Source organism: Streptomyces cinereoruber (assembly GCF_009299385.1).
GTDB classification, from domain to species: Bacteria; Actinomycetota; Actinomycetes; order Streptomycetales; family Streptomycetaceae; genus Streptomyces; species Streptomyces bikiniensis.
Map to the genome: position 1 here is coordinate 2388401 of NZ_CP023693.1, position 56036 is coordinate 2444436.

General features: G+C 73.1%; 56 protein-coding genes, 1 tRNA gene and 1 pseudogene (2 of these 58 running past the window's edge). 32 read left to right on the forward strand and 26 right to left on the reverse strand.

What is annotated here, in order from left to right; all coding sequences use genetic code 11:
• A protein-coding gene (locus tag CP977_RS10585) for an antibiotic biosynthesis monooxygenase family protein (RefSeq protein ID WP_030208427.1) crosses the window boundary here: on the forward strand, positions 1 to 29 show its 3' portion. Its footprint begins 298 nt before the window's first position; only the last 29 of its 327 coding nucleotides appear in the window; the start codon falls outside the window, past its left edge; the stop codon is at positions 27 to 29.
• A 43-nt stretch (positions 30 to 72) separates the two neighbouring features.
• Positions 73 to 576, forward strand: coding sequence for a GNAT family N-acetyltransferase (locus CP977_RS10590; RefSeq protein ID WP_109185847.1), 504 nt, complete (start codon positions 73 to 75; stop codon positions 574 to 576).
• Positions 577 to 642: 66 nt separating this feature from the next.
• On the opposite strand, the gene CP977_RS10595 is transcribed toward CP977_RS10590, so the two are convergent.
• Entirely contained in the window at positions 643 to 2703 is a 2061-nt protein-coding gene (locus CP977_RS10595) for an MDR family MFS transporter (protein ID WP_062756056.1), read from the reverse strand.
• A 171-nt stretch (positions 2704 to 2874) separates the two neighbouring features.
• Here CP977_RS10595 and CP977_RS10600 point away from each other — a divergent pair, with 171 nt between their 5' ends.
• The 5 genes from CP977_RS10600 (at position 2875) to CP977_RS10620 (ending at position 7777) form a co-directional block, all read left to right on the forward strand.
• Positions 2875 to 3888, forward strand: coding sequence for a peptidoglycan-binding domain-containing protein (locus CP977_RS10600; protein WP_063915179.1), 1014 nt, complete (start codon positions 2875 to 2877; stop codon positions 3886 to 3888).
• Between the two features lie 273 nt (positions 3889 to 4161).
• On the forward strand, positions 4162 to 4833 hold the full coding sequence (locus CP977_RS10605) for an HAD-IA family hydrolase (protein WP_062756050.1): 672 nt from the start codon (positions 4162 to 4164) through the stop codon (positions 4831 to 4833).
• 506 nt (positions 4834 to 5339) lie between these two features.
• Positions 5340 to 5990: an HNH endonuclease family protein gene (locus CP977_RS10610; RefSeq protein ID WP_152369980.1), complete on the forward strand. Its 651-nt coding sequence runs from the start codon at positions 5340 to 5342 to the stop codon at positions 5988 to 5990.
• A gap of 322 nt (positions 5991 to 6312) precedes the next feature.
• Positions 6313 to 6789 carry a DoxX family protein gene (locus tag CP977_RS10615; protein WP_062757114.1) on the forward strand — a complete coding sequence of 159 codons (477 nt, stop codon included), beginning with the start codon at positions 6313 to 6315 and terminating at the stop codon, positions 6787 to 6789.
• A gap of 358 nt (positions 6790 to 7147) precedes the next feature.
• Positions 7148 to 7777 (forward strand): DedA family protein, encoded by a 630-nt coding sequence (locus tag CP977_RS10620; protein WP_062757113.1) that lies wholly within the window; start codon positions 7148 to 7150, stop codon positions 7775 to 7777.
• On the opposite strand, the gene CP977_RS10625 is transcribed toward CP977_RS10620, so the two are convergent.
• Positions 7737 to 8012 carry a DUF2277 domain-containing protein gene (locus CP977_RS10625; protein ID WP_062756046.1) on the reverse strand — a complete coding sequence of 92 codons (276 nt, stop codon included), beginning with the start codon at positions 8010 to 8012 and terminating at the stop codon, positions 7737 to 7739. The genes CP977_RS10620 and CP977_RS10625 overlap by 41 nt on opposite strands.
• Positions 8013 to 8106: 94 nt before the next feature.
• Complete coding sequence (locus CP977_RS10630) at positions 8107 to 8349, reverse strand: hypothetical protein (RefSeq protein WP_062756044.1); 243 nt, start codon at positions 8347 to 8349, stop codon at positions 8107 to 8109.
• A gap of 188 nt (positions 8350 to 8537) precedes the next feature.
• Between CP977_RS10630 and CP977_RS10635 the strand changes: the two genes are divergently transcribed.
• On the forward strand, positions 8538 to 9296 hold the full coding sequence (locus CP977_RS10635; RefSeq protein ID WP_062756042.1) for a GntR family transcriptional regulator: 759 nt from the start codon (positions 8538 to 8540) through the stop codon (positions 9294 to 9296).
• 24 nt (positions 9297 to 9320) lie between these two features.
• On the opposite strand, the gene CP977_RS10640 is transcribed toward CP977_RS10635, so the two are convergent.
• Together CP977_RS10640 and CP977_RS34785 are read right to left on the reverse strand one after the other, a co-directional pair.
• Positions 9321 to 10124, reverse strand: coding sequence for an MBL fold metallo-hydrolase (locus tag CP977_RS10640; RefSeq protein WP_109185851.1), 804 nt, complete (start codon positions 10122 to 10124; stop codon positions 9321 to 9323).
• 9 nt (positions 10125 to 10133) lie between these two features.
• Positions 10134 to 10826 (reverse strand): DUF4231 domain-containing protein, encoded by a 693-nt coding sequence (locus CP977_RS34785; RefSeq protein WP_229991670.1) that lies wholly within the window; start codon positions 10824 to 10826, stop codon positions 10134 to 10136.
• A 266-nt stretch (positions 10827 to 11092) separates the two neighbouring features.
• Here CP977_RS34785 and CP977_RS10650 point away from each other — a divergent pair, with 266 nt between their 5' ends.
• The 3 genes from CP977_RS10650 (at position 11093) to CP977_RS10660 (ending at position 13604) form a co-directional block, all read left to right on the forward strand.
• Positions 11093 to 11500 carry a hypothetical protein gene (locus CP977_RS10650; RefSeq protein WP_062756040.1) on the forward strand — a complete coding sequence of 136 codons (408 nt, stop codon included), beginning with the start codon at positions 11093 to 11095 and terminating at the stop codon, positions 11498 to 11500.
• Between the two features lie 98 nt (positions 11501 to 11598).
• Entirely contained in the window at positions 11599 to 12813 is a 1215-nt protein-coding gene (locus CP977_RS10655; protein WP_152369982.1) for a hypothetical protein, read from the forward strand.
• 263 nt (positions 12814 to 13076) lie between these two features.
• Entirely contained in the window at positions 13077 to 13604 is a 528-nt protein-coding gene (locus tag CP977_RS10660; protein WP_152369983.1) for an SMI1/KNR4 family protein, read from the forward strand.
• 15 nt (positions 13605 to 13619) lie between these two features.
• Here the strand turns inward: CP977_RS10660 and CP977_RS10665 are convergent, their stop codons facing one another.
• Both CP977_RS10665 and CP977_RS10670 read right to left on the reverse strand, forming a co-directional pair.
• A complete protein-coding gene (locus CP977_RS10665; protein WP_062756034.1) occupies positions 13620 to 13913 on the reverse strand; it encodes a hypothetical protein in 294 nt (97 codons plus the stop codon).
• A gap of 283 nt (positions 13914 to 14196) precedes the next feature.
• A tRNA-Val gene (locus CP977_RS10670) sits at positions 14197 to 14271 on the reverse strand.
• A 265-nt stretch (positions 14272 to 14536) separates the two neighbouring features.
• Here CP977_RS10670 and CP977_RS10675 point away from each other — a divergent pair.
• The 3 genes from CP977_RS10675 (at position 14537) to CP977_RS10685 (ending at position 16958) form a co-directional block, all read left to right on the forward strand.
• Positions 14537 to 15199: a DUF4097 family beta strand repeat-containing protein gene (locus tag CP977_RS10675; RefSeq protein ID WP_229991669.1), complete on the forward strand. Its 663-nt coding sequence runs from the start codon at positions 14537 to 14539 to the stop codon at positions 15197 to 15199.
• A gap of 79 nt (positions 15200 to 15278) precedes the next feature.
• Positions 15279 to 16640, forward strand: a complete 1362-nt coding sequence (locus CP977_RS10680) for a hypothetical protein (RefSeq protein ID WP_372460759.1) — start codon at positions 15279 to 15281, stop codon at positions 16638 to 16640.
• Between the two features lie 105 nt (positions 16641 to 16745).
• Entirely contained in the window at positions 16746 to 16958 is a 213-nt protein-coding gene (locus tag CP977_RS10685; RefSeq protein WP_062756028.1) for an FmdB family zinc ribbon protein, read from the forward strand.
• 15 nt (positions 16959 to 16973) lie between these two features.
• On the opposite strand, the gene CP977_RS10690 is transcribed toward CP977_RS10685, so the two are convergent.
• From CP977_RS10690 to CP977_RS10705, 3 genes are all read right to left on the reverse strand, one after another.
• On the reverse strand, positions 16974 to 17771 hold the full coding sequence (locus tag CP977_RS10690; RefSeq protein WP_062757112.1) for an HAD family hydrolase: 798 nt from the start codon (positions 17769 to 17771) through the stop codon (positions 16974 to 16976).
• A gap of 134 nt (positions 17772 to 17905) precedes the next feature.
• Positions 17906 to 20449: a phosphoribosyltransferase gene (locus CP977_RS10700; protein ID WP_152369985.1), complete on the reverse strand. Its 2544-nt coding sequence runs from the start codon at positions 20447 to 20449 to the stop codon at positions 17906 to 17908.
• Between the two features lie 18 nt (positions 20450 to 20467).
• Entirely contained in the window at positions 20468 to 21631 is a 1164-nt protein-coding gene (locus CP977_RS10705; RefSeq protein ID WP_062756023.1) for an HpcH/HpaI aldolase/citrate lyase family protein, read from the reverse strand.
• 178 nt (positions 21632 to 21809) lie between these two features.
• On the opposite strand from CP977_RS10705, the gene CP977_RS10710 reads away from it, so the two are divergent.
• The gene (locus CP977_RS10710) at positions 21810 to 22682 is read left to right on the forward strand and encodes a TerD family protein (RefSeq protein ID WP_152371546.1); all 873 of its coding nucleotides are present in this window, start codon (positions 21810 to 21812) and stop codon (positions 22680 to 22682) included.
• A gap of 30 nt (positions 22683 to 22712) precedes the next feature.
• On the opposite strand, the gene CP977_RS10715 is transcribed toward CP977_RS10710, so the two are convergent.
• The 6 genes from CP977_RS10715 to CP977_RS10740 all read right to left on the reverse strand — a co-directional run bounded on the left by CP977_RS10715 (position 22713) and on the right by CP977_RS10740 (position 27216).
• Positions 22713 to 23450 carry a TerD family protein gene (locus tag CP977_RS10715; protein ID WP_062756019.1) on the reverse strand — a complete coding sequence of 246 codons (738 nt, stop codon included), beginning with the start codon at positions 23448 to 23450 and terminating at the stop codon, positions 22713 to 22715.
• Positions 23451 to 23550: 100 nt separating this feature from the next.
• Positions 23551 to 24690: a DUF475 domain-containing protein gene (locus CP977_RS10720; protein WP_104860544.1), complete on the reverse strand. Its 1140-nt coding sequence runs from the start codon at positions 24688 to 24690 to the stop codon at positions 23551 to 23553.
• Between the two features lie 29 nt (positions 24691 to 24719).
• A complete protein-coding gene (locus CP977_RS10725) occupies positions 24720 to 25295 on the reverse strand; it encodes a TerD family protein (protein ID WP_062756017.1) in 576 nt (191 codons plus the stop codon).
• A gap of 84 nt (positions 25296 to 25379) precedes the next feature.
• The gene (locus tag CP977_RS10730; RefSeq protein WP_030210761.1) at positions 25380 to 25955 is read right to left on the reverse strand and encodes a TerD family protein; all 576 of its coding nucleotides are present in this window, start codon (positions 25953 to 25955) and stop codon (positions 25380 to 25382) included.
• 183 nt (positions 25956 to 26138) lie between these two features.
• Positions 26139 to 26597 (reverse strand): peroxiredoxin, encoded by a 459-nt coding sequence (locus CP977_RS10735; protein ID WP_109185854.1) that lies wholly within the window; start codon positions 26595 to 26597, stop codon positions 26139 to 26141.
• A 196-nt stretch (positions 26598 to 26793) separates the two neighbouring features.
• Complete coding sequence (locus CP977_RS10740) at positions 26794 to 27216, reverse strand: DUF3052 domain-containing protein (protein WP_030210767.1); 423 nt, start codon at positions 27214 to 27216, stop codon at positions 26794 to 26796.
• 416 nt (positions 27217 to 27632) lie between these two features.
• On the opposite strand from CP977_RS10740, the gene aceE reads away from it, so the two are divergent.
• Positions 27633 to 30365, forward strand: coding sequence for a pyruvate dehydrogenase (acetyl-transferring), homodimeric type (gene aceE / locus CP977_RS10745; protein WP_062756011.1), 2733 nt, complete (start codon positions 27633 to 27635; stop codon positions 30363 to 30365).
• Between the two features lie 93 nt (positions 30366 to 30458).
• On the opposite strand, the gene CP977_RS10750 is transcribed toward aceE, so the two are convergent.
• On the reverse strand, positions 30459 to 30884 hold the full coding sequence (locus CP977_RS10750) for a peptidase inhibitor family I36 protein (protein ID WP_308017223.1): 426 nt from the start codon (positions 30882 to 30884) through the stop codon (positions 30459 to 30461).
• A 157-nt stretch (positions 30885 to 31041) separates the two neighbouring features.
• Positions 31042 to 32664 (reverse strand): MFS transporter, encoded by a 1623-nt coding sequence (locus CP977_RS10755; RefSeq protein ID WP_062756009.1) that lies wholly within the window; start codon positions 32662 to 32664, stop codon positions 31042 to 31044.
• A gap of 162 nt (positions 32665 to 32826) precedes the next feature.
• On the opposite strand from CP977_RS10755, the gene CP977_RS10760 reads away from it, so the two are divergent.
• The 7 genes from CP977_RS10760 to CP977_RS10790 all read left to right on the forward strand — a co-directional run bounded on the left by CP977_RS10760 (position 32827) and on the right by CP977_RS10790 (position 40572).
• Positions 32827 to 33483 carry a TetR family transcriptional regulator gene (locus tag CP977_RS10760; protein ID WP_109185856.1) on the forward strand — a complete coding sequence of 219 codons (657 nt, stop codon included), beginning with the start codon at positions 32827 to 32829 and terminating at the stop codon, positions 33481 to 33483.
• A 136-nt stretch (positions 33484 to 33619) separates the two neighbouring features.
• Complete coding sequence (locus CP977_RS10765; protein WP_062756005.1) at positions 33620 to 34840, forward strand: alpha/beta hydrolase; 1221 nt, start codon at positions 33620 to 33622, stop codon at positions 34838 to 34840.
• A 65-nt stretch (positions 34841 to 34905) separates the two neighbouring features.
• Complete coding sequence (locus CP977_RS10770) at positions 34906 to 35922, forward strand: DUF4429 domain-containing protein (RefSeq protein WP_229991668.1); 1017 nt, start codon at positions 34906 to 34908, stop codon at positions 35920 to 35922.
• Positions 35923 to 36097: 175 nt separating this feature from the next.
• The gene (locus tag CP977_RS10775) at positions 36098 to 37501 is read left to right on the forward strand and encodes a sensor histidine kinase (RefSeq protein ID WP_183953193.1); all 1404 of its coding nucleotides are present in this window, start codon (positions 36098 to 36100) and stop codon (positions 37499 to 37501) included.
• Positions 37498 to 38178 carry a response regulator gene (locus CP977_RS10780; RefSeq protein ID WP_062756000.1) on the forward strand — a complete coding sequence of 227 codons (681 nt, stop codon included), beginning with the start codon at positions 37498 to 37500 and terminating at the stop codon, positions 38176 to 38178. The genes CP977_RS10775 and CP977_RS10780 overlap by 4 nt, the downstream gene beginning before the upstream one ends.
• A 202-nt stretch (positions 38179 to 38380) precedes the next feature.
• Positions 38381 to 39361: an alpha/beta hydrolase gene (locus CP977_RS10785; protein ID WP_152369987.1), complete on the forward strand. Its 981-nt coding sequence runs from the start codon at positions 38381 to 38383 to the stop codon at positions 39359 to 39361.
• Entirely contained in the window at positions 39358 to 40572 is a 1215-nt protein-coding gene (locus CP977_RS10790) for an acyltransferase family protein (protein WP_152369988.1), read from the forward strand. Before CP977_RS10785 ends, CP977_RS10790 begins: the two co-directional genes overlap by 4 nt.
• 35 nt (positions 40573 to 40607) lie before the next feature.
• Here CP977_RS10790 and CP977_RS10795 read toward each other — a convergent pair whose 3' ends face one another.
• Positions 40608 to 41633: an aldo/keto reductase gene (locus tag CP977_RS10795; protein ID WP_109185860.1), complete on the reverse strand. Its 1026-nt coding sequence runs from the start codon at positions 41631 to 41633 to the stop codon at positions 40608 to 40610.
• Positions 41630 to 42034 carry a MerR family transcriptional regulator gene (locus CP977_RS10800; protein ID WP_109185861.1) on the reverse strand — a complete coding sequence of 135 codons (405 nt, stop codon included), beginning with the start codon at positions 42032 to 42034 and terminating at the stop codon, positions 41630 to 41632. The genes CP977_RS10795 and CP977_RS10800 overlap by 4 nt, the downstream gene beginning before the upstream one ends.
• A gap of 60 nt (positions 42035 to 42094) precedes the next feature.
• Between CP977_RS10800 and CP977_RS10805 the strand changes: the two genes are divergently transcribed.
• A complete protein-coding gene (locus CP977_RS10805) occupies positions 42095 to 42925 on the forward strand; it encodes a serine hydrolase domain-containing protein (protein WP_152369989.1) in 831 nt (276 codons plus the stop codon).
• A gap of 49 nt (positions 42926 to 42974) precedes the next feature.
• Here the strand turns inward: CP977_RS10805 and CP977_RS10810 are convergent, their stop codons facing one another.
• From CP977_RS10810 to CP977_RS10830, 5 genes are all read right to left on the reverse strand, one after another.
• Positions 42975 to 43604, reverse strand: coding sequence for a hypothetical protein (locus tag CP977_RS10810; protein ID WP_152369990.1), 630 nt, complete (start codon positions 43602 to 43604; stop codon positions 42975 to 42977).
• Positions 43601 to 45100 (reverse strand): sensor histidine kinase, encoded by a 1500-nt coding sequence (locus tag CP977_RS10815; RefSeq protein ID WP_152369991.1) that lies wholly within the window; start codon positions 45098 to 45100, stop codon positions 43601 to 43603. The genes CP977_RS10810 and CP977_RS10815 overlap by 4 nt, the downstream gene beginning before the upstream one ends.
• A complete protein-coding gene (locus CP977_RS10820) occupies positions 45097 to 45780 on the reverse strand; it encodes a response regulator transcription factor (RefSeq protein ID WP_062755982.1) in 684 nt (227 codons plus the stop codon). The genes CP977_RS10815 and CP977_RS10820 overlap by 4 nt, the downstream gene beginning before the upstream one ends.
• A 33-nt stretch (positions 45781 to 45813) precedes the next feature.
• On the reverse strand, positions 45814 to 47382 hold the full coding sequence (gene murJ / locus CP977_RS10825) for a murein biosynthesis integral membrane protein MurJ (RefSeq protein WP_229991678.1): 1569 nt from the start codon (positions 47380 to 47382) through the stop codon (positions 45814 to 45816).
• Positions 47383 to 47534: 152 nt separating this feature from the next.
• Positions 47535 to 48713, reverse strand: a complete 1179-nt coding sequence (locus CP977_RS10830) for a lipid II:glycine glycyltransferase FemX (protein WP_062755978.1) — start codon at positions 48711 to 48713, stop codon at positions 47535 to 47537.
• A 204-nt stretch (positions 48714 to 48917) separates the two neighbouring features.
• Between CP977_RS10830 and CP977_RS10835 the strand changes: the two genes are divergently transcribed.
• The 3 genes and pseudogenes from CP977_RS10835 (at position 48918) to CP977_RS10845 (ending at position 50883) form a co-directional block, all read left to right on the forward strand.
• Positions 48918 to 50078, forward strand: coding sequence for a L,D-transpeptidase family protein (locus CP977_RS10835; protein WP_062755976.1), 1161 nt, complete (start codon positions 48918 to 48920; stop codon positions 50076 to 50078).
• Between the two features lie 127 nt (positions 50079 to 50205).
• Positions 50206 to 50728, forward strand: a pseudogene (locus CP977_RS34790) (DUF5753 domain-containing protein); the annotation flags it as partial.
• Entirely contained in the window at positions 50677 to 50883 is a 207-nt protein-coding gene (locus CP977_RS10845) for a DUF397 domain-containing protein (RefSeq protein ID WP_079131340.1), read from the forward strand. The pseudogene CP977_RS34790 and the gene CP977_RS10845, both read left to right, overlap by 52 nt.
• Here the strand turns inward: CP977_RS10845 and CP977_RS10850 are convergent.
• Positions 50880 to 51536: a pirin family protein gene (locus tag CP977_RS10850; RefSeq protein WP_152369994.1), complete on the reverse strand. Its 657-nt coding sequence runs from the start codon at positions 51534 to 51536 to the stop codon at positions 50880 to 50882. The two genes, CP977_RS10845 and CP977_RS10850, sit on opposite strands and share 4 nt — an antisense overlap.
• A gap of 92 nt (positions 51537 to 51628) precedes the next feature.
• Between CP977_RS10850 and fasR the strand changes: the two genes are divergently transcribed.
• From fasR to fabF, 5 genes are all read left to right on the forward strand, one after another.
• A complete protein-coding gene (fasR, locus tag CP977_RS10855) occupies positions 51629 to 52810 on the forward strand; it encodes a fatty acid biosynthesis transcriptional regulator FasR (protein WP_030210828.1) in 1182 nt (393 codons plus the stop codon).
• Positions 52811 to 52899: 89 nt separating this feature from the next.
• Entirely contained in the window at positions 52900 to 53820 is a 921-nt protein-coding gene (locus CP977_RS10860) for an ACP S-malonyltransferase (RefSeq protein ID WP_152369995.1), read from the forward strand.
• An 18-nt stretch (positions 53821 to 53838) separates the two neighbouring features.
• Positions 53839 to 54870 carry a ketoacyl-ACP synthase III gene (locus CP977_RS10865; protein WP_062755970.1) on the forward strand — a complete coding sequence of 344 codons (1032 nt, stop codon included), beginning with the start codon at positions 53839 to 53841 and terminating at the stop codon, positions 54868 to 54870.
• Positions 54871 to 54925: 55 nt separating this feature from the next.
• On the forward strand, positions 54926 to 55174 hold the full coding sequence (locus CP977_RS10870) for an acyl carrier protein (protein WP_062755968.1): 249 nt from the start codon (positions 54926 to 54928) through the stop codon (positions 55172 to 55174).
• A gap of 79 nt (positions 55175 to 55253) precedes the next feature.
• On the forward strand, positions 55254 to 56036 hold the 5' portion of the coding sequence (fabF, locus tag CP977_RS10875) for a beta-ketoacyl-ACP synthase II (RefSeq protein WP_152369996.1). Its footprint extends 480 nt past the window's final position; 783 of the gene's 1263 nt are visible here — the first part of the coding sequence; it begins with the start codon at positions 55254 to 55256; its stop codon lies off the right edge, out of view.

Sequence of the window (56036 nt, forward strand, 5' to 3'; positions counted from 1 at the left end):
TCGTCCAGCAGGCGGCCCCCAAGGGCTGAGTCCGGAAAACCCGGCTGCGCCGACGGTCGCGCGCGTCCCACAATGGCGCGCGTGACCTGGATCTTCTCTCCCGAGCGCGTCGACACCCCGGACGCCACCGCCCTGCGCCGCGACTACTACGACGAGGTCGCGAGCCGGTACTGGAAGCGGCCCGCGACGGCGGCCGAGATCGACGAGGGGCTGGCGGACGACGGGGCCGAGCTGCTCGCCCCGCCGACCGGGGACTTCCGGGTCGCCCGGTTCGGGGGCGAGCCGGCCGGGTGCGGCGGGGTGCTCCTCCTCGGGGAGGACCGGGCCGAGCTGACCCGGGTCTATCTGCGGCCCGCGTTCCGGGGCCGGGGCGGCGCCGGGGCCCTCCTGGCGGAACTGGAGGACGCGGCCCGCGCGCTCGGCGCCCGCCGGACGGTCCTCAACACGCGCCTGGACCTGATCGAGGCGCGGAGCCTGTACGTGCGGCACGGGTACGCGGAGATACCGGCGTACTGCACCGGCCCGTACATGGAGATCTGGTACGGCAAGGAGCTGTTTCCGGCCGCGACGGCGTGAAGGCCCCGGCCGGCTGTGATGGGGAAGGCGTGCGGGGAGGGGGCGGCGCGGCGCGTACGCGCGTCCTCACGCGTGGTGGTCGCGGGGCGGTTCCGACGTGCGGGGGCGTTCCGCGTCCGAGCCGCTCAGTTCGGCCGTCAGCTCCTCCACGAGTTTCACCAGGTCGGTGGGCCGTTCGGGTCCCCACCAGTCGCCGAGGAGTTCGGCGAGCGAGTCCTCCCGCGCCTTGGCGAGCAGGGTGGAGACCCGTACGCCCTCCTCGGTGAGGATCAGCTGGAGGCCCTCGCGGGTGACCAGGCGCCGTTCCTCCACCTGCCGGGAGGCCTCCGTGATCGCCCGCAGCGGTACGGGGGTGCTCTCGGCGAGCCGGGCGGGCTCCACGGTGCCGTGCCGGCGGATGCGCAGCAGCAGCCAGCTCGCGGCGGGCAGCAGGTCGAGCCCGGCGCGCTCGGTGATCTTCACGTAGACCGCCTTGCGCCCCTCGCGGGAGCCGAGGACGGACAGGGCGCGGGCGCACTCGTCGTACGAGGAGCGCTCGACCGGGTTGGAGGCGAGGGTCTGCGTGGTGTCGGGCGCGGTGACCGAGGTGCGGAGCCGGTCCTCCTTGAGGAACCAGGCGACGACGAAGGCGACGAGGACGACGGGCGACGCGTACAGGAAGACGTCGGTGATGGACGTGGAGTACGCGTGGAGCACGGAGGGGCGCAGCTCGGGCGGGAGCTGGGCGACGGCGCGCGGGTCGGCGGCGACCTCCCCGGGGCCGACGCCGGGCGGGAGACCGGGGCCCGCGGCGGCGAAGACGTCCTCCAGCTCGGAGGTGAGCCGGTTGGTGAAGATCGTGCCGAAGACGGCGACGCCGAAGGACGCGCCGATGGAGCGGAAGAAGGTGGCCCCGGAGGTGGCGACGCCCAGGTCCTCGTAGGAGACGGCGTTCTGCACGACGAGGACGAGGACCTGCATGACCAGGCCGAGTCCGGCGCCGAAGACGAAGAAGTACGCGCTCATCTCCCAGGTGGAGCTGGTCTCCGTCAGGCGGTGGAGGAGGAGCAGGCCGATCGCGGTGAGGGCGGTGCCGGCGATGGGGAAGACCTTCCAGCGGCCGGTGCGGCTGACGATCTGGCCGGAGGCGGTGGAGGTGAGCAGCAGGCCGAGGACCATGGGCAGCATGTGGACGCCGGACATGGTCGGGGTGACGCCCTGCACCACCTGGAGGAAGGTCGGCAGGTAGGTCATCGCGCCGAACATCGCGAAGCCGACGACGAAGCTGATGACCGAGACGAGGGTGAAGGTCCGGCTCCGGAACAGCTTGAGCGGCAGCACGGGCTCGGCCGCCCGCCCCTCGACGTACACGAACCAGACGAGGAGGACGGCCCCGAGCACGGCGAGGCCGATGATCTGCGGCGATCCCCAGGCCCAGGTGGTGCCGCCGAGGGAGGCGACGAGGACCAGGCAGGTGGCGACCGAGGCGATGAGGAAGGTGCCGAGGTAGTCGATGGTGTGCTTCGTGGAGCGGACCGGGATGTGGAGGACGGCGGCGATCACGAAGAGGGCGACGATCCCGATCGGCAGGTTGATGTAGAAGACCCAGCGCCAGGTGAGGTGCTCGGTGAAGAGGCCGCCGAGGAGGGGGCCGAGGACGCTGGTGGCGCCGAAGACGGCACCGAAGAGACCCTGGTACTTGCCGCGCTCCCGGGGTGGCACGAGGTCGCCGACGATCGCCATGGACAGGACCATGAGCCCGCCGCCGCCGAGGCCCTGGAGGGCGCGGAAGCCGATGAGCTGCGGCATGTTCTGGGCGATGCCGCAGAGGGCGGAGCCGATGAGGAAGATGACGATGGCGGCCTGGAAGAGCTTCTTGCGCCCGTACTGGTCGCCGAGCTTGCCCCAGAGGGGGGTGGCGGCGGTGGACGCCAGCATGTAGGCGGTGACCACCCAGGAGAGGTGTTCCATGCCGCCGAGCTCGCTGACGATGGTCGGCAGGGCGGTGGAGACGATGGTCTGGTCGAGCGCGGCGAGCAGCATGCCGAGCAGCAGCGCGCCGATCGCGACGAGGACGGTGCTGTGGCGCTGCCCGTCCCCGGGCGCGGGGGCGCCGCCGGGCGGGGACGGGCGTAGGTCCTGGGCCATGGGCGTCTCCTCGGCGGGTCGGGGGCCTGTCGGGCGGCTCTTCTCCTCGGGCAGCCTCTCCATCCTGATCCGAATGTCCGGTTATGGCCTGCGGAGGGGCACGTCTGTTCCCCCACTGGAAGGGGGTGGGCTGCATAATCGCTCGCAGTTGTATCGGGGAGGGGACCCATCATGACCGGACACGTCTGTCCTGAATGCGGTGTACACAGACCTGGCTGCGCCTGCGCCCGGGCGGAACTGGCGGCGGCCGAGGACTTCGATCCGCTGCGGATCCGTCCGTACGTGACGCTGGACGCGCCGAAGGAGGCGGGGGCCCACGGAGCGGGGTCCTACGCGTACGGGACGGGGGCGGGTACGTACGGTGCGGGCGCGCACGGCGCGGGGGGCGCCGACGCGGATCCGCCGACCGCCCGGCCGGCGGCGGTCCGCCCGGAGGAGTACCCGTACGGCACCGGGGGCGACCCCTCCGAGACGATGCCGCTGCTGCTGCGCGGGGTCGGCGAGGTGCCGCCCCCGCCCGGCGGGGGCCGGCCCCGGGGCCGCAGGCGCGGAGCCGCGATCGCGGCGGCGGCCGTCGCGGTGGCGGGGACGGCGGCCCTGGCGGCGACCGCCCTCGGCGGCGCGGACCGGCCGGACGACCGGGCGGCCGTGCCCGAGGTGACGACGAGCGCGTCCCTGAACCCGGCCGTCTCGGAGGAGCCGTCCCCCTCCTCGGGGAGCCCCGGGCCGACGTCGTCGTCCCCGGCACCGCGACGGACGTCCGCGTCGCCCTCCGCGTCCCCCTCCGCCTCGGCCTCCCCCTCCGCCTCGGCCTCCGGCGCGACGGCGAGTCCCGGCGCGTCGAGCGGTTCGGCCGCCCCTCCCTCCGTCACGACCTCGGCGTCCCCGACGACCGCGCCGTCGGCGACGAGCGCGACGCCCTCGCGGGGCCCGGAGGAGACGGAGGAGCCCGAGCGGGAGGCCGTCACCCTCAGCTACGGCGACCGGGGGCCCGAGGTGGAGGACCTCCAGTGGCGGCTGCGGGCCGCCTGGGTCTACTTCGGCCCCGTCGACGGCCGCTACGGCAACAAGGTCCGGGAGGCCGTGCGCGAGTTCCAGCGCTGGCGGTCGATCCAGGGCGATCCGATGGGCGTGTACGGGCCGAGCACGCGCGAGGTGCTGGAGCGGGAGCAGCCGGGGATCTGACGGGCGGCGGCCTCGGTCCCGGTCCGGCCTCGGGCCGGCGCCGTGCCAGGTCCGGGTCCGGGTCGGGGTCCGGGTCCGGGTCCGGGTCCGGGTCGGAGTCCAAGTCCAGGATGCGGACACGGAACGGGCCGGTTGGCCAAGACCGCCCCCGGTTTTGTATCGTTGAAAAACAAAGTGGCCCCGCCCGCACTCCCTGACCGGTGGGCGGGTCCGCCTTGTTCTCCGCGCCCTCCCCCCACCCCTCCGGAGAGCGCCGCCCCCTCTGGAGACCCGATGCACGCCACCACCCCGGCAACGCTCACCGCCCGCGCCCTCCTCCTCGACATGGACGGCACCCTCGTCAACTCGGACGCCGTCGTCGAGCGCTGCTGGCGCCGCTGGGCCGAGCGGCAGGGACTGGACGGGGACGCCGTGCTCCAGGTGGTCCACGGCCGCCAGGGGTACGCGACGATGGCCGTACTCCTCCCGGACCGCCCGATGGAGCAGAACCACGCCGACAACCGGGTCATGCTCGCCGAGGAGACCGCCGACCTCGACGGGGTCGTGCCCGTCCCCGGCGCCCCCGCCTTCATGGCCGCGATCGCGGGCCTGCCGCACGCTCTGGTGACCTCGGCGGACGAGGCCCTCGCCCAGGCGCGCATGGGCGCGGCGGAGCTGCGCGTGCCGGAGACCCGGATCACGGCCGAGTGCGTCGGGGCCAGCAAGCCGGACCCGGAGGGCTTCCTGAAGGGCGCGGCGGCGCTGGGCTTCGCCCCGGCGGACTGCGTGGTCTTCGAGGACTCCGAGGCCGGCATCCAGGCGGGCCGCGCGGCCGGCATGCGCGTCGTGGGCGTGGGCCCGCGCGCGGCGGCCTTCGCGCCCGACGCGTACGTGCCCGACCTGACCCACCTGCGGGTCGAGGCGGCGCCGGACGGCACGATCACGCTGACGGCCACCGCTCCGTAACGCCCCCTCCCCCACCCACAGCCCCCGCTCGCGCGCGGCCGGACCCTCCGGCCGCGCGCGAACGCGTTCCGGGACGCCCACGCCTGCCACCCATCGCGCCGGCCCGCCACCGCACCCGCCGATGCCCGGACGCCCGGACGCATCGCCGGCCCGGACGCGTCGCCGGCCCGGACGCGTCGCCGGCCCGGACGCGTCGGCAGCCCGTACACACCGGCAGCCCGGACACATCGCCGGCCCGGACCCGCGTACGCGCCCCCGGCTCACCACCCCCGCGCACGCCGCGCCCCGCACCACCGGGCGTTCCGCCCCGGCAACCCCCGGCCGCCGAGCGGAATCTGACGCTCCGCCAGAAAACGCACACCCCTTGATGTGACGTGCCCATGTCGTCACGCTGTTACCTGGCGCACCCCGTACGGAAACCTGGCGCCGCCACGATGACCGGGCCACCGCCCGGCGCCCCACGGGGACGGCACCCGCCGAGTTCCCCCCGCATCAAGGGAGTTCACATGCCCGTCCGCAATGTCTACGCGCGTCGACTCGCCGTGCTCACCACCTCTGCGGCCCTCACCGTCACCGGCCTCCTCGCCACCGCGCCGGCCGCCCAGGCCACCATGCCCACCCCGGTCAGCGCCGCGACCGCGCGCACCTACCTGGCCGCCCTCACGGTGAAGGCGGAAGGTTCCACCTCGGGTTACAGCCGGGACCTCTTCCCGCACTGGATCACCCAGTCCGGCGCCTGCAACACGCGCGAGACCGTCCTCAAGCGGGACGGCAAGAACGTCGTCACGGACTCCAGCTGTGCCGCCACCAGCGGCAGTTGGTACTCCGAGTACGACGGCGCCACCTGGACCGCCGCCTCCGACGTCGACATCGACCACATGGTCCCGCTCGCCGAGGCCTGGCGCTCCGGCGCCAACTCCTGGACCACCGCCCAGCGCCAGTCCTTCGCCAACGACCTGACCCGGCCGCAGCTCATAGCCGTCACGGACAACGTCAACCAGGCCAAGGGCGACCTCGACCCGGCGAAGTGGATGCCCTCGCGCACGGCCTACCGCTGCACGTACGTCAGGGCCTGGGTGCACGTGAAGTACCACTGGAAGCTCAGCGTCGACTCCGCCGAGAAGAGCGCCCTCCAGTCCGTCCTCAACGGCTGCTGACGGCACGGCACCTGAAGAAACGTCACAGCGGGATCGCCGGGAAGTGAACACGACCACACACTTCCCGGCGGCTCGATGTTGAACTTGCAAGTACTAGTGAGGCAACCCTAACCTACGGACTCATCGGTTCCGTCCCCCACCTCGTTCGCCGACGGACGAGGCCAGACCGAAGGAGTCCCCACGCATGAGCAAGACCAGCAATCCCGGCAATCCCGGCACGTCCGACGAGCCGGCCGTCACGGCCGCCGACACGGGCAAGGGCGCGGGCGCGAACAAGGGCGCCGGCGCCGGCGCCGAGGGAGCGGCCGGCCTCACGGCCCGCCTGGACCAGGCCCAGCCGTACGCGCTCGGTCTCTTCCGCATAGTCGCCGGCCTCCTCTTCGCCTGCCACGGCGCCGCCTCGCTCTTCGGCGTCCTCGGCGGGTCCAAGGGCGGCGGCACGGTCGACATGGGCACCTGGCCCGGCTGGTACGCGGCGGTGATCCAGCTCGTCGCGGGCGGCCTGGTCCTGCTGGGCCTCGGCACGCGCAGCGCCGCCTTCCTCGCCTCGGGCTCGATGGCGTACGCGTACTTCAAGGTCCACCAGCCCGAGGGCCTCTTCCCGCTGCAGAACGGCGGCGAGCTCTCGGCCCTGTTCTGCTGGGTCTTCCTGCTGCTCGTCTTCACCGGCCCGGGCGCGCTGGCCCTGGACCGGCTCTTCGGAACCGGGACCCGCGACGGCGCCGACGCGACGGCGCGCGAGGGGAAGGCCGCGGAGCACGGGGAGCGCGAGGAGCAGGGCACGCCGGTCACGGCCTGACCCCGGGTTTCCGGGCCGCGGCCACGACCCGGCCGCGGCCCGCACCCCGCCCCCGGGCCGTACCCCCGGCCTCGGGACCGAAAGACGCACAGGACCGGGAGACTTACACCTCCCGGCGCCCTACCGGACGGGGCCGGTATCCACAGCGCGGATACCGGCCTTTTCCCGTGCGCGGCGCATGTTAGGTACGGACCTTAGAACGGACGATTCCCTTCAGTTTCCCGCACGTCCGAACACCGACACCGCTCCGGTCGCGCGCGGGACGGCGGCGCCGGACATCCGCTTGAGCCACCGGCACCCGTCCGGCACCCGCTCTGCGGCGGGCCCCCGATCCCGCGTAGGCTCTGCCCCTGTGAATCTGCTCGACAGCCTGGGCTCGCTGCGGTCGCTCACCGCCGGTCCATGGATCTACCCGGTGGTGGCGACGTCGATCCTGCTCGACGTCTTCCTGCCCGTACTGCCGAGCGGCTTCCTGGTGATCACCGCGGCCACGGCGGCGACCGCCGCGACGGCCACCGCGGCCTCCCCCGACGTCCCGTCGCTCCTCGCCCTGCTCCTCTGCGCGGCCACGGCCTCGGTGCTCGGCGACTTCCTCGCGTACCGCCTGGCGCGCCGGGGCGGGGCCAGGCTGGACCGGGCGATAGCGCGCTCACGGCGCCTCTCCCTGGCGCAGGAACGTCTCGGCACCGCGCTCGCCCGGGGCGGCGGACTGCTCGTCGTCCTCGCGCGGTTCGCGCCGGCGGGCCGCTCCGTGGTCTCCCTCGGCGCGGGCGCGGCGAAGCGCCGGAGCAAGGAGTTCCTGCCGTGGTCGGCCCTCGCGGGCGTGACCTGGGCGTCGTACAGCGTGGGGCTCGGCTGGCTGGGCGGTCAGTGGCTGGGCGCGACCTGGTTCAGCGCGGGGGTGTCGACCCTCGCGCTCTTCCTCGCGGGCGGGCTCGCCGCGTATCTCATACGGCGTCCGGCCGCGGCTCCGGCGCCCGCTTCCTGACCGTCCCGCCCGTCCCGACCGTCCTGGCCCCGCGCACCTCCAGGCCGTCGAGGAGTCTCGCGGTGGCCTCGGCGATCTCGTCCACGGCCCGCTCGAAGACCTCGCGGTTGTGGGCGGCGGGGGCGCGGAAGCCCGAGATCTTGCGGACGTACTGGAGGGCGGCGGCGCGGATGTCGTCCTCGGTCGCCTCCTCGGGCAGTACGGGCGGGCGGAGCGTCTTGATGCTGCGGCACATGCCTCCAGTGTGGCGCGCGCCACCGACAACCGCGCCGCCCGCACGACCGGCCCCGGCATCCCGGCGGACCGTACAACCGGCCCCGGCGGCGCTCCTACACCCCGACGCCACCGACACCGCCGAGCCCGCGTCTGCTCCGTGCGTTGATCTCGGCCGTACGGGCCCGCAGCTCGTGCAGGGGCGTGGCGAGCTGGACGTCGACGGGCTCGGCGTCCCACTCGGTGCCGCCGTGGACGGCGCGGATGCGGAAGCGCCCGGAGACGCTGTCCACATAGAAACCGACCCGCCCGGTGGCGGTGTCACGGACGAGGTCACCGACCTCGGGCAGTGGCTGCACGCGTCCCCTCCGTCCCGGAACCTGAAGCATGGGGACACTCAGGGAAGCGCGGCGACCCGGCTCTGTCAACGTATCTCTAGAGATGTCCCCCGATGGATGGATCGACCGGTCGGGACGGCGTACACGTGTGCTTCCGCGCCGAGGGGTGCGCCGTAGGGTGTCCCGCAGATGAAGGGAGTGGTCCACCCGTGACTGACCAGGACAGCGCTCGACGGCCCAAGTACCAGCGGATCGCTGACGAGTTGAGGGACGCGATCCGGTCGGGCGACTTCGCGCCGGGTGACCGGCTCCCCGGCGAGAACGACCTCATGGCGACCTACGAGGTGGCGCGGATGACGGCCCGGCAGGCCCTCTCCGTGCTGCGGACCGAGGGACTCGCCGAGGCGCGCAAGGGTGCCGGGGTGTTCGTCCGCGTCTTCCGTCCGCTGCGCCGCCGGGGCATCCCGCGCCTGGCGGGCGAGCACTGGGGCGGCGGCCGGTCGGTCTGGTCGGCGGACGTGGAGGACCGGGACCTGGTGGTCGACCGGATCGAGGTGGGCGAGGCGGAGGCCGGCGCCCGGGTCGCGGAGGCGCTCGACCTGCCGCCGGGCGCGCCCGTCTGCGTCCGGAGCCGCCGGTTCGTCCTGGACGACAGGCCGGTACTGCTCTCCGTCTCGTACCTCCCGGCCGACCTGGTGCGCGGGACGCGGATCGCAGAACGGGACACGGGGCCGGGCGGCACGTACGCGCGCCTGGCGGAGCTGGGCCGGCGGCCGGTGCGGTTCCGGGAGGAGATCCGCTGCCGGATGCCGACGGCGGAGGAGTCGGAGCGGCTGGCCCTGGAGCTCGGGACGCCGGTGGTCCTCATCGACCGCACGGCCTTCACGGAGACGGGGACGGCGGTGGAGCTGAACGAGATGACGCTGGACTCGTCGTCGTACGTCCTGGAGTACGACTTCGGCGCCTAGGGCGTGTCCGGCGCGCGGCCCGCGTCACGCGCCCGGCCGCGCGGGCGCCTCGATCCATTCCCCCCGGCCCGCCCCGGGGACGAACCGCAGCCCGGGGTCGGCGTGGGCGATCTCCCCGGGGTACTCGGCGGCGGCGAGGGCGAGGGCTTCGGCCGGTTCCGTACCGGGCCCCACGTGGGTGAGGACGAGGCGGCGAGCCCGGGCCCCGGCGGCGCTCCGCCCGGCCTGCGCGGCCGAGTGGTGCCCGGGACCGTCCCCGTCGGCCTCGCAGAGGAACAGGTCGCAGTCGCGGGCGAGTTCGACGAGGTAAGGACAGGGCTCGCAGTCCCCGGAGTAGACGAGCGAGCACCCCCGGCCGTCCTCGACGCGCAGGGCGAAGGCGGGCGGGCCGCCGTGCTCGACGGCCCGGGAGCGGAGGGTGAGCCCGCCGATCCGGGTGACGTGCCCGTCGTACAGCTCCTCCACGGCGAAGGCCTTCTCGACGGGGCTGCGGACAGGCCCGTTGGTGAGGAAGCCGGCGAGGCGGTCGGCGGTGCCGGGCGGGCCGAGGAGCGGGAGGGGCAGGGGGAGGTCGAGGTCGGCGTACAGCAAGGCGTAGTACGCGGTGAGGAGGTCGGCGCTGTGGTCGGCGTGCAGGTGGGAGAGCCACACGGCGTCGACCTCGCCGAGCGCGACGTACCGCTGGAGCTCCGCGAGGGTGCCGGTCCCGGCGTCGACCCACACTCGTGCGCCGCCGCCCTCGACCAGGAAGCCGGAACAGGCGTTGCCGGGGCGGGGGTAGGGGGTGGCGGACCCGAGGACGGTGATGCGCAGGGCGTCGCTGGCCATGCGGCAAGCCTAGGGGGTGCCCGACCCCGGAACGGCCTTACCGGCAACGCCTGTTCCGGCCCGAGCGCCCTCCCCGCCCCCGGCACTCCCCCCACCCCTGGCTCCCTCCCCGTCCCTGGCGTCCTCCCCGCTCCTGGCGCTCTCCACCTTCACGCTCTCGGTCCGGACGCTCTCCACGAGCACGCTCTCGGTGCGGGCGGCGGGAACCCCGGCCTGCACGTCGGAGTTGACCTGTCCTCCGAGCGTCATGACGTTCAGGGTGGCCGCGTTCTCGTTGGCGATGGCCTTCTCGACCCGGGCGACCAGCACGGTGAACGCCTCCCGCTTCGACAGGCCGCGGTAGGGCCCCACCTTCGTCTCGAAGTAGACGCGCTCGTGCCCGAGGAGCTGCTCGGTCGAGCGGTAGTTCTTCCACTGTTCGCGGTACCGGTAGACGCTCTCCAGCGACACCGCGGCGACGACGACCACGCTCAGGACCGTGGCCGTGATCCGTGCGAAGCCCAGGTCCAGGTTGACGAACACCGGCACGAGCGCCCCGCCGACGACGGACACGGTCCGCATCCGCAGGTGCATCGCCTTCATGTGGGTCGCCTTGGCGTCGTACCACCCCTGGTACTGCTCGACGCGCGTCTCGATGTACCGCTGCGGCGTCATCTCGCCGCCCTGCGCGCCCTGTTCGGGCGCGTCCCCCACCTCAGCCATGCGGGGAGTAGACCCGCGCCCCGAGGTCTCCGTCAACTCCGGTCCCGTTCCCCCGGTCTCCACCGCGAGGCGCGTCCGTCCGGGTGTCGTAGTAGCGACGACGGGCAACAGGAGAAGAAAAGTGATCAAGCTCCGACCTCGAACAACTCCACCTCGACCGCAAAAGTCCCCGGATCGATCACGGTCCGAGGTCTTCGCCCACGGATCCGACCGCTCGTCCCGCGCTCCCTAGGATGGACAGCCCGCAAGAAAGGAACCGACCGCGGATGCGCCCCCAGCGATTCAGCGACTTCGTCGTCGACATCGTGAAGAACAGCCCGACCGCCGACGGCGTGCGGACCCTCGCCGAGTCCGGCGACACCAAGCACCCCTTCGGCGTGGTCATCACGGTGGGCACGGCCGAGAGCCGGTGGCAGTTCACCGGCCAGCTGCCCGAGGGCGCCAAGCACGAGGGCTTCCTCGACGAACCGGTCACGGGCACCCCCGTCCCCGCCGGTGAGCCGCCCCGGAAGACCGACTCCCCCGAGGCCTGGCTCGCCGCCGCCCTCGCCCAGGCCGCCTCCCCGGAGATCGCGTCCGTCGAACGCTGGTCCACCCAGCCCGAGGCGGTCTCCCAGACCGGCCTGACCGTCACCTTCCACAACGGCGCCCGCGTCTTCGCCAGAACCTTCTGATCCGCTTCGACGACGCCCGCCCGCCCCGGCTGTCCGGGGTGATCGCTCCGTTACGCGCGGAAGGGCAACCCCCGACCCGACCGGGAGGTCATCCGGTCGTGATCAGTCGTCTCGCGCGCACGGCCGCGCTCCCCCTCGCCCTCCTCCTGGTCACCGCCTGCGACGGCGGAGGCGAGAAGGACGCGCAACCGAAGGCCGAACCCACCCGGCACCCGGTCTTCGACCAGCCCCTCGACCGCCAGGTCTTCCTGGCCCTGCGCGAGACGCAGAAGGCGGGCAGCGCGAGCTTCACGCAGACGGTCTCCTTCGGGTCCGCGAAGGGCACGGCCGTGCAGACGCTGAGCGGCAGGCTGGACTTCGCGAAGGGGGCGGGCGAGGCGGGCGTGAAGTGGCAGGTGCCGGAGAAGTACTCCGCCGAGGTGCGGAAGACGCTCCTCGGCACCACTCCCGGCAGGGCGCCGGGCACGGCCTCCACCGGCTTCCTCGTCGACCGGCAGCGGATCCACTACCGCGCCGCCTCCTCGGGCTACTGGCTCCGGTACGACGCCGCCGACACCCTCGCCACGGGAGACGGCACCGACCCGATCGGCCACCTGCGGGGCTCCGAGAGCCCGGTCGGCGGCACCCTCCTGGAGGGCGTGGGCGGCGCGGACGCGAAGGCGCGGCAGGACGGGCCCGCGGAGGGCCGTACGTACCGGGCGGAGATGCCCTTCTCGACGGGGTGGACGATGTTCCCCGCCGACCTCCGCAAGGAGTTGGCGGCCGAGATGGGCACCAACGCCCTCCAGGCCGGCTTCCCCCTGACCGTGTCCGTGGACCGGGAGGGCAGGATCACCCACGGCCGGGCGGACCTGTCGCGGCTCCTGCGGAAGAGCGGCGCCCTCGCCGACGTGACCTCGCTGACGATGGACCTCACGCTCACCGGGTTCGGCGCGTCGAAGCCGACCGCGGCCCCCACGGGGAACGTCCGCAAGGCCGCCGATGCCGTGCTGCCCATGCGCGACGTGAAGAGCGGCGGCTGCGTCGACTTCGACAGCGGTCGGCGCGCGGCGCACGTGGTCGTGGACGTCCCCTGTTCCGGACCGTACGACGCCCGTGTCTTCACCCAGATCCCGCTGCGCCCGGGCGCGACGCCGGCGGAGACCCAGGAACGGGCCGACATCGCCTGCGCGGTCGCCCGCGACATGGCCGGCCCGGCATGGCTGCCGAAGTCTCCGGAAATCTGGGCCTGGTGGACACCGGCCCGCGTCTCGGGCCCGGGCGGCAAGGACCTGGTGACCTGCTACCTGACCACGAAGCGGGGCGACTCCTGACGGCACCGGGGCCTCTGCGATGGTGGGCGCGGACGGTTTCGAACCGCCGACATCTGCTTTGTGGGCCCGGCGCGCATCCGCCCGCTCCTTCACCGGCCGCGAGCAGCCGCGCCTTCCGGCGGATCGGTGACCCGCAGGGCGGTCACCGGGTAGCCCGCGAAGCCCTCCCGACTGTTGCCTCAAGCCTCCTGCGGACGCCGATGTGCGCAGTCGGTGACGCCAGGGACCTGATGGGCCTCTCGAGCGGTCACTAATCTGTTCGCATGATCCCGAACGAAGACCGCCGGTTCCCCGCTGCGCTCGCCGCTGCCATGGCGATCCGGCTCGACCGCATAGGCGAGGACCGCGTCGACTTCGAACCCTACGAGTCCTTCCTGGCTGCCGACGAGACGACGGACTGGCTCCGTGCGTGGACAGGGAACAACGACCTGACCGGCGATGACTTCCGCGTCTTCGGCCAGGACGGAACCGGCGGATACGCAGCCTTCTGGCTCGTCCGTCCCCGCCGGGACCTGGCGGAGCAGCCCGTTGTCTTCATGGGGTCCGAAGGGGAGACTGCCGTCGTCGCCCGCGACCTGAGCGCCTTCCTGTGGCTGCTGGCTGACGGCTTCGGCCCGTGGGAAGCGGCCGCCTTCCACGAGCCCGACTGGGCTCCCCAGGCCGACGAGGACCTGGCGGCCATCGCGGAGAAGTACGCCCCCGGCCGGCGGGCATCGGCCCAGACGATCACCGCGGAAGCCACACGGGAGTTTCCCGACTTCGACGACATCATCATGGGACTGTGCCGCTAGGGCGTGTCCGGAGGATCACGCTTCGAGGTCGAGGGTCCGGAGGTCGTAGAGATAGGAGCGGTCGTCTTTGAAGCTTCGCCAGACGGTGGCCGGGGGTTCGGGTTCGTCGGCGTGGCTGTCGAGGGGATGGGCGGTGACGAGGCCGCCGGCGATCTCGCAGTGCCAGCCGTCGGTCGGCGACCATACACACCACACGTTCCCGTCCGTCCGGCGGTAGGCGGGACGGCCGTTGCGCTCGCCGTCGCGTTCGAAGCGGTGGCGGAGCCCGTCGACGTGGCGCACGAAGGTGAAGGATGCGAGTGCCGTCATACCTTCGGCACTGTACGGGACGACGCTGCCGGCGGCTGGGCGGTTCCGAGCGTGACCGGGTGACCGGAGCCGGATCGCGGCGATGCTGACGGGGCCGTGGAAGACAGAGGCCCTCCGGCCGGGGCGGGCGGCGACAGCCGGGGGTTCTTGAGCCGGTTGATCGTGTGCTCGACCTCGCACGGCGCACCGTCGCCGTGCGGCGTGCCCTGGCCGAGGCACGGACGGACAAGGCCCAGGTCCCCGGTTCAGTACCGGTGACCTGGGCCTTTGTCGTGCTACCTGCTGGTGGGCGCGGACGGTTTCGAACCGCCGACATCTGCTTTGTAAGAGCAGCGCTCTACCCCTGAGCTACGCACCCGTGGAAGAGGCAACAGCCTACATGGCCCGTGGGTGGGTGCCGCAAACCGATACGGCCGAGGGGCGGGGGGTAGCCCCACCTCAGGGACGGTGGGTCGCCGGATCGTGACCGGGGGTGTGCGGGCCGTAGCTTCGGGGGGTCGTCGTGTTTCTTCTGGGGGTTGGTCGTGGGTCGTCGGAGTCGGGTGCTGGTCGCGTGCGGTGGGGTTCTCGTCGGGCTGCTCGGGGTCGTCGGGTGCGGGACCGCCGACGCCGAGGGGGCGCCCGTGGAGAGGAAGAGCTTCGATCTGGAGGGGAGCGCGCTCACCGTCGACTCCGACCATTCACGGCTGGTGATCACGCCCGCCGACATCGACGAGGTGCGGGTCGAGCGGCAGGTCGACGGATGGGTGTTCATGGGATCCGGGCCCGAGGCCAGCTGGAAGCTGGTCGACGGGCGGCTGACGCTGCGGGTCGAGTGCGACGCCGTCGCCTCGAACTGCGCGGCCGTGCACCGGATCCAGGTGCCCCGGAAGGTCGCCGTCGCCGTCGAGAGCGACAACGGCGACGTGACGGCCGAGGGGCTCGCCACGCCCCTGAAGGTGCGGACCGACAACGGGGACGTGCGGGTGCGGAAGGCCGGCGCGGCGCTCGATCTCGGCAGCACCAACGGGGACGTCGTCGTGGACGCCGGCACCACGTCGGCCGACCTGGCCGTACGGACCGACAACGGGGACGTCCGGCTCGCCCTCGGAGCCGTACCCCGGAACGTCGAGATCGCCACCGACAACGGCGACGTCACCGCGGAGCTGCCGAAGGCCGAGTACGCCGTGGCCGGGAGCAGTGGGAACGGGGACGTGCGGATCGACGTCCCCCGGCGGGACGGGAGCGGGAACGCGGTGCGCGCGCGGAGCGAGAACGGGGACGTCACCGTTCGTACGGTGAACTGACCGGCCCGTGTGTTCGTCCCTACCGGGTGGGAGAATGGTCCCGGACCGGGCACGGCGGACACAGCACGGGGAGAGGCACGTGGCGGCGAGCAAGACGAGGAGCGCGTCGGCGCCCGGGATTCCTTCCGCGTTCCGGCTGGCGCTCCTGCTGCCGCTGGTGGCGGGAGCGGTACTTCCCGGGGCCTTCGCCGGGGGCGGGACCCGACGCTGGTTCGGGGGCCGGGGCGAGGGCCAGCGGGCCGAGGCGCAGGCCGCCAAGGACGCCGCCGCGGCCGCGTTCTACGAGCTCGACACCGCCCAGCGCGGGCTGCGGATCTCGATGGAGACCATCACGGCCGTCGACAGCTCCCCCGAGGCGCGCGACGTCGTCGCCGGCTTCGAGGCGCTCGGGCGCCGCATCGACCAGGTCAGCCACGTGTACATCACCGCCGTCGACGCCCACGACCTCGACCGCGACGAGCTGGACGCCGCCACCGCCTCCCGGGCCCGCACCGAGCTCACCCGCGCCAAGGACGAGCTGGACCGGGTCAAGGGCGAGCTGGACCGGTTCGAGGCCGGGCTCGCCCCCCTCCTCGGGCGTGCCGAGACCCAGCTCGCCCGGCTCGCGCCCGCCGTCGAGCGCGCCCGGCAGGCCCTGCGCGGCGCGAGCGACGCCCTCGACGCCGCACGGGAGGGCGGGCTGCGCGCCGACGACCTCGCGCTGCGGCTCGCCCGGCTCGGGCCCGAGCTGACCCGGCTCAACGAGGGCGCGGGCCGGCACGGCGTCCCCGAGACCCTCCAGCGGGCCGACCGGGTGCTGCGGGACGCCGAGGCCGTACGGACGGAGGCCGAGCGGCTGCCCGAGCGCGCCGCCGAGATCGACCGGCGGCTCGTCTCCCTGCGTACCCGCACCGAGGCGCTGACCACCCGTACCGAGGGCGTCGAGCCCGTCCTCTCCGAGCTGCGGCGGCGCTTCTCCGCCGCCTGCTGGCAGGACCTCCAGCACGTGCCCGAGCAGGCCGCCGCGAGCCTCGGGCAGGCCGGGGAGCGGCTCGCCGAGGCCGGGCGGGCACGGGCCGAGCAGCGCTGGCCCGACGCCACCTCGCTGCTCTCCACCGTCCGCGCCCTCCTCGACGCGACCGACGAGGCCGTCTCGGCCGCCGGCGACCGGCTGCGCCGTCTGGAGGCCGTCGCGAAGGACCCGAACGCCGAGGTCGACCGCGCCCGGTTCGCCGTACGGGACGCCCAGCGGCTCGCCATGGACGGGCGGACCACCCCCGACCCGCGGCACGCCGCGCCCCTCGACCAGGCCGTCGCGCGCATCGACCGGGCGGTCGCCTCCCTGGAGGGGCGGCACCCCGACTACTGGCACTTCCTGACCGAGCTGGAGGACGTCCGCGCCACCGCCGCCCGGGTCGTCGGGCAGATCCGGGAGGAGCGGGGAGGCGGCGCCGGTCACTGACCGACCGGGCGGCCGGATTCGCCGGGGCCGCCTCCAGGGCCTGTCCGGCGGATCGGCGGTCGCGGCCCCGGCCCTGATCCGCCGGGCAGCCTCTAACCTGTCCCCATGCCTCGTTACGAATACCGCTGCCGCACCTGCGGCGACACCTTCGAACTCAGTCGGCCCATGGCCGAGTCCTCCGACCCGGCCGCCTGCCCCGCCGGGCACGGCGACACCGTGAAGCTGCTCTCGGCCGTGGCCGTCGGCGGAACCGGCACCGCCGCCCCCGCGCAGAGCGGCGGAGGCGGCGGTTGCTGCGGTGGGGGCTGCTGCGGCTGATCCCCCAGAAAGGGGTCAGCCCGCGGCCGCCGCGCGGAAGCGGCGCAGGATCTCCTCCCCCGCCGCGACCCCCCGCTCCGCGAGGACGTCGAGGTGGGGGGCGGTCCAGTCGCTGTCGGCCAGTTCGCCGTGGCCCGGGCGCCAGGCCCGGTCCGCGGCGAGCAGCAGGTCGGCGTCGAGCAGGGAGTCCCCGGCGGCCAGGGTGAGCCCGGCGCCGGTGCGGCGGGCGAGTTCGCGGACGGCCGCGCTCTTGGTGAGCGGCTTCGGCACCGCGTACACCTTGCGGCCCTGGAGCGAGACGGTCCAGCCGCGCTCCCCCGCCCAGTGGCCGAAGCGTCCCAGCCACTCCTCGGGGAGCCGTTCGCGCTCGACCACCAGGTAGGCGAAGAGGTCCTCGGCCACCCGGTGCTTGCGCACCCAGGACAGGTCCGTGGTGGCGGTCAGATAGGCGCGGATCTCGGAGAGCGGCGCGCACTCGCCGGCGATCCGGTCGAGGACGGAGGCGTGCCAGTCCGGGTCGGAGACGCCGTCGACGAGGATGTGCCCGCCGTTGGCGCAGATCGCGTACTTCGGCTCGGTGCCGGGGAGTTGGATGCGCTGGTACTGCTTGCGCGTCCGTGTCGTGGTGGGCACGAAGACCGTCTCGTCGGACAGTCGGGCCAGGAGGGCGGCGGCGTCCTCGGTCATGTAGGAGAGCGGCTTGGACTCGTGGACCTCGACGCAGAGCAGCCGGGGTGCGAGCGCGTCGGGCATGCCGAGGGCGAGGGCCGCGGACGAGTAGATGAGGGTGCGGTCGAGGTCGCTGGCGACCAGGACCGGGGCCGAGGTGCGGACCGGGGCCGGGGGCGCGGCCTGGACCTGCGCCTCGGCCGGGGCCCGCACCGGAGCCGGGGTCGGGGGCCGGGTCGGGGCCGGGGGCTGGATCGGATGCGTGCCCGTCGTCGTACTCACCGGGACACCACCGCCTTGCCGTCGGCGCCCGTCGCACCCCTGGTGTACTCGGGGTGGATCAGTCCCACGCAGCTGTACGGGAGGCCGTCGACCTCCTCGACCGGGACGCCGCGCTGCTCGGCGAGCAGCCGCACGTGCGCGAGGTCCGCGCCGGCGCCGCGCTTGGCGAGGATCTTCCAGGGGACGCGGCGGAGCAGGACGCGGGTGGTCTCGCCGACGCCCGGCTTGACCAGGTTGACGTCGTGGATGCCGTACTCCTCGCTGATCCGCTCCACGGCCGCCCAGCCCTCCCAGGTGGGGGCGCGGTCGGCGGTCAGGAGCTCCTTGACGTCCGTGTCGACGGTCGCGGCGACCTCCTCGAAGCGGGCGGCGACGGCGTCCAGGAAGGCCCCGGAGACGTCGGAGCCGGCCAGCTCGCGGTAGAACTTGGCGCCGTGGAAGTCGTCCGGTCCGACCAGGTCGGAGCGGAGCACGGTCCGGGAGATCAGGCCGGAGACCGTGGAGTTGAGGCAGGCGGAGGGGATGAGGAAGTCCTCGCGCGTGCCGTAGGTGCGGACGCAGGAACCGGGGTCGGCGAGGACCGCGATGTCCGGGTCGAAGCCGTCGAAGTCCTTCAGGGCCTCGGCGAGTTCGCGGGTGATGGCGCCCTTGCCGGTCCAGCCGTCGACGAAGACGACGTCGGCGGGGTCGTGGTGGGCGGCGAGCCAGCGCAGCGCGTTGGCGTCGATGCCCCGGCCGCGCACGATCGAGACGGCGTAGTGCGGCAGGTCGAGGCCGTGGCGGGCCCGGGCCCAGCGGCGCATGAGGACGCCGACGGGGGTGCCGGCGCGGGCGAGCGAGACGAGCACGGGGGTGCCGGGGCGCTCGGCGAGGACGGTCTCGGTGACGGTGCCGACCGCGCGGGCGATCCGGGCGGCGGAGGCCTCCAGGGCGGCGTGGAAGAGCTCCTGGTAGCGCTCGCTGGGCTGGTACTCGACGGGCAGCGACTCCGCGTAGTGGGCGCCGCCGCTCTGGATGGCCTCCTCGCGCTCCTCGGTGGGGGCTTCGAGTTCGACGTCCGAGAGGTCCTGGAGCAGCCAGCCGACCTCTTCGGGTGCGTAGGAGGAGAAGGCGGGGCCGCGGAGGGGCTCGGGCAGCATGGAGCTCCTTTCGGGAGCTTCGGTGGCGTCGGGAACTTCGGTGACGGTGTCGTCGGCGGTGGCTTCGTCGGCTCCGCTGTTCTCGACGGTTCGCGTGGTCCCGGCGGTTCCGGGGGTGTACGGGGCGGCTTCGGGCGCGCGGGAGGGCACGTACGAGGGGACGACCGCGAGCACCACGTGCGGCACGTGCTCCCCGAGCCGGGCCAGGAGGCCGCCCGGGGCGTGCAGGGCCGGGGTGTCGGCGGCGGAGTCGACCACGAGGACGACGGCGTCGAAGCCCCCGCCCGCCACGTTGTAGGCGTAGCGCTCGCCGGGGCCGTCGGCCGGGTCGTCGTGGGCGGGGAAGACGAGCCGGGTGCGGATCGCGTAGCCGGGGTCGTCCACGGCGAGGACGGGCGAGCGGGTGGTGGTGGAGTAGCGGACGTCGTGCCCGGCCTCCTCCAGGGCGGTGCCGAGGCGCAGCGGGGCGTACATCAGCTCCTCGAAGCCGAGGACGAGAACGCGGCCGGTGCCGGGACGGCTCCGCAGCGCCTCCCCCACCCCGGCCGCCAGGGACGGCAGGGCCGCCTCCAGGCGTTCCCGGTGCTCCGGCGTGAAGCCGTGGCGGCCGCCGTCGGGCAGGTCCCGGGGCCAGTCGAGGACGGCCCGTACGAAGGCGGAGGCCAGGGGTACGGTCTCCGGCTCCCGTATCGCCCCGTGGCGCGCCTCGTGCTCCGCCACGAGGGCCCGGCCCTTCTCCAGGACCCCTTCCGGGAGGCGCACGGTGCCGGCCGCGCGGGCGACCAGGTCGACGCGGGCACCGATCTCCTCCGCGAAGGCGTCCAGGCGGTCGCGGTCGGCGGCCGCGCGCATGTCCACGAGGGCGACGACGACGTACCGCTCGCGCGGGTGGCGTTCGTGCAGGTCGCGGATGGTGTTGAGGACGGTGTTGCCGGTGGAGAACTCGTCGTCCACCAACACCAGGGGGCCGTCGCCGGCGAGCAGCTTCGGGTCCTCGGGTAGCAGCAGGTGCGAGGTGGCGTGGGAGTGGGACTCCTCGAAGCCGCCCGCGGGGGCGACGCCGGGCACCGGGCGCCGGGTGGAGTGGAGGTACGGGGCGAGGGCGAGGCCGTCGGCGACGGCGTGGCCCAGGGCGGTGGCGGTCTCCGCGTAGCCGAGGACGACGGCGCGGGCGGCCTCCTCGTCGCCGAGGAGCGCCCGTACGCGCCGGCCGAGGTCGAGCCCCGCGCCGTACACCACCGAGGGGCGCTGGGGCACGTGCTTGCCGAGCACGCCGGAGACGAGCAGGTGCGCGCGCTTGGGGTTGCGGCGCAGTGCGAGGCCCAACAGGGCGGGCAGCTCCTCGTCGCCGATCAGTTCGACGCCCAGTCGCTCCGCGACCCACGTTCCGGTCCACACCACGTCGTCGACGTCCCTTCGTCAGCCGGCCAGTCCGGCGGTGAGCAGCTCCACGAAGCCGACGTCCTCCTTGGCGACGCCGAAGACCTCGGCGCGCAGCAGGATGCGTTCGGCCCACGCGCGGTGCGGCTTCACTTCGTTCATCTTGTTCGTGTACGCGGAGCGGAGCACCCCGCCGCCGCCCCGTTCGGGCCGCAGGATGTCCTGGGCGTCGCTCCACTCCTCGTGGCTGACCACGGAGAGCGCGTGCACCGGCAGCACGTGGGTGGGGTGGATGCAGGTCTTGCCGAGCAGGCCGTTGGCCCGGTCGAGTTCGATCTCGCGCAGCAGGCCGTCGAGGTCGTGCTCGATGAGGGCGGTGCGCAGGTCCTCGGCGCGGCCCTCCAGGAAGGGGCTGCGGCGCAGCTGGGGCTTGAACATGCGCTCGCCGGGGCGGAAGTACTCCCAGACGGGGCCGGTGATGGTGAAGCCGGTGCCGTCGGCGCGGCCGAGGACGTTGACGACGTCGGAGATGACGTGGGCGACGACCTTGACGTCGTAGGCGGTCATCTCGGGCGAGCGGCGGAGTCCGTAGGCGGAGCAGAAGTCGGTGACGCCGAGGCGCAGGGCGAGGACGTGGTCGCGGTACTTGTCGGTGATCGAGGCGATGCCGGCGAGGGTCTCGACCCGGGTCTCCAGGTGGAGGAGCTCGGGGGACTCCAGGACGGGCATGGCGAAGAGGCGCCTGCCGCTGGTCCGCTCGGCCTCGACGAGCGCTTCGAGGAAGGCGCGGCCGCGGTGCTCGGTGAATTTGGGCAGTACGAATCCGGACAGCAGGTGAATCGTTTCGCCGAGGCGGTCGACCAGATCGGTGATCTGGTCGGGCTCCCGGACCCGGATGAAGAGCAGGGGGACGTCCGTCCCGCCGGCGGCGAGCTCCGCGAACTCCCGGACGAGGTTGTCCTCGCCGGCCTCGACGTCGGCGTCGCCGATGGAGTCCTCCAGGCAGAGCACCATGGAGACCACGCCGCGGGCGGCCTGCTTGCGCACGGCGTCGGCGAGCCGGGGCCGGGTGGCCGGGCTGTAGAGGGTGGCGCCCAGGGCCGCGGCGAGCGTGCGGGCGGGCGATCCGGCCGTGAACTCGACCGGCTCCCGGTGGAACAGTCCGGCCCGCTTCACGGACGGGATGTGCCCGAAATGACGCATATGAGTATCCCGTCTGCCTCTCTGTGTCCCGACGACACGTGGCCGGTAATAGTACGTAGATGCGGGTGACCCCGGTTCCCCCAGCGTATGAAATCCAGGTAACCCGTTCGCGTCCGTCGGTCTCGTCCCGGTCTCGGTGCCGCCCCCGCGTTGTCCGCGGGTCGGCCGGGAGGGCAGGATTGCGGTCATGACGCACGCGATGCTGAAGGGCTCCAACGTCCCTCTCGACACCGCGGCCGTACGGGCCGTGCTCCGCTGGACCCCGGGCCCCGGGGTCCCCGACGTGGACGCCTCGGCCCTGCTGCTCGGGCCCTCCGGGCGCGTGCGGTCCGACGAGGACTTCGTCTTCTACAACCAGCCGCGCCACCCCTCGGGGCTCGTGCGGCGGCTGCCGAAGAAGCGGGACGCCGCGGGCCTGACGGACACCGTCGAGGCCGACCTCGGCCACCTCGACGCCTCGGTCGACCGGGTGGTCGTCGCCGCCTCCTCCGACGGCGGCACCTTCCGCTCCGTCTCCGACCTGCGGATCCTGCTGTACGACGCCACGGGGCCCGAGCGCGAGCCGCTGGCCCTGTTCGAGGTGACGGCGGAGACCGGCGAGGAGACGGCGGTCATCTGCGGCGAGCTGTACCGGCGCGGGGACGGCTGGAAGTTCCGCGCGGTGGGGCAGGGCTATCCGACGGGCCTCGTCGGCCTCGCCACCGACTTCGGCATCTCGGTCGACGAGGACGCCCAGGAGGAGGCCCAGGGGGGCCGTGACGGCCTCCCCGGGGGCCCGGACGCCCCTCCGGCCCCTCCGGCCCCGGAGGGCGCCCACGAGGGGGCCCCGGGCCCCGACCCGGACGCGACCGCCGTGGTCCCCCCGCCCGTGCCGCCGCAGCCCGCGGTGCCGCCCCGGCCGGACCGGGCGCCCGCCTACGGCTACCCTCAGCAGCCCGTGAACGTCCCGGCCCCCGCGTACGGCTATCCGCAGCCGGTGGGCGCCCCCGAGCAGCACCCGTCCCCGGACTTCCGGATGCCGCCGATGGGTCCCCAGTTCGTCACGTCCTGAGGCGGCCCGGGCGGGCACGGCGCCCGCCCGTCACGTCTTGGTCTTGTAGCCGCGGCCCCACTGGAGGCCCCAGCCGTACAGCCGGTCCAGCTCCGCCTGGAAGCCGTACACGAACCGCACCTCGCGCCGGACCGTCAGGTCGCCCTTGACGTTCTCCAGGGAGAAGACCGCGCAGGAGCGGGCCTGCGGGGCGCGCTCGTCGAGCTCGATCTCGATCCGGGGGCCGTTGCTCGGGTAGAGCGTGACCTTGGCGTGGGTGCGGTCGAAGGCCGGCGTCTGGTCGTAGATGTAGACGAAGAACAGCAGCCGCTTGATCGCGTCCCGATGGTCCAGATTGACGAAGATCGTCTCCCCGGAGGAGCCGCCGAAGCGATCGTCCCCGCTCAGCTTCACGTACGGGGCCGCGTTCAGGTCGCCGAAGAAGTTGCCCAGCGGCTGCACCACGCCCTTGGAGCCGTCGGCCAGCTCGTAGAGGCAGCCCAGGTCGAGGTCGACGTTGACCATGCCCTGGGTGTGGGCCTGGACGACCTCGGGCTTGAAGAGCTGGGCGGGGTTGCGCAGCAGCCGGCCGCTCTGGCGGGAGCGGCCCTCGATGTCGGAGGTCCGCATCCGCCAGGAGAGGTTCACCCGGAGGTTGCCGGTGGCGGCCCCCTGCTTGGTGAGCGAGACGGACGGGCGCCGTTTCGTCAGGTCGATCGCGTTCGACACGGAGTTGCCCGAGTCGAACTGGGCCGCCCTCCCCGCGAACAGGTTGTCCCAGAAGGCCATGCCGCCCCACCCCCACCGCTCGTCCGTGTCCGCACATGCCCGCGGGGCGGCCGGGTGCTCCGGCCGCCCCGCAGTGAAGCGTTCCTCACCGCCGGGGGTGTCACACCCCCGACGTCACCTCTGTCTTGTCTCCCGAGGAGCCGCCCCCGGCCGCCGCGAGCGCCTTGTTGCGGCGGACGGACGACCAGAAGGACAGCGCGATCAGGACGACACCGATGGAACCGGTGATGAGCTCGCTGATCTCGTGCTGGATGGTGACGAGCAGGATGACGGCGAGCGCGCCGATCGCGTAGTGCGCGCCGTGCTCCAGGTAGACGTAGTCGTCGAGGGTGCCCTCGCGGACCAGGTAGACCGTGAGCGAACGGACGTACATCGCGCCGATGCCGAGGCCGAGCGCCATCCAGAAGATGTGGTTGGTGATGGCGAAGGCGCCGATGACGCCGTCGAAGGAGAACGAGGCGTCGAGGACTTCCAGGTACAGGAACAGGAAGAACGCGGCCTTGCCGGCGAGGCCGACCGCCGAGACGGGCTTGCCCTCGGCCTTGGCCTTCTCCTCCTCCTCGTGCTCGCGCTCCTCCTCTTCCTCCAGCTTGTTCTCGAAGAAGCCGGAGAGGCCGCCGACGATGAGGTAGGTGATCAGACCGGCGACGCCGGAGAGCAGCACGGTCGTGGACTTGTCCATGTGGCCGGCGCTGGTGTGCGCGTGCGTCGCGAAGGTCATCGCCGTGACGAGCAGGGCGATGAGCGCGACGCAGACCGACAGCATGTCGACCTTGCCGAGCTTGGCCAGCGGACGCTCCAGCCAGGCGAGCCACTTGTGGTCGCGGTCCTCGAAGATGAAGTCGAGGAAGATCATCAGCAGGAACATGCCGCCGAAGGCGGCGATCGCCGGGTGGGCGTCCGTGACCAGGGCCTCGTACCGCTCGGGCTCGTCCAGGGCCAGCTGGACGGCTTCGATGGGACCGACCTTGGCGCTGATGGCGACGATCGCGACGGGGAAGACCAGCCGCATGCCGAAGACCGCGATCAGGATGCCGATGGTGAGGAAGATCTTCTGCCAGAAGGCATTCATCTTCTTCAGGATTCCGGCGTTGACGACCGCGTTGTCGAAGGACAGCGAGATCTCGAGGATCGACAGGATCAGAACGACCCCGAACGCCTCCCACCCCCACTGCCAAGCGGCGAAGGCCAGGCCGAGCGCCGTGACGGCGAACGACCAGCCGAAGGTTTTCAGAACCACTGTCTACCCCATCGTGAAATTACATGGCTTTACGAAACGTTGACCCCGAAGTCTAGAGCGATGCCCCGCAACCCGGACGCGTACCCCTGACCCACCGCCCTGAACTTCCATTCGCCGTTGTAGCGGTAGAGCTCGCCGAAGATCATCGCGGTCTCGGTGGAGGCGTCCTCGGAGAGGTCGTAGCGGGCGAGCTCCTGACCGTCCATCTGGTTCACGACCCGGATGAAGGCGTTGCTGACCTGGCCGAAGCTCTGGCCGCGGTTGTCGGCGTCGTGGATCGAGACCGGGAAGACGATCTTGTCGCAGTGGGCCGGCACCTTGGTGAGGTCCACGATGAGGGACTCGTCGTCCCCGTCACCCTCGCCGGTGAGGTTGTCACCGGTGTGTTCGACGGAGCCCTCGGGGCTGCGGAGCTGGTTGTAGAAGACGAAGTACTCGTCGCCGAGCACCCGGCCGGCCTGGCAGAGCAGAGCGCTGGCGTCGAGGTCGAAGGGGGCTCCGGTGGTGGAGCGCGCGTCCCAGCCGAGCCCGACGAGGACCTGGGTGAGGTTGGGTGCGGCCTTGGAGAGGGAGACGTTGCCTCCCTTGGCGAGCGTGACGCCCATGGTTCTGTTCCTCCCCGGTGGATGATGAGGCACGTCCGGCGCCGCACTTCCGAGTGCGGCGCCGGACGGTTCGTGCGGTTCGGCTCAGACGTTGACGCCGAAGTCCTGCGCGATGCCGCGCAGGCCCGAGGCGTAGCCCTGGCCGACGGCGCGGAACTTCCACTCCGCACCGTGGCGGTACAGCTCGCCGAAGACCATGGCGGTCTCGGTCGAGGCGTCCTCGGAGAGGTCGTACCGGGCGATCTCGGCGCCTCCGGCCTGGTTCACGACGCGGATGAACGCGTTGCGCACCTGGCCGAAGGACTGCTGGCGGTTCTCCGCGTCGTAGATCGAGACCGGGAAGACGATCTTGGCCACGTCGGCCGGCACGCCCGCCAGGTTGACCTTGACCTGCTCGTCGTCGCCCTCGCCCTCGCCGGTGAGGTTGTCACCGGTGTGCTCGACGGAGCCGTCGGCGCTCTTCAGGTTGTTGAAGAAGACGAAGTCCTGGTCGTTGCGGACCTTGCCCTCCTCGCTCACCAGGATGGCGCTGGCGTCGAGGTCGAAGTCCGTACCGGTGGTGGTGCGGACGTCCCAGCCCAGACCGACGGTCACGGCGGTGAGGCCAGGGGCCTCCTTGGTCAGCGAGACGTTGCCGCCCTTGCTGAGGCTGACTCCCACGAGTCCCTCCATAGGTTTCCAGGGGCAGCGCCCCCAGTCGTGCGTTGGCATCGGATCAACGTCTGGATCCTAGTGAGGGGTTCCCGGTCGAAACAGTCGATTCGCCCGGTGAATCCGCGGGTGTCGGCCCCGGAACCCCTCAGGAAGCCGTTCCGGGACCCCGCCGGGGCCCCGTCGCGCCCCTCAGAGGGCTTCGAGCGCCTTCACGTAGTCGGCGGTGTCGCGGGCGTCCGGCAGGGCGTTGACGACGCTCCAGCGGACGAATCCCGCCTTGTCGACGACGAAGGTGCCGCGCACCGCGCAGCCCTTCTCCTCGTCGAAGACGCCGTAGGCGCGGGAGGTCTCGCCGTGCGGCCAGAAGTCGGAGAGCAGCGGGAACTCCAGGTCCTCCTGGTCGCCGAAGACGCGCAGGGTGGGGACGGAGTCGGCGGAGACGGCGAGGAGCTGGGTGTCGTCGTTGACGAAGGACGGGAGGTGGGCGCGGAGCTCGCGCAGTTCGCCGGTGCAGACGCCGGTGAAGGCGAAGGGGTAGAAGAAGAGCAGGACGTTCTTCTCGCCGCGGAAGCCGGAGAGCCGGACGGCGCGCCCGTGGTTGTCCTTGAGCTCGAAATCCGGGGCCTCGGTGCCGACCTCGATCGCCATCGCGTGCGCGTCCCTCTCGACGGGGCCCGGCCCGGGACGACGGAACCCGGGCCCTGGGCCGAAACGGTGAACCCCACCCTACGCCCGCCCGCGGAGGCCCTTGCCCGGGAGTCCGCGGCCGTGCGCGGAGGCGCGCCCCGTACTGCGCAGAGGCCCCCGCCGGACCGGGTCCGGCGGGGGCCTCCACGGGGATGGTTCAGCGCTTCGGGGTCGCCAGGCGGGTGCCCGCCCAGTCCTTGGCGACGACGATGCTCTTGGTCTGGGAGAGCCCAGCGGTCTGCGCGGCATCGTTGATGTCGCTCGGCTCGATGTAGCCGTCGCGGCCGGTCTTCGGCGTCAGCAGCCAGATCACGCCGCCGTCCTCCAGAAGACTGATGGCGTCCACCAGTGCGTCGGTGAGATCGCCGTCCTCGTCGCGGAACCACAGGACGACGCCGTCGGCGACGTCGTCGTAGTCCTCGTCCACGAGATCGGCCCCGATGATGGACTCGATGCCTTCACGGAGATCCTGGTCGACGTCGTCGTCGTAGCCGATCTCCTGGACCACCTGTCCGGGCTCGAACCCCAGCCTCGAGGCCGGGTTGGTCCGCTCCTCCGCGTGGTCCGCGGTCGCGCTCACGGCTTGCCTCCTGCTCATTCGGAAAATGCTGTGGGCCGCGCGTGTGCGCGCGGCGCTGGCCGTAGTCCACACGTGCCGGGGCGGATCGCGCAAGTACCCGGCCCCGGAGACCGCCGAAACGGTGACGTTTGGGGCCGTCTCGCCGCAACTTCCGGCACCGGGGGACCCCCTCCGTGATCGGGTGCGAGCGATTCGTCCGCTTTCGAGGACTTCTGACTCTTCAGTCTGCCGAACGCCCGGACGAAACGCATGCGCGAGTTGGGCGTAAGGTTGCGATTTGACCAGACCCTGGCACCCGGAGGGCGCCCCCGGGGGTTACCCCTCGGTAAAGATGACGTCCGGTGTCGACGGGGTACACGATGGACATCCCGACCGTGCCGTGGCCCCGTGACCACCCCGAACAGCGAAGGAAGAGCGTGGCTCCCGGATCCGATCGCAACCCGATCATCATTGGCGGCCTTCCCAGCCAGGTCCCGGACTTCGATCCGGAAGAGACCCAGGAATGGCTCGACTCCCTCGACGCTGCCGTCGACGAGCGGGGCCGGGCACGCGCCCGCTACCTCATGCTCCGCCTGATCGAGCGCGCCCGCGAGAAGCGCGTGGCCGTGCCCGAGATGCGCAGCTCGGACTACGTCAACACCATCGCCACCAAGGACGAGCCCTTCTTCCCCGGCAACGAGGAGATCGAGCGCAAGGTCCTCAACGCCACCCGGTGGAACGCGGCCGTGATGGTCTCGCGCGCCCAGCGCCCGGGCATCGGCGTCGGTGGCCACATCGCCACCTTCGCCTCCTCCGCCTCCCTCTACGACGTCGGCTTCAACCACTTCTTCCGCGGCAAGGACGAGGGCGACGGCGGCGACCAGATCTTCTTCCAGGGCCACGCCTCCCCCGGCATCTACGCCCGCGCGTACCTGCTGGACCGGCTGAACGAGGCCCAGCTCGACGGCTTCCGCCAGGAGAGGTCGAAGTTCCCGAACGGCCTCTCCTCCTATCCGCACCCGCGGCTGATGCCGGACTTCTGGGAGTTCCCGACGGTGTCGATGGGCCTCGGCCCGCTCGGCGCGATCTACCAGGCCCGGATGAACCGCTACATGGAGGCTCGCGGCATCGCCGACACCTCCAAGTCGCACGTGTGGGCGTTCCTCGGCGACGGCGAGATGGACGAGGTGGAGTCCCTCGGCCAGCTGTCCATCGCGGCCCGCGAGGGCCTGGACAACCTCACCTTCGTCGTCAACTGCAACCTCCAGCGGCTCGACGGCCCGGTGCGCGGCAACGGCAAGATCATCCAGGAGCTGGAGTCGATCTTCCGGGGCAACGGCTGGAACGTCATCAAGCTGATCTGGGACCGCTCCTGGGACCCGCTGCTCGCGCAGGACCGGGACGGCATCCTGGTCAACAAGCTGAACACCACCCCGGACGGGCAGTTCCAGACGTACGCCACGGAGACCGGCGGCTACATCCGGGACCACTTCTTCGGCGACGACCACCGGCTGCGGGCCATGGTCGAGGGCATGTCGGACCAGCAGGTCCTGCACCTGGGCCGCGGCGGCCACGACCACCGGAAGATCTACGCGGCCTACGCGGCGGCGAAGGCCCACGCCGGCCAGCCGACCGTGATCCTCGCGCAGACCGTCAAGGGCTGGACGCTCGGCCCGAACTTCGAGGGCCGCAACGCGACCCACCAGATGAAGAAGCTGACGGTCGACGACCTCAAGCGCTTCCGCGACCGGCTGCACATCCCGATCACGGACAAGCAGCTGGAGGAGGGCCTGCCCCCGTACTACCACCCGGGCCGGGACTCCGAGGAGATCCAGTACATGCACGACCGCCGCAAGGCGCTCGGCGGGTACGTGCCGACCCGGGTCGTGCGGGCGGAGCCGCTGGAGCTCCCCGACGACAAGGCCTACGCGGCGGCCAAGAAGGGCTCGGGCCAGCAGTCGATCGCCACCACCATGGCGTTCGTCCGCATCCTGAAGGACCTCATGCGGGACAAGGAGATCGGCAAGCGCTTCGTGCTGATCGCCCCCGACGAGTACCGCACCTTCGGCATGGACGCGTTCTTCCCGAGCGCCAAGATCTACAACCCGCTGGGCCAGCAGTACGAGGCGGTGGACCGCGAACTCCTCCTCGCCTACAAGGAGTCGCCGACCGGCCAGATGCTGCACGACGGCATCTCGGAGGCCGGCTGCACGGCCTCGCTGATCGCCGCCGGCTCCGCGTACGCCACGCACGGCGAGCCGCTGATCCCGGTGTACGTCTTCTACTCGATGTTCGGCTTCCAGCGGACCGGCGACCAGTTCTGGCAGATGGCCGACCAGCTGGCGCGCGGCTTCGTCCTCGGCGCCACCGCCGGCCGCACGACGCTGACCGGCGAGGGCCTCCAGCACGCGGACGGACACTCCCACCTCCTCGCTTCCACCAACCCTGCCTGCATCGCCTACGACCCGGCGTTCGGCTTCGAGATCGCGCACATCGTCAAGGACGGCCTGCGCCGGATGTACGGCCCCGAGGCCGAGGACGTCTTCTACTACCTGACCGTCTACAACGAGCCGATCCAGCACCCGGCCGAGCCGGAGGACGTGGACGTGGAGGGCATCCTCCAGGGCATCCACCGCTTCAAGCCGGCCGAGTCGGGCACGATCCCCGCGCAGATCCTGGCCTCCGGCGTCGGCGTGCCGTGGGCGATCGAGGCCCAGCGGATCCTCGCCGAGGAGTGGAACGTGCGGGCCGACGTCTGGTCCGCCACCTCCTGGACCGAGCTGCGCCGCGAGGCCGTGGCCGTCGAGGAGCACAACCTGCTCCACCCGGACGAGGAGCAGCGCGTCCCGTACGTGACGCGCAAGCTCCAGGGCGCCGAGGGCCCGTTCGTGGCGGTCTCGGACTGGATGCGCGCGGTGCCGGACCAGATCTCCCGCTGGGTCCCCGGCACGTACACCTCGCTGGGCGCGGACGGCTTCGGCTTCGCGGACACGCGGGGCGCGGCCCGTCGCTACTTCCACATCGACGCCCAGTCGATCGTGCTCGCGGTGCTGACCGAGCTGGCCCGCGAGGGCAAGGTCGAGCGGTCGGTCCTGAAGCAGGCCGTGGACCGCTACCAGCTGCTCGACGTGGCGGCGGCGGACCCGGGCGCGGCGGGCGGCGACGCGTGAGCCGTACCCCGTAAGGGGAAAGGTGAGGGGCGGCGGGACCGACGGTTCCGCCGCCCCTCACCGTTTCCCCCGGGCCACGGCTCCCGGCCTGGCCTACCGCTCCCAGATCTTGAACGCTCTGACCTCGTAGGGCGTCTGCGGCACCCAGGTCCCCTTCCCCGGGTAGGTCTCGAACTCGCCCGTCTCCTCGCACTCGGCGGACTGGTAGGCGGTGACCGGCCGCCCGGTGCGGTTCGCGAGGGACTGGGCCGAGGTGCCGGCCGGCAGGGCGACACAGCTGTCGACGTCGGTCGTGGCCAGCTCGTGGGTCCAAGCCCTGCCCTTGAAGTCAGGCTTGGGCCAGAGGCAAAGCTTCCCGGGACCGCAGGCGCCGAGCTTCGGTCCCGAGGCGGCGGGCTTGGTGGCGGGCGTGGCGGTCGCCGTGGCCGAGGCCGGCAGGGCGGTGAGGAGCAGGACCGCCAGGACGGCGGTCGTGAGGAATCGCTTCGTACACAGGTCACGCAAGGACAGGTCGCGCAAGGTTCTCAACCCCCGGTTTCGTCACTCTCCGTTACGAGAACTCTGCCGGAGGTCACCGCCTGTTGAGAAGAGGGCCAAAGCTTCTTCACTCGAACGGGCGATGGCCCCCTCCGGACCGGATCCGGAGGGGGCCATCGAGGAAAAGGAAACGCGCAGGTCAGATGTGGGCTCCGCCCATGCCCGCCTCCGCGTTCTCGCCGCGCTTGGTCAGCAGGGCGACGGCCGCCGCGACGACCGCGACGACACCGGCGACGGTGAAGGCCAGGCCCATGCCCTGGAGGAAGGTGTCGTGGATCACCTTGGTGATCACCTGGACGAGGTCGGGGGTCATCCCCGGCGCCTTGGCCAGCTCCGGCGGGGCCATGCCGAACTCGGCGGCCTGCTCCAGCTGCGGGTTGACCGGGGCGGGGATGCCGGCCGCCTTCCAGTTGTCCGCGAAGACGCCGGAGACCTTGGAGGACATGACGGCGCCGAGCACGGCCGTGCCGAGCGCGCCGCCGACCTGCATGGCGGCCTGCTGCAGACCACCGGCCACGCCGGAGAGCTCCAGCGGGGCGTTGCCGACGATGACCTCGGTGGCGCCGACCATGACCGGGGCGAGGCCCAGGCCGAGGAGGGCGAACCAGAGGGACATGGCGAGGGTGCCGGTCCCGGCGGAGAGCGTGATCATGCCGAACATCGCGGCGGCCGTGCAGACCATGCCGCCGACCAGCGGCACGCGCGGGCCGAACTTGGTGATCAGCGCACCGGCCAGTGGCGAGGAGACGATCATCATCGCGGTCAGCGGCAGCAGGTGCAGACCGCTGTCGACCGGGCTGAGACCCTTCACGCCCTGGAGGTAGAAGGTCACGAAGAACAGGCCGCCCATGAAGGCGAAGGCCATCAGGACCATCAGGACCACACCGGCCGAGAGCGGCACGGAGCGGAACATGCCCAGCGGGACGAGCGGCTCCTCGACCTTGGTCTCCCAGACGGCGAAGAGCACGAAGAGGAGCACCGCGCCGAGCAGGCAGCCCCACGTCTTGGCGCCGCCCCAGCCCCAGGACTCGCCGGCCTTGATGAGGCCCCAGACCAGGGTGCCCATGGCGCCGGAGAGCAGCAGGATGCCGGGGACGTCGAAGGAGCGCGGCGCGTTCTCCGCGCGGTGGTCCTTCAGGATCACCAGGCCGAGGACGAGCGCGAGGACGCCGACCGGGACGTTGATGAAGAAGACGGACTGCCAGCTGACGTGCTCGACGAGCAGGCCGCCGACGATCGGGCCGCCGGCCGTCGAGGCGCCGATGACCATGCCCCAGATGCCGATGGCCATGTTCAGCTTCTCGGCGGGGAAGGTGGCGCGCAGCAGGCCGAGCGCGGCCGGCATCAGCAGGGCGCCGAAGAGGCCCTGGAGGATGCGGAAGGCGATCACGGCCGCGATGGAGTCGGAGAGGCCGATCGCGCCGGAGGCGGCGGCGAAGCCGGCGATGCCGATGAGGAAGGTCTGGCGGTGGCCGAAGCGGTCACCGAGCTTGCCGGCGGTGATCAGGGCGACGGCGAGCGCGAGCAGGTAGCCGTTGGTGATCCACTGGACCTGGGCGAGCGTGGCGTCGAGGTCGTCCTTGATGGCGGGGTTGGCGATCGCGACGATCGTGCCGTCGAGCGCGACCATCATCACGCCCACGGCGACGGCGAACAGGGTCAGCCAGGGATGGCCGCGCAGTCCCTTCGCCGGACCCGGCACGGGTCCCGGGGTTCCCCCCTGGCCCTGCGGGGCCTTTTCCACGGTGGTCTGACTAGTCATACCCGGAGGCTAGTGACAGTCACTGACAATTGACAAAGCGATTCACGCGTCGGTAACTGTCACGTAGCTCACAGGTAGGCTGAGCTGGAAGAAAAGGCGCGAAAGCGTCCGGAGGACGCCCGGAGAAGGGCCGGAGAAGATGCCCGAGAAGAGGATCCCGAGGTGACCTTGCCCGGTCTGCGCGAGCGGAAGAAGCAGCGGACGCGTGACGCGCTGATCCGGGTGGCCCTGGAGCTCTTCACCGTCCAGGGGTACGAGCGGACCACTGTCGACGAGATCGTCGAGGCCGTCGAGGTCTCCCAGCGCACCTTCTTCCGCTACTTCTCCTCCAAGGAGGAGGTCGCCTTCGCCGTCCAGCAGATGGTGGAGGAGCGCTTCGTCCGCTCCCTCGGGCAGCGGCCCCCGGCCGAGGGCCCCCTCGACGCGATGCGCAACGCCGTCCTCTCCTCCTGGGACACCATCGGCGAGGCCATCACCGCGGTCGTCCCGGTCGAGCTGTACCTGCGCACCTTCCAGTTGATCGAGTCCACGCCCGCGCTGCTCGCCGTCCATCTGCGCCGCTCCACCGAGATGGAGGAGACGATCGCCCGGATCATCGCCGAGCGCGAGGGCGTCGACGTGGACGCGGACCCGCGGCCCCGGATCGCGGTGGCCGCGTTCAGCGGGGTGATGCGGGTGACCGCGCAGATGTGGGGCCGGGGGGAGGACCAGAGCCTGGAGGCCATCCGCGCGCTCACCGAGGAGTACCTCGACCACCTCGGCCCGGCGCTCGCCCCGCACTGGCGGGACCGGCCCGGGGAGGGCCGGGGCGCTCTCTAGGGGGCGTGCAGTACGGGGTGCCCCCGGTCCGGTGCCGGACGGCTTCCGGGCCCGTTCGGTTCCGGGTCCCGCGGAAGCGTGACCTCCGTCCCACCTGGTACGGAACCGTTCCCACCGCCCCGTAGGGTGGCGGCCCGTGACACCTGCCGACACCGCTCCCGCCCCCGTCGCCGCGCGCGCCCTGCTCGCGCTCGTCGTCGTGCTCGTGCTCCTCGCGACCACCGGGTGGACCACGGTCCGGCACCAGCCCCCGCCGGGGCCCTCCCGCGAGGCCGCGCTCGCCGCCTGGGCTCGCGACCGGGTCGGTCACCGCCCGCTCCCCGGCCCGGCGGCCCCGCCCCGTACCGTCGCGGCGTTCTTCGCCGGGCTCGGCCCTGCGGACGGGGCGCGGCTCGCCGCACGGCACCCGTTCGTCGTCGGCAACCTCGCCGGCGCCCCGGTCGCCCTGCGCTACCGCGCCAACCGGATCACGCTCGCCCGCGCGTACGACGCCGAGCGCGGCAGGACCGGCGACCCCCGGCTCTCCCCCGAGGGCCGCCACGAGGCGCAGCGCCGGATCGACCGCTTCGCCTCGCTGCTGCGGCCGGGCCGGCAGATCCTCGCGTTCGACCCGACGGGGACGGGGCGGGTCGCCGAGGTGCTCGGTGACCTGGAGCGGGCCCGGCGCGTCTCGGTGGTCGTGCCCGGCGTCGACACCAACCTCCTCACCTTCCAGCGGACCCACGGCCGGTACGGGGCCCCCGCCGGCATGGCGCAGGCCCTCTACGACGCCGAGCGGCGGGCCGTGCCCGGGGCCGGGGTCGCGGTGATCGCCTGGGCCGACTACACCGCGCCCGCCGGGATCGGCGTCGACGCGCTGACCGGCCGGCTCGCCGAGTCGGGCGCCGCACGGCTCGTCGGACTGGCCGAATCGCTCCCCGGGGACGCCCGGGTGGCGCTCTTCTGCCACAGCTACGGCTCCGTGCTCTGCGGGGTCGCCGCGCCCCGGCTGCCCGCCCGGGTGACGGACGTGGCCGTCTCCGGAAGCCCCGGCATGCGGGTGGAGCGGGCCGCCGACCTCGCCACCCCGGCCCGGATCTGGGCGATGCGGGACGCGGACGACTGGATCGCCGACGTGCCGCACCTGGAGGTGGGCGGGCTCGGGCACGGGGCGGACCCGGTGGCGCCCGAGTTCGGCGCGCGGCTGCTCTCGGCGGGCGGGGCCGCGGGCCACAGCGGCTATTTCACGCCGGGGACGGTGAGCCTCGGGAACCTCGCCGCGATAGGCGTCGGCGCCTACCCGCGGCTGGTCTGCGCACGTGCCGACAGCGCTTGCCACGACGGAATATCCGGCGCGGAAGGGTCCCGACGCGCGTAGATCCCGCGATTTCGGGACCTTTCACAGGGGCGACGCCGGAGCGGGCGCCGCTTACGATGAGGCGTATGGGTGATGTGCTGGCCGGAATTCATGCCGCCTGGGAGTTCGAGAGCGACGCCCTCGTCATCCGTTTCGAACGGGGGATCCGCACGCCGAAGCTGTACCAGGTGCTGCGCGAGCGGCGCGTACCGTACGAGGCGCTGGCGTCCGTGACGCTCACTCCCGGGAAACGGGGCACCGTCGTGCTGCACGCCGTGCCGAGACCGGGTGCCGATCCGCTGATGGAGGCGGCCGCGGGGCAACTCAAGGAGAGCTCCGATCCGTACCGGCTCGTGCTCCCGACGGACCAGGAGACGCTCGCCGAGTACTACCGGGACGAACTGCGGGCGCTCCTGCCGCCGGAGCCGGAGGCCGCGGGGGCCGCCGGACACGGCGCGGGCGGGCCGTACGACGGACTCGACGCGCTCGACGGGCACGGCGGACCCGACGGGCACGGCGGACTCGGCGGTCCCGACCGGGGCGGCGCGCTCGACGCGCTCGGCGGGGCGGAGGACCCGTACGGGGCGGGCGGGGCCGTGGCGCCCGCCGAGCGGTTCCTCGTGGCGCCGCCGTCCGGGCCGCTGTCCTTCAAGGCGTACGACGGGAAGGCGAGCTTCGACGGACGTGCGGAGGTCTCGTTCCGCTGGTTCTGGACGGGGGCCTCCTCGGAGAAGTGGAAGGCGGGCGACCAGACCTTCTCGGTACGGGACCTGTGCGGGATCGAGTGGCGCTCGCCCGACGTCTTCGACGGGCACCTGCGGCTGCTGGCCCGGGACGGCGGGCCCCGGCCCACCCAGCCCGACCACGACCCGGCGTCCGTCGTCTTCGGCCTCGGTTACGGGCTCGTCCACGAGTCCCTGCCCTTCGCGGCGGCGGTCCTCGCGGCGATCCGGAGCTCGGACCGCGCCCCCGTGCCCGTCGGGTCCCGGACCCCCGGGGCGGTCGCCGAAAGGATTCGGCACCTGGGCGAGCTGCACCGGGCGGGGCTCGTGACGGACGAGGAGTTCTCCACGAAGAAGGCGGAGCTGCTCGCGGAGCTCTGAGGTCCGGGAGCGGAGCCGGGGCGGGTCCGGGGCCGGCCCCGGACCTGGGCCCGAACCCCGGCCCGAACCCCGAGGCCGGCTCCGGGACGTCCCGGGTCATACCCCGGTATCAGGCCGCACCCCGCTCCCCGGTATGACGCCGGGGACGGGGGCCGCTGCCTACGCTGGGCGGGCCATGAGCACCGAACCGCGGCCCGAACCGCCCCTCCCGCCCCGGCCCGAACCGCCCACCACGCCCCCGCCGACCGCTCCCCGGCCCGAGCCGTCCGCCGCTCCCCGGCCCCCCGGCCGCCGGTCCGCCGTCCGGGTGCGCGAGGCGTTCCGGGGTCTCGGGGCCGCGCTCACAACCCCGACCTCCCCGGGGGCGCCCCTCCTCGCCGACGCCTCCCCGCGCTGGGTGCGGCTCCTCCCGTACGTCGTCGCCCTCGCCCTCACCGCCTCGCTCCTCCCCACCACCGTCCTCCTCCTCACCGACGACTACGGCCTCAACGGCGCCCTCGCCGGGGCGTTCGGCACCGCGCAGACCGCGCCGCTGCTGCTCGCCGTCACCCGCCCCCTCCAGGCCTGGTGGATCGTCTTCGCCGCCGACGTGCTCGGCGCGCTCGTGCTGCTCGGCACCGACGGCCCGCACGCCAGCCTGTGGCCCTGGACCCCGCCGCTCGTCGTCGGCTACTGCGCGCTGATGGTCGCGCTCGGCCTGCGCGAGTCCCGCCGGGCGCTGTTCGGCGTCTGGCTGGCGACGGGCGCGGCCGGATACGTCCTGGAGGCGTTCCGGCCCGCCGGGTACACCAGCGTCCACACCCTGCTGTTCGTCCTGAGCGGGGTGCTGCTCCTGCTCACCTCGGCGGTACGCGCGCGTGGCGACGCCCAGCGGCGGCTCGTGGAGCAGGAGACCATCAGCGAGGCCGAGCGGTCCCGTCGCACGCTCCTGGAGGAGCGGGCCAGGATCGCGCGCGAGCTGCACGACGTCGTGGCCCACCACATGTCCGTGATCACCGTGCAGGCCGACTCGGCGCCGTACCGCATCCCGGAGCTTCCCGACGCGGCCCGCGAGGAGTTCGGCTCCATCGCGGCGAGCGCGCGCGAGTCCCTGGCCGAGATGCGCCGGCTGCTCTCCGTCCTGCGCAGCGACGGCGGCGGCGAGGGCGGTGGGGCCGAACTGGCCCCGCAGCCGGGGCTCGACCGGCTCCAGCAGCTGGTGGAGGCGACCGTGCGGGCCGGGGTGCCGGCCGAGCTGCGGCTCGCCGCCGACCTGGGGGACGTCCCGCAGGCGGTGGACCTGTCCGCGTACCGGATCGTGCAGGAGGCCCTGGCGAACGTCGTCCGGCACGCGCCCGGCGCCGCGACCCGCGTCTCGGTCCGGGCGGACGACGGGTGGCTGACGGTCCTCGTCGTCAACGGTCCCTCCCTGGAGGAGGGTTCGGCGGTGGAGCGGGGGGCGTCCGGCACCGGGCACGGGCTCGTCGGCATGCGGGAGCGCGTACGGTTGACCGGCGGCTCGCTGGACACCGGGCCGCTGCCCGACGGCGGCTTCCGGGTCGCCGCCCGGCTTCCCCTGCGCCCGGAGGACCCCACGTGACCATCCGCGTCATCATCGTCGACGACCAGGCCATGGTGCGGGCCGGTTTCGCCGCGCTGCTCGCCGCGCAGCCCGACATCGACGTCGTCGGCGAGGCCCCGGACGGGCTGCGGGGCGTGGAGGTGGCCCGGTCGGCGCACCCGGACGTGGTCCTCATGGACGTGCGGATGCCCGAGCTGGACGGGCTCGCGGCGGCGCGCGAGATCCTGCACCCGCCGGCCGGGGTCACGCACCGGCCGAAGGTGCTGATGCTGACCACCTTCGACGTGGACGACTACGTGTACGAGGCGCTGCGCGCGGGCGCGTCCGGCTTCCTCCTCAAGGACGCGCCGCCGGCCGACCTGATCGCGGCGGTACGGGTGGTGGCGGCGGGCGAGGCGCTGCTCGCCCCGTCCGTGACCCGCCGTCTGATCGCCGACTTCGCCGCGTCCCGCCCGGCCCCGCGCCGGGACACCGCGGCGCTGCGCCTGAACGGTCTCACCCCGCGCGAGACGGAGGTCCTGGAGCTGATCGCCCGGGGCCTGTCCAACCAGGAGATCGCGGAGAGCCTGGTCCTCGCCGAGCAGACGGTGAAGACCCACATCGGCCGGGTCCTGGCCAAGCTGGACCTGCGCGACCGGGCCCAGGCGGTGGTCTTCGCGTACGAGTCGGGGCTCGTGACGCCGGGTTCGGCCTGATCCCCGAGTACGACGGGGGGAACCCCCCGGGGGGAAAACCCCACCCCCTCCCGGGGGACGGCCGCTCCTCCACCCCCTACCCCGGTATCAGAGGGCGGTTGGCCCTCCGGTGTGACGTGCCGTCACCCACCTCCTTCCTACCTTCCTCCCGTCGCCGGACGACCGGCGCACGAACGGGAATCCGGAGAGGGAGGGCGGGCCCATGCGCCGCATGTCGAGGACCCTGATCAGCGTGGCCCTGGCGGCCGTCGCGGTCGCCGGGACGGCCGGTTGGGCGTCCGGGGACGCGCAGGAGGCCGTGACCGGGGCGCCGGTCGGGACGGGGGCGTGGGTGGGTGCGGGGCTGCCGGACCCGGGGCGGGTGGGGCCGGTCGGGATCGCGCGGTTCTTCGCGGGACTCGATCCGGTAAAGAAGAGGAAGTTGGTGCGGGAGCACCCGGGCGTCGTCGGGAATCTGGACGGGGTTCCTCCGGAGCTGCGGTACGAGGCCAACGCCCTGGTCACGGAGGGGGCGTTCGGCGGGGCGCGGGTGCTCGCGTACGATCCGCGCGGCCGGGGGCAGGTGGCCCTGGTGTACGGGGACCTGGCGCGGGCCGCGCACATGGCGGTGGTCGTGCCGGGCTCCGACGTCGACGCCGGGCACGTCCGGCCGCTCGCGGACATGGCGGCCGCGCTGCACCGGGCCACCGGCGGCCGGACGGCGGTCGTCGCCTGGGCCGGGTACACCACCCCCGTCGGCGTCGGTCTGGACGCGGCCACCGGCCGGCTCGCCGAGGCCGGGGCCGAGCGGCTCGCCCGGTTCGCGGACGGCCTGGCGGCCGTCGGGGCCGCCGAGCCCTCGGTGTTCTGCCACAGCTACGGCTCGGTGGTCTGCGGGCTCGCCGCCCACGAGCTGAAGGCGAAGGACCTGGTGGTCTTCGGCTCGCCCGGGATGCGCGCCGAGAACGTCGCCGAACTCGGCACCTCCGCGCGGGTCTGGGCGGCGAAGGACCCCACCGACTGGATCGACCGCGTCCCGAACGTCTCCTTCGCGGGCCTCGGACACGGGGCCGATCCCACCGAACCGTCCTTCGGGGCGCGCCGGATCCCGGCCGAGGACGCCGCCGGGCACGGGGGCTACTTCGCGGCCGGGACCTCGTCCCTGCGCGCGTTCGCGGCGATCGCCGAGGGGGACGTGCGATGAACGCCCTCTCCCTGATGAGCCGTACGGCCCGGCGGATCGAGGACGCCACCCCCGCCCACCGCGACCGGGCCGTCGACGGGCTGCGGGCCCTCGCCCTGCTCGCCGTGCCCACCGGACACTGGCTGCTCGGCGGCTTCACCCGCTCCCCCGACGGCGCGCTCCACAACGCCAGCCCGCTCGGCGCCTTCCCCGGGTTCGCGCCGGTGAGCTGGGTCCTCCAGATGCTGGGGATCTTCTTCCTGGTCGGCGGGTACGCGTCCGTCCTCTCGTACCGGCGCCGGAAGGGCTCCACGCGCGCGTGGCTCGGGGGGCGGCTCGCCCGGCTCGGGCGGCCGGTGCTCGGGGTCACCGCCGTGTGGGCGGCCCTCCTGCCCCTGCTCCACTTCGGGCTCGGGGTGCCCGTGGACACCCTGCGGACGGCGTCCACGCTGGTGGTCCAGCCGCTCTGGTTCGTCGGGGTCTACACGGTGGTCACCGCCCTCACCCCGTACTGCGTGCGGGCCGCCCGGCGCCTCGGGGTGTGGGCGGCGGCCCCGCTGCTCGGCTCGGTCGCCGTCGTCGACCTGCTGCGCTACGGGCCGTACGCCGACGCCGTGCCGTCCTGGCTGAGCCTCCTGAACGTCCTGCCCGGCTGGCTCTTCGCCTATCAGCTCGGCGTCTCGTGGGGCGAGGGCCGGGTGACCCGGCGCCACGCGTGGGCCCTGCTCCTCGGCGGGGCCGCCCTCTTCGCCGTCCTGCTGCTCCTCTTCGGCTATCCGGCGTCGATGGTCGGCGTCCCCGGCGAGGCCCGCACCAACTCGCATCCGCCGTCGCTGCTCGTCCTGGCGCTCGCCGCCGCGCAGAGCGGCGCAGCCGTCCTGCTCCGCGACCGGATCGGCGCGCTCCTGCGGCGGCCCGCGCTCTGGGCGCCGGTCGTGGTCGTCAACCTCTCGGCGATGACCGTCCTGTGCTGGCACCAGACGGCGATGCTCGCCGCCGCCGTCCCCGCCGCGTACGCCGGGGAGGTCCCGGGCCTGGTCGGCGCGCCCGACTCGGCCGGCTGGATCCTGGCCCGGCTCGCCTGGATGCCGGTCTTCGCCGGGCTCCTCGTCCTGATCGGGCGGTACGCGCGGCGCTTCGAGTCCCCGTGGACGGGGGCCGGGCCCGCCCGCCGCGCGCTGGCGGGAGTGCTCGCGGCGGGCTTCGGGGTCTTCGCGCTGGGGCTGGGGTGAGGAGCCTTCCCGGGGCTCGGACCTCCCGTGTGTGCTCAGACCTCCCGGCTCAGCGCCGTGAAGCTCATGTCCGGGTAGCGGTCGCCCGCCACCCGGCCGGCGATCGGCTCCAGTTCGGCCAGTTCGGCGTCGGTGAGGGTGATGCGGGTGGCGGCCGCGTTCTCCAGGAGGCGGGAGCGCTTGCGGGTGCCCGGGATCGGGACGACCGTCAGGCCGTGCACGGCGGCCCGCTGCTGGACCCAGGCGAGGGCGATCTGCGCCGGGGTCGCCCCGTGGGCGGCGGCGATCTTGCGGACCGGGTCGAGGAGGGCGGCGTTCCGCTCCGCGTTCTCGCCGGTGAACCGGGGCTGGTGGACCCGGAAGTCACCGCCCTGGAGGTCCTTGGCGGCGTCCGCGAACGCCCCGGTCAGGAAGCCCCGGCCGAGCGGCGAGTACGGCACGACGGTCACGCCCAGGTCGGCGGCGGCGGCGACGGCGCTGCGCTCCACGTCCCGGGAGAAGAGCGACCACTCCGACTGGAGGGCGGCGATCGGGTGCACGGCGTGGGCCTCGCGCAGTTCGGGCCCGGTGACCTCGCTCAGGCCCAGGAAGCGGACCTTGCCCTCCCGCACCAGCTCGGCCATCGCGCCGACGGACTCGGCGAACGGGACCTCCGGGTCGCGGCGGTGCATGTAGTAGAGGTCGATGGTCTCCACGCCGAGGCGGCGCAGGCTGTTCTCGACGGCGCTCCTGATGTACGCGGGGTCGTTGCGGATGCCCCGGTGGGAGGGGTCGTCGGCGCGCCGCTCGATGGCGAACTTGGTGGCGAGGACGACCTCGTCGCGGTGGGCGGCGAGGAAGGGGGCGAGGAACTCCTCGTTGGCGCCGAGGCCGTAGGTGTCGGCGGTGTCGATCAGGGTGACGCCGGCCTCCAGGGCGGCGTCGAGGGTGGCGCGGGCGGCGGCCTCGTCGGTGGCGCCGTAGAACTCGCTGATGCCCATGGCGCCGAAGCCCTGGACCCCGACCTCCGGTCCGTCCTGGCCCCCGAGGCGTACGGTGTCGATCCTGGTCACGCTGGTCATGTGGGTGTTCCTCCGCATGCGGTCCCGTAGTGGGCGATCTTGACGTCGAGCACGGCGAGCGTCTCCCGGAGCTCGGTGACCCGGGCGAGGACGTTCCGCCGGGTGGCCTCCAGGAGCTCGCGGCGTTCCTCGCGGGTGTGGTCCCCGGCGCGCACCAGCTCGGCGTACCGGACCATGTCGGCGACCGGCATCCCGGTCAGCCGCAGCTTGCCCACGAAGGCCAGCCAGTCCAGGTCGCGGGTGGTGAAGCGGCGCTGCCCCGTGTGCGAGCGGTCGACGTGCGGCATGAGGCCGATCCGCTCGTACCAGCGCAGGGTGTGCGCCGTGAGACCGGTCAGGGCGGCGACCTCGCTGATGGTGTAGTGCTCCCGGGTACCGCTCGTGCTCGCGATCACGCTCATGCCCCCACGCTAAAACCCTGGAGTGCACTCCAGGCAAGTGCTCCCAGTAGGCTCGGGCCCATGGAGAGCAGCCTGCCGAGCCTGGCGTCGATCGAGAACTGGCCCGTCCCCACCGCGGCCGCCGCCGTGGTCCGCGCGGACGGCACCCTGGCCGGGGCCCACGGCCCCACCGGGCGGCGCTTCCCGCTCGCCTCGGTGACCAAACCGCTGGCGGCGTACGCGGTGCTCGTCGCGTACGAGGAGGGGGCGATCGACCTGGACGAGCCGGCCGGGCCCGAGGGTTCGACCGTCCGCCACCTCCTCGCCCACACCTCGGGCCTGGCCTTCGACGAGGACCGGGTCCAGGCCGCGCCGGGCACCCGCCGGATCTACTCCAACACCGGCTTCGAGGCCCTCGGGGACCACGTCGCCAAGGCCACCGACATCCCCTTCGCCGACTACGTGCACCAGGCGGTCCTGGAGCCGCTCGGCATGGCGTCCACGGCCCTGGAGGGCTCGCCCGCCAAGGACGGCGTCTCGACCGTGGACGACCTGGTGCGGTTCGCCGCCGAGGTGCAGGCGCCCCGGCTGCTCGACGCCCGCACCGTCCTGGACGCGATGACCGTGACGTACCCCGGTCTGACCGGCATCCTGCCCGGCTACGGGCACCAGCGGCCGAACGACTGGGGGCTCGGCTTCGAGATCCGCGACGGCAAGTCCCCGCACTGGACGGGCGCCTCGTCCTCGCCGCGCACCTTCGGGCACTTCGGGCAGTCCGGCACCTTCCTGTGGATCGACCCGGACGCGCGGGCCGCGTGCGTGGCGCTGACCGACCGGCCCTTCGGACCGTGGGCGGTCGAGGCCTGGCCGCCGTTCACGGACGCGGTCCTGGCGGACCTGCGGGCGGTCTGAGCCCTGATCAAGACCTGACCAGCGTTAACAACGCTCGTGATCAATACGCCTAGTCGTCGCAGCGGGCGGCCGGCAGGGTTCCGTCCGGGCCGGTGAGGGTCACCTCGGCACGGTCCGCCAGGTGTTCCGCGTGGGCGGCCGTGCAGACCAGCTGGCGGACGGCCGTCTCCGGGAGGTCCCGTACGGGGAAGGGGGTCCGGAGCCCGAGCACCGGGACGGATCCCGCCGGGTCGGTCCCGGCCGGGGCCGCCTCCACGTGGGGCGTCCGGTCGGCGGTCCCCGGCAGGGCCGTGGTGGCGCCCGCCGCCCGCTCGGCCTCCGTCGGGCCGGCCAGGAGCGCGGCGAGGACCTTGTCGGTGGGGATCCGCCCGTGGGCCGGGGTGCCGGTGGAGATCTCGTACTCCGGGCCGAACCCCTCGTACGGCATCCGGTCGTCCCCCGAACCGTCCGCCGGGCGGGTGGGGGACGGGGACGGGGCGTGGAGGCCGACGTCGCGGGCCACCGGCAGCATCCCCCCGTCGGGGCCCAGGAAGTAGAGCGTCATCCGATCCTCGGGGACCGGCTGGACGACGACGGTCGCGGCCCCGCCCGCCTCCACGACGTCGGTCTCCCGTATGCCGCAGCCGCCGGCGGCCAGGGCGAGCAGGGCGGCCGAGGCCACGGCGGCCCGGCGCCTCACAGCGGCGTCCGTACGGTGAACACGGCCCCGCCCCCGGGCCGGTTGGCGGCCGTGACCGTGCCGCCGTGGAGCCGTACGTTCTCCAGGGTGATCGCGAGGCCGAGGCCGCTGCCCTCCGAGCGGGTCCTGGCCCGGTCCGCCTTGTAGAAGCGGTCGAAGACGTGCGGCAGGACCTCCGGGTCGATGCCCGGGCCCCGGTCGGACACCTCCGTCACCAGCACGTCCCCCTCCGCGTACAGCCGGACCGTGACCGGTGCCTCGCCGTGCCGCAGCGCGTTGCCGACGAGGTTGGCGACGACGACGTCGAAGCGGCGCGGGTCGAGCCGGGCCCTGACCCCCTCCGCGAGGTGCGGGACGACCTGGGCCGGATCGGTCCAGCGGCGGTGCTGGAGGGTCTTGCGGACGCAGTCGGCGGCGTCGACCTCGTCCGTGTGCAGCTCGGCGGCGCGCGCGTCGAAGCGGGAGATCTCCATCAGGTCCTCCACGAGGACGGCGAGCTTGCCGGTCTCGGCGCTGATCAGGCGGACCGCGCGGGCGGTGTCGCTGTCGAGGCTCCCGGCGTCCTCGTCCAGGACCTCGGTGACGGCGAGCATCCCGGCGAGCGGGGTGCGCAGTTCGTGCGAGACGTCGGAGGCGAAGCGGCGGGCGCGGGCCTCGGCGCTGCGGAGTTCGGCGACGGAGTGTTCGAGCGCGGCGGCGGACTCGTTGAACGTGCGGGCGAGGTCGGCGAGTTCGTCGCTGCCCTTGGCGTGGATGCGGGTGTCGAGGCGGCCCCGCCCCATGCTGTGGGCGGCGTGCCGCAGCTCCCGCACGGGCCGCAGGACGCCCCGGGCGGCGAGGAGCGCGGGGACCAGGGCGACGGCGAGGGCCGGCAGGGCGCCGTCGCGGGCGGCGGTGACCATGGCCTCGATGCCGGCCTCCTCCTCGTTCAGCTCCATGACGGCGTAGAGGACGAGCCCGGTGGGCCGGGCCGTTCCCTCGACGTGGGTCAGGAAGACGGCGGGGACGGCGATGGTCAGGTAGGGGGTGCCGTTCTTCACGACCCGCTGGAAGCCGGCGTGCGGGGTGGCGTCCCGGGCCTGGGCGCGGGCCCGCAGTTCGGGGGTGATGACGGTGGAGGCGGGGCGGTCGGTGGAGGAGACGCGGACGGTGCCGTACTCGGCGTAGACGCGCCAGGGGCGGGGTTTGCCCTGGCGGGCGATCCGGAGGAGGTCGGTCCGCAGGCTGTCGGGGTCGACGGGCAGGCTGACGTAGAGCGCGTCGACCTGCTCGCGGAAGGCGGAGACGGCGGTGTTCTGGGCCTGTTCCAGGATGGCGTTGCGGGCGGCCCGGTAGGTGAGGGCGGCGGTGGTGCCGCAGCCGACGGCGGCGACGAGCAGGAAGGCGAGGACGAGCCGGGTCCGCAGCCCGAAGGGGTGGGGGCGCAGGCGCGGGGCGCGCCCCCGGCGGCGGCGCCCGGAAGTGGGGCCCGTATCCGTGCTCGTACGGGTCCTCACAGCGGCCCGAAGCGGTAGCCGAAGCCGCGCAGCGTCTGGATGTAGCGGGGCTCGCCGGGGACGTCCTCGATCTTGTTCCGGAGCCGGCGGACGCAGGCGTCCACCAGCCGGGCGTCCCCGTGGTAGCTGTGCTCCCAGACGTGTTCGAGGAGCTGCTGCCGGCTGAAGACCTGCTCGGGGGCGGCGGAGAGGTGGAGCAGCAGCTTCATCTCGGAGGGGGCGAGGGCGATCCGCTCGCCCGCCTTGGCGACGGTGAGCCCGGCCCGGTCGACGGCCAGCTCGCCGTGGACCTCGACGGCGGACCGCCCGGAGCCGGGGTCCTCGATGCGCCGGAGCACGGCCCGTATCCGCGCCTCGATGACCTCGGTGCGGGCGGGCTTGACGATGTAGTCGTCGGCCCCGGCCTCCAGGCCGACGACGACGTCGAAGTCGTCGCCCCGGGCGGTCAGCATGATGATCGGGAGCTGGCTGTCCTCCCGGACCCGGCGGCAGACCTGGACGCCGTTCATGCCGGGCAGCATGAGGTCGAGCAGGAGCAGGTCCGGCCGGAACTCGCCGAGCGCGGCGAGCCCCGCCTCGCCGGTGGGCGCGGTCCGCACCTCGTGCCCGCGCCGTCGCAGCCCGAGCTCGACCCCCTCGCGGACGGAGGGGTCGTCTTCTATCAGGAGCACGCGGGGCATGGCAGGGAGTATCCCAAGGTCGTCGGGGCGGGGTCAGGCGCGGGGGGCGGGGAGGCGGAGCCGCCCCAGGAGCCCGCCGAGCAGGTCGCTCACCTCGGTGAGGCGCAGGGGCCGGGCCAGGACGGCGAAGACGGCGAGGATCGCGAGGGCTCCGGCGAGCCCGGCGGGGACGGCCCCGGCCGGGCCGGTCAGATCGGTGACGAGGACGCCGTAGCCGGTGGCGGGCACGGCGGCGACGAGCAGCCGCGCGAGCCCGGCGACGGAGCCGCCGGGCTCCTGTGCTCCCCGGCCCCCGAGCCGCCTCCGCAGCACGTACGCCGTCACTCCCCATCCCGCCCACAGCGCCAGCGAGTACGCCCCCGCCATCCCGGCGACGGTCCAGCGCGCGGGCAGTAGCAGGTACGCGGTGAACGAGAGGCCCGCGTTCAGGCCGGCGATCACCAGGTTGAGCAGGAAGGGGGTGCGGGTGTCGCGCAGGGCGTAGAAGGCGCGGGTGCACACGTACTGGCCGGAGAGGGCGATCAGGCCGGGCGCGAGGGCCATCAGGATCCAGGACATCGCGCGGATGTCGTCGTCGTCCGTCGCCCCGTACCGGAAGACCACCGTCATCAGGGGCACGGCGAGCGCGAGGAGCGCGCAGGCGGCGGGGACGACGGCGGCGGAGCTGGTCCGCAGCGCGTACGAGACGTCCCGCCGGACCCCGGCGAGGTCGCCGTCGGCCGCCGCCCCGCTCATCCGGGGCAGCAGCGCGGTCATCAGGGAGACGGTGACGATGCCGTGCGGGACGGCCCACAGGAGGTAGGCGTTGTTGTACGCGGCGAGGCCCGAGCCGCCGTCGGCCGCCGAGCCGCCCGCCGAGGTCGCGATCCAGGTGGTCACCCAGTACGCGCCCTGGTTGGTGAGGACGAGCAGCACCAGCCAGCCGGCCGACCGCAGCGGGGCCGCGAGGCCGCTGCCGCGCCAGTCGAACCGGGGCCGCCAGCGGAACCCGGCGGCGCGCAGCGAGGGCACGAGGGCGAGGGCCTGGAGCGCGATCCCGGCGGTGGTGCCCCAGCCGAGCAGTGCGGTCTCCCCCGCGCTGAGCGCGCCGCCGTCGCTCACCGCCAGGAAGAGGCCGAAGACCCCGACCACGACGACGTTGTTGAGGACGGGCGTCCACATCATGGCGCCGAACCGGCCCCGGGCGTTGAGGACCTGCCCGAGGAGCGTGAAGAGGCCGAGGAAGAGGATCTGCGGGAGGCAGGTGCGGGCGAAGGCGACGGTCATGTCCCGCTGCGCGCCCGTGTAGTCGGTGTACGCGTCCACGATGAGCGGCGCGGCGAGCACGGCGACGGCGGTGAGCGCGACGAGGGCGAGGGCGCAGAGCGTGAGGAGCCGGTCGGTGTAGGCGACGCCGCCGTCCTCGTGCTCCTTGGCGGCCTTGACCAGCTCGGGGACGAAGACGGCGTTGAGGGCGCCGCCGAGGAGGAGGGTGTAGACGATCGTGGGGACGGAGTTGCCGACCGCGTAGCCGTCGGCGACGACGGCCGCGCCGAGCGCGGCGGCGACGACGGAGGCGCGGACGAAGCCGGTGGCGCGGGAGACGAGCGAACCGGCGGCCATGAGGGCGCCGCTGCGGAGGACGGAGGGGGCCTTCGCCCTCGGGGCCCGCGCGGGGGCCGGTGTGGAAACGGGGGCCGGGGCGGGGGCGTCCGCCGCGGGCACGGACGCGGGTACGGATCCCGGCACGGGTACGGGCCCCGACACGGGTGCCGTCATCGGCGCGCCAGATAGGCCTGGAAGGCGCGGTACAGCGCCTGGTTGGTCGTGCCCCGCATCGGTGTCTCCCACTCCCCCAGCGTCTCGACGACCCTGCCGCCCGTGCCGAGCTTCCAGCGGAGGAGGCCGTGGGCACGGTCGTCCGGATCAAGGGTGGAGGGTACTCCGCGCAGGTCGTAGACGGCGGCGCCGAGGGCGTGGGCGTCGAGCAGCATGCGCCACTGGAGGGCGTTGGAGGGGCGGACCTCGCGCCGGTGGTCGGCGGAGGCGCCGGTCTGGTACCAGACGCGCCCGCCCACGGTGACCATGGTGTGCGCGGCCAGGACCTCGCCGCCGTGCCGGGCCAGGTAGAGCTTCATCCGGCCCGGCTCCTCGGCGTTGAGGACGGCGTACTGGCGCTCGTAGTACGCGAGCGAGCGCCCGAGCCGGAACCCGTCCCGCTCCTCGGTGATGCGCAGCAGCCGGTAGAACTCGGGCAGGTCGGTGGCGGAGCCGACGGTGACCTCGACACCGGCCTTGCGGGCCTTGCGCACGTTCCTGCGCCACTCCTGGTTGAGCCCGGTCCACAGGTCGTCGGCGCTGCGGCCGGCCAGCGGGACCTGGAAGACGTGCCGGGGCTGGGCGTCGGCGCCGTCCTCGGAGTCGCCGCCGCAGCGCCGCCAGCCCCGGGCCCGGAGGCGTTCGGCGACGGCGGTCCCGAGCGGGTCGACCTCGTCGGCGAGGACGTCGGAGAGCCGGCGCCCGGGCCCGGTGGCGGCCTTGACGGTGGCGGCGTCCCAGCGGCGGTGGGCGGGGCCGGGGCCGATGCGGACGGCGAAGGCCCCGGAGGCCCTCAAGTGCCCGAGGAGCGGCCCGAGCCAGCCGTCCAGGTCGGGGTCGGCCCAGTCGGCGACGGGCCCTTCAGGCAGATAGGCGAAGTATCTACGGGTCCCGGGGAAGGGCCGCAGCAGCACCAGCGCGACACCGGTCAGTTCACCCCCTTCGGGCCCCCAGCCCACCAGCTGGTGACACCACCCCTCCTTCACCCGCGCCCACGCGGGCACTTGGAGGAAGCTGGGCCCGTCCGCGCCGCCCCGGGTCGCGAGGAAGGCGCGGTACGCCTCGGGAGTCACGGGACCGAGCCGGAGAGGGGCGGGACGTCCGACGGACGCGGCCGTCACGAGCAGAGCCGACACAGCGGGGCCTCCTGGTTCCGCCCCTCGGTGGTGGGGCGCACAGCAGGCTCACAGCCGAATGCGACGGAGCCGCGCGGCGTGTGTGACCGGACGATGACCGTTCCGTCGCAGCCCACGTCACACGGGCGTTCGGAAACCTCCGGCTCGTTCCCGCCGTCCTACAGTCCGGAACATCCCACTCTTTCCCACCCGCGGAGGCCTTCCGTGCTGCCGATACGCACATCCCGTCCCACCCTCGCGGCCGTCGCCCTGGCGGTCTCCCTCACGGCCTGCTCCGCCCAGGCGGCGGACACGTCCCCGGAGGCGCGGCCCGCGGCGCCACCGGCGAAGGTGACGGTCGTGGACAAGGCGGCGGGCAAGCCGGTGACGGTGACGGCCGCGGGCGGCAAGCTGGCCGCGGTGAAGGTCACCGACGCGGAGGGCGGGGCCCTCACCGGCCGTACGGACGCGAGCGGCACGCGCTGGACGTCGGACCGCAAGGCGGCCCCGGGCACCTCGTACACGGTGGAGGTCACGGCCGGCGGCGCCGACGGCAAGGAGACGACGACCCGCTCCTCCTTCTCCACCCCGGACCCCGAGAAGGTCAACAAGCTGACCCTCGCCCCCGGCAAGAACACCACCGTGGGCATCGCCCACCCCCTCTCGATCGTCTTCGACCACCCGGTGACGAAGAAGGCGGACGTCGAGAAGCAGCTCAAGGTGACGACCTCGAACGACACCGAGGGCTCCTGGGGCTGGGTCAAGGACTGGTCGGGCCGGGACCGGGCGGACTGGCGGCCGAAGGAGTACTGGAAGCCCGGCACGAAGGTCACCCTCGAGGCCGACCTCAACGGCACGGACTCGGGCGGCGGCTGGTTCGTACGGGACTACGCCACGGGCTTCACGGTGGGCACGGCGCAGGTGGTGAAGGTGGACCTGGACAGCCACAAGCTGACGGTCCAGCAGAACGGCAGCACGGTCCGTACGATCCCGGTCTCCGGCGGCACCCCGGGCGGCGACAAGCGCTCCTGGCGGGGCACGGCCGTCCTGATGGCGAAGGAGGGCACCATCAACATGAACTCGGAGACGGTCGGCCTGGGCGACGCCTACGACAAGATGGTCGACTACTCGATGCGCCTGACCTGGTCGGGGATGTACGCCCACGCGGCCCCGTGGAACGCGCGCTACTTCGGCAACGCCAACAAGAGCTCGGGCTGCATCGGCATGAGCGACGCCGACGCGGCCGCCCTCTACGCCCTGGTGAAGCCGGGCGACCCGTTCGAGATCGAGGGCGCCGACACGAAGGGCACGGTCGCCGAGGGCAACGGCTACGGCGCGTGGAACGTGAGCTGGGCGGACTGGAAGGCGAAGAGCGCGCTGGGCTGAGCGCGGGACCGAGCCCCAACTCTCCCACCCCCACGGCTGGCTTGAACGATTCACGCCTCCGTTCCGCGATCGTCCGACTACGCTCGGCGACAAGAGCGCCGCGCGTCGCAGGCCGGAGGTGCTGACCGTGGTCAACATTCAGGAACTCGACCCCAACGGTTCTCCCCTGGACTACTACGGCTGGGAACTCCGCCGCCGGCGCGAGGCGCACACGCTCACCCAGCAGCAGCTCGGGGACGTCATCTTCTGCACGGGCGGGACGTTCTCCCGACTGATCGGCCTGGTGCTGCGCAGCCGGCTGCCCTCCTGGTTCCAACCGGTCGCGGAGTTGGAGGCACGCGCCACGTACATCTCCACGTTCCAGACGCAGGTCGTGTACGGGCTGTTGCAGACGCCGGAGTACGCGCGGGCGCTGCTCGCCGTCGAGTACCCCGACAAGGCCGAGGAGGTGACGGCTGGAACGCCAGCGCGTCCTGGAGCGCGCCGAGCCGCCCGCCCTGTGGGTCGTCCTGAGCGAGGCCGTGCTGAGGCAGGAGGTGGGCGACCGCGAGGTCATGCGCGGGCAGTTGGCACACCTGCTGACGTTCCGCGACAACTCGTGGGTCCAGATCCAGGTGCTGCCGTTCGCCGCCGGCGAGCACACGGGGCTGAGTCGTCGTACAGCGGCACCAACGGCGGCGAGTGCATCGAGGTCGCCGACGGCTTCCCCGGCGCCGTCCCGGTCCGCGACAGCAAGAACCCCTCGGGCCCGGCCCTGGTCGTCGCCCCCGGGGCGTGGCAGACGTTCGTGGACGGCCTCCGCTAGAACGCGCGCCGCATCTCCCACACCAGGACCTCCGCGTCCCCGGTCGCGAGCAGGTCGAGGCCCTTCTCGTCGGTGGTGCGGGCCGCGTCGCCCGGGGTGAGTTCCTCGGTGCCGAGGCGCACCGTGCCGCGTGTCACGTGGGCGTAGACGAAGTCGGCGTCCGGGAGCGGGGCCCGTTCGCCGCTCTTCAGGCGGTGGACGCGGAGGGTCGCCCCCGGCAGCTCGTACGCGAGGTCCCCGCCGTCCCCCCGTACCACCTCGTACGCCGGCTCCCCGCCGAACGACAGGGGGGCGAGCCACATCTGTACGAAGGTCAAAGGGGCGTCGGCGTCGTTGCGTTCGACGTGGCGGACGCCCGCCGCCGCGCTCAGGTGCTGGAGGTCGCCCGCGCGGACGAGCGTCGCGCGGCCCGTCGAGTCGCGGTGGGTGAGTTCGCCCTCCACGACCCAGGTGACGATCTCGGTGTGGCTGTGCGGGTGCTCGTCGAATCCGGCCCCCGGGGCGAGCCGCTCCTCGTTGCAGGCGATCAGCGAGCCGAAGCGGAGGTTGTCGGGGTCGTAGTGCGGGCCGAAGGAGAAGGCGTGCCGGGTGTCGATGCCCGCCGCCGGGTCGCCGCCGGGGTACCGCTCGTCCGCGCGCTGGATGCGTATCACGGGTCCCACCGTAGCCACCCGGCCGCCCCCCGCCGGAGGCGAACCCGCCCCGACTCCGCACGTCGGCGTCCGGATAAGGCAGTCTTGTCCCCGTGCCTGAACCCGTGAACGCCTCCCATCCGCACGCCGCGACCCTGAAGCGCCTGGAGCAGTCCTCCGGGCGGCTGGCCGCCGGTGCCATCGCCCGCATGGACGAGACGCTGCCGTGGTACCGCGCGATGCCGCCCGAGAACCGGTCGTGGATCGGCCTCGTCGCCCAGGCCGGCATCGCCGCGTTCACGGAGTGGTTCCGGCACCCGGAGACCCCGCAGGCGATCTCGACGGACGTCTTCGGCACCGCGCCCCGCGAGCTGACCCGGGCGATCACCCTGCGCCAGACCGTGGAGATGGTCCGGACCACCATTGAGGTCATGGAGTCGGCCATCGAGGAGGTCGCCGCCCCCGGCGACGAGTCGGTGCTCCGCGAGGCGCTCCTCGTCTACGCCCGGGAGATCGCCTTCGCCACAGCCCAGGTGTACGCGCAGGCCGCCGAGGCCCGGGGCGCGTGGGACGCGCGCCTGGAGTCACTCGTGGTGAACGCCGTGCTGTCCGGCGAGGCGGACGAGGGCGCCGTGTCGCGGGCCGCCGCGCTCGGCTGGAACTCCCCGGAGCACGTGTGCGTGCTGCTCGGCACGGCCCCGGACGGGGACAGCGAGCTGACGGTGGAGGCGATCCGCCGGGCCGCCCGGCACGCCAAGCTCCAGGTCCTCACCGGGGTCCTCGGGAACCGGCTCGTCGTGATCGCGGGCGGCAACGACAACCCCCTCGCGGTGGCGAAGGCCCTGATCGGACCGTACGCGCCGGGCCCGGTGGTGGCCGGTCCCGTGGTCCCCGACCTGCTCGCGGCGACCCGTTCCGCGCAGGCCGCCGCGGCCGGCCTCAAGGCCTGCTCGGCCTGGCAGGACGCCCCGCGCCCGGTCCTCGCGGACGATCTCCTTCCGGAGCGGGCCATCGCCTCGGACCCTTCGGCGCGCGAGCAGTTGGTGGAGGAGATCTACAGACCGCTGGAGGAAGCCGGTTCGGCTCTTCTGGAAACTCTCAGTGTCTACCTGGAGCAGGCGAGCAGCCTGGAAGGCGCGGCCCGGATGCTCTTCGTCCACCCGAATACCGTGCGCTACCGGCTTCGACGTGTGACCGACGTCACCGGCTGGTCACCCTCCGACGTCCGCTCCGCCTTCACCCTGCGGATCGCGCTCATCCTGGGACGCTTGGCCGACGGCGAGACGCAGTCCTAGACTTTTGTCGAACACCAACAATTCCCCCGACGGTTCTTCGTCCTTGTCCCCACGGGCGCTCGGAGCCGTCCCCAAGAGAGAGTGTGAGGGTGCTCGTACTCGTCGCTCCCGGCCAAGGCGCCCAGACGCCCGGCTTCCTGACCCCCTGGCTCGAACTCCCCGGCGCCGCCGACCGCGTGGCGGCCTGGTCCGACGCCATCGGGCTCGACCTCGCCCACTACGGCACGAAGGCGGACGCGGACGAGATCCGTGACACCGCCGTGGCCCAGCCCCTGCTCGTCGCCGCCGGCCTGCTCTCCGCCGCCGCGCTCGGCGACGACCTCGCGCCCGGCGTCGTCGCCGGTCACAGCGTCGGCGAGTTCACCGCCGCCGCGTTCGCGGGCGTCCTCGACGACACCGCCGCGCTGCGGCTCGTCCGGACCCGCGGGCTCGCGATGGCCGAGGCCGCCGCGATCACGGCGACCGGCATGTCGGCGCTGCTCGGCGGCGACCCCGAGGTGACCGTCCCGCACCTGGAGAAGCTCGGCCTGACGGCCGCCAACGTGAACGGCGCGGGCCAGATCGTGGCCGCCGGCACCCTGGAGCAGCTGGCCGCCCTGGAGGCGGACAAGCCCGAGGGCGTCCGCCGGGTCGTGGCGCTCAAGGTCGCCGGCGCCTTCCACACGCACCACATGGCCCCGGCCGTGGCGAAGCTGGAGGAGGCCGCGGCGGAGCTGTCGCCCGCCGCCCCGACCACCCGCTACGTGTCCAACAAGGACGGGCAGGTCGTCATGGACGGCGCCGAGGTCGTGTCCCGGCTCGTCGGCCAGGTCGCCAACCCGGTCCGCTGGGACCTGTGCATGGAGACCTTCCACGACCTGGGCGCGACGGCGCTGATCGAGGTGTGCCCCGGCGGCACCCTGACCGGTATCGCCAAGCGGGCCCTGCCGGGCGTGGCCACGGTCGCCCTGAAGACTCCCGACGACCTGGACGCGGCCCGTACGCTCATCGCCGAGCACGCGGCCGTCTGACGAGGAGTGTCGAGAAGCATGTCGAAGATCAAGCCCAGCAAGGGCGCCCCGTACGCGCGGATCCTCGGCGTGGGCGGATACCGTCCCACCCGGGTCGTGCCGAACGAGGTGATCCTCGAGAAGATCGACTCGTCCGACGAGTGGATCCGCTCGCGCTCCGGCATCGCCACCCGCCACTGGGCCTCTCCCGAGGAGACCGTCGCCGCGATGTCGGTGGAGGCCTCCGGGAAGGCCATCGCGGACGCCGGGATCCGCCCGGAGCAGATCGGCGCCGTGGTCGTCTCCACGGTGTCGCACTTCCACCAGACCCCGGCGATCGCGACGGAGATCGCGGACCGGATCGGGGCGGGCAAGCCCGCCGCGTTCGACATCTCGGCCGGCTGCGCGGGCTTCGGCTACGGCCTGACCCTCGCCAAGGGCATGATCGTCGAGGGTTCCGCGGAGTACGTGCTCGTCATCGGCGTCGAGCGGCTGAGCGACCTGACGGATCTGGAGGACCGCGCGACGGCCTTCCTGTTCGGCGACGGCGCCGGCGCCGTGGTCGTCGGCCCGTCCGACGAGCCGCACATCGGCCCCACGGTCTGGGGTTCCGAGGGCGACAAGGCGTCGACCATCAAGCAGACCGTGCCGTGGGACGCGTTCCACGGCGGCGACGTCTCGACCCTGCCGCTCGACTCGCAGGGCGCCATCAAGTTCCCGGCCATCACGCAGGAGGGCCAGGCGGTCTTCCGCTGGGCCGTCTTCGAGATGGCGAAGGTCGCCCAGCAGGCCCTGGACGCCGCCGGCATCACGGCGGACGACCTGGACGTCTTCATCCCGCACCAGGCGAACCTGCGGATCATCGACTCGATGGTGAAGACACTGAAGCTGCCGGAGCACGTCACGGTCGCCCGTGACGTGGAGACCACCGGCAACACCTCGGCCGCCTCGATCCCGCTCGCGATGGAGCGGCTCCTGGCGACCGGGAAGGCGAAGAGCGGCGACACCGCGCTCGTCATCGGCTTCGGGGCGGGTCTCGTCTACGCCGCGACGGTCGTTACCCTCCCCTAGGCACCCGGATCTCCCGGAAGCCCCTTACCGAAGCAATCACAGAAGGAGCGCCACCATGGCCTTCACCCAGGAGCAGATCGTCGAAGGTCTCGCCGAGATCGTCAACGAGATCGCCGGCATCCCGACCGAGGACGTCCAGCTGGACAAGTCCTTCACCGACGACCTGGACGTCGACTCGCTGTCCATGGTCGAGGTCGTCGTCGCCGCCGAAGAGCGTTTCGACGTCAAGATCCCGGACGAGGACGTCAAGAACCTCAAGACCGTGGGCGACGCCGTCGACTACATCCTGAAGCACCAGGGCTGATCCGGCCCTCGCTGTCCCGGTCAGCCACCCGGCGGTGGCGCCGCACTCCGACCATCACACACATGGAGAAAGAATTCCTGTGAGCTCGACCAATCGCACCGTGGTCGTCACCGGTATCGGCGCAACCACACCGCTGGGTGGCGACTCCGCATCGACCTGGGGAGGTCTGATCGCGGGACGCTCCGGCGTCCGTACGCTCGAGGGCGAACGTTTCGCCGAACTGCCCGTCAAGATCGCCGCGACGGCCGCCGTCGACCCCGGCGACGTCCTCCCCCGGCCCCTCGCCCGCAAGCTGGACCGCTCGGCGCAGTTCGCCGTGATCGCGGCCCGCGAGGCGTGGGCCGACGCGGGCTACACCGCCCCGGCCGGTGAGGACGAGAAGATCGCGCCCGAGCGGCTCGGCTCCGTCATCGCCTCCGGCATCGGCGGTGTCACCACGCTGCTCGACCAGTACGACGTGCTGAAGGAGAAGGGCGTCCGCCGCGTCTCCCCGCACACCGTCCCCATGCTCATGCCCAACAGCCCCTCGGCGAACGTGGGTCTGGAGGTGAACGCCCGGGCGGGCGTCCACACCCCGGTCTCCGCGTGCGCGTCGGGTGCCGAGGCGATCGGCTACGCCGTCGAGATGATCCGCACCGGCCGTGCCGACGTGGTCGTCGCCGGCGGCACCGAGGCGGCGATCCACCCGCTGCCGATCGCCGCCTTCGCCAACATGATGGCGATGTCCAAGAACAACGACGAGCCGGAGAAGGCCTCGCGTCCGTACGACACCGGCCGTGACGGCTTCGTGCTCGGCGAGGGTGCGGGCGTCGTGATCCTGGAGTCCGAGGAGCACGCGAAGGCGCGCGGCGCGCGCGTCTAC

Excerpts from the sequence above, each read along its gene's own strand:
- CP977_RS10590 (WP_109185847.1), top strand. The coding sequence starts at position 73 with ATGGCGCGCGTGACCTGGATCTTCTCTCCCGAGCGCGTCGACACCCCG.
- CP977_RS10595 (WP_062756056.1), bottom strand. The coding sequence starts at position 2,703 with ATGGCCCAGGACCTACGCCCGTCCCCGCCCGGCGGCGCCCCCGCGCCC.
- CP977_RS10600 (WP_063915179.1), top strand. The coding sequence starts at position 2,875 with ATGACCGGACACGTCTGTCCTGAATGCGGTGTACACAGACCTGGCTGC.
- CP977_RS10605 (WP_062756050.1), top strand. The coding sequence starts at position 4,162 with ATGCACGCCACCACCCCGGCAACGCTCACCGCCCGCGCCCTCCTCCTC.
- CP977_RS10610 (WP_152369980.1), top strand. The coding sequence starts at position 5,340 with ATGCCCGTCCGCAATGTCTACGCGCGTCGACTCGCCGTGCTCACCACC.
- CP977_RS10625 (WP_062756046.1), bottom strand. The coding sequence starts at position 8,012 with ATGTGCCGCAGCATCAAGACGCTCCGCCCGCCCGTACTGCCCGAGGAG.
- CP977_RS10640 (WP_109185851.1), bottom strand. The coding sequence starts at position 10,124 with ATGGCCAGCGACGCCCTGCGCATCACCGTCCTCGGGTCCGCCACCCCC.
- CP977_RS34785 (WP_229991670.1), bottom strand. The coding sequence starts at position 10,826 with ATGGCTGAGGTGGGGGACGCGCCCGAACAGGGCGCGCAGGGCGGCGAG.
- CP977_RS10650 (WP_062756040.1), top strand. The coding sequence starts at position 11,093 with ATGCGCCCCCAGCGATTCAGCGACTTCGTCGTCGACATCGTGAAGAAC.
- CP977_RS10660 (WP_152369983.1), top strand. The coding sequence starts at position 13,077 with ATGATCCCGAACGAAGACCGCCGGTTCCCCGCTGCGCTCGCCGCTGCC.
- CP977_RS10665 (WP_062756034.1), bottom strand. The coding sequence starts at position 13,913 with ATGACGGCACTCGCATCCTTCACCTTCGTGCGCCACGTCGACGGGCTC.
- CP977_RS10685 (WP_062756028.1), top strand. The coding sequence starts at position 16,746 with ATGCCTCGTTACGAATACCGCTGCCGCACCTGCGGCGACACCTTCGAA.
- CP977_RS10705 (WP_062756023.1), bottom strand. The coding sequence starts at position 21,631 with ATGCGTCATTTCGGGCACATCCCGTCCGTGAAGCGGGCCGGACTGTTC.
- CP977_RS10715 (WP_062756019.1), bottom strand. The coding sequence starts at position 23,450 with ATGGCCTTCTGGGACAACCTGTTCGCGGGGAGGGCGGCCCAGTTCGAC.
- CP977_RS10725 (WP_062756017.1), bottom strand. The coding sequence starts at position 25,295 with ATGGGCGTCACGCTCGCCAAGGGAGGCAACGTCTCCCTCTCCAAGGCC.
- CP977_RS10735 (WP_109185854.1), bottom strand. The coding sequence starts at position 26,597 with ATGGCGATCGAGGTCGGCACCGAGGCCCCGGATTTCGAGCTCAAGGAC.
- CP977_RS10755 (WP_062756009.1), bottom strand. The coding sequence starts at position 32,664 with ATGACTAGTCAGACCACCGTGGAAAAGGCCCCGCAGGGCCAGGGGGGA.
- CP977_RS10770 (WP_229991668.1), top strand. The coding sequence starts at position 34,906 with ATGGGTGATGTGCTGGCCGGAATTCATGCCGCCTGGGAGTTCGAGAGC.
- CP977_RS10775 (WP_183953193.1), top strand. The coding sequence starts at position 36,098 with ATGAGCACCGAACCGCGGCCCGAACCGCCCCTCCCGCCCCGGCCCGAA.
- CP977_RS10785 (WP_152369987.1), top strand. The coding sequence starts at position 38,381 with ATGCGCCGCATGTCGAGGACCCTGATCAGCGTGGCCCTGGCGGCCGTC.
- CP977_RS10790 (WP_152369988.1), top strand. The coding sequence starts at position 39,358 with ATGAACGCCCTCTCCCTGATGAGCCGTACGGCCCGGCGGATCGAGGAC.
- CP977_RS10795 (WP_109185860.1), bottom strand. The coding sequence starts at position 41,633 with ATGACCAGCGTGACCAGGATCGACACCGTACGCCTCGGGGGCCAGGAC.
- CP977_RS10800 (WP_109185861.1), bottom strand. The coding sequence starts at position 42,034 with ATGAGCGTGATCGCGAGCACGAGCGGTACCCGGGAGCACTACACCATC.
- CP977_RS10805 (WP_152369989.1), top strand. The coding sequence starts at position 42,095 with ATGGAGAGCAGCCTGCCGAGCCTGGCGTCGATCGAGAACTGGCCCGTC.
- CP977_RS10820 (WP_062755982.1), bottom strand. The coding sequence starts at position 45,780 with ATGCCCCGCGTGCTCCTGATAGAAGACGACCCCTCCGTCCGCGAGGGG.
- murJ (WP_229991678.1), bottom strand. The coding sequence starts at position 47,382 with ATGGCCGCCGGTTCGCTCGTCTCCCGCGCCACCGGCTTCGTCCGCGCC.
- CP977_RS10865 (WP_062755970.1), top strand. The coding sequence starts at position 53,839 with ATGTCGAAGATCAAGCCCAGCAAGGGCGCCCCGTACGCGCGGATCCTC.
- CP977_RS10870 (WP_062755968.1), top strand. The coding sequence starts at position 54,926 with ATGGCCTTCACCCAGGAGCAGATCGTCGAAGGTCTCGCCGAGATCGTC.